Source organism: Exilibacterium tricleocarpae, assembly GCF_007004655.1.
Taxonomy (GTDB): domain Bacteria; phylum Pseudomonadota; class Gammaproteobacteria; order Pseudomonadales; family Cellvibrionaceae; genus Exilibacterium; species Exilibacterium tricleocarpae.
The window spans coordinates 1-53898 of sequence record NZ_ML660115.1 but is presented as its reverse complement, the minus strand read 5'-3'; the positions used below and the strand labels follow the sequence as shown (position 1 = coordinate 53898).

At 57.8% G+C, this 53898-nt stretch carries 46 protein-coding genes; 34 read left to right on the top strand and 12 right to left on the bottom strand.

The window, feature by feature from the left end; genetic code table 11:
• Window positions 1–326: 326 nt before the first annotated feature.
• On the top strand, window positions 327–2372 hold the full coding sequence (gene paaZ / locus FKG94_RS26945) for a phenylacetic acid degradation bifunctional protein PaaZ (RefSeq protein WP_142930054.1): 2046 nt from the start codon (window positions 327–329) through the stop codon (window positions 2370–2372).
• On the opposite strand, the gene FKG94_RS26940 is transcribed toward paaZ, so the two are convergent.
• On the bottom strand, window positions 2359–5103 hold the full coding sequence (locus FKG94_RS26940) for an ATP-binding protein (protein ID WP_142930053.1): 2745 nt from the start codon (window positions 5101–5103) through the stop codon (window positions 2359–2361). The genes paaZ and FKG94_RS26940 overlap by 14 nt on opposite strands.
• 65 nt (window positions 5104–5168) lie before the next feature.
• A complete protein-coding gene (locus FKG94_RS26935) occupies window positions 5169–5798 on the bottom strand; it encodes an acyltransferase (RefSeq protein WP_142930052.1) in 630 nt (209 codons plus the stop codon).
• A gap of 139 nt (window positions 5799–5937) precedes the next feature.
• On the opposite strand from FKG94_RS26935, the gene paaG reads away from it, so the two are divergent.
• The 8 genes from paaG (at window position 5938) to paaE (ending at window position 12503) form a co-directional block, all read left to right on the top strand.
• Complete coding sequence (gene paaG, locus FKG94_RS26930) at window positions 5938–6729, top strand: 2-(1,2-epoxy-1,2-dihydrophenyl)acetyl-CoA isomerase PaaG (protein ID WP_142930051.1); 792 nt, start codon at window positions 5938–5940, stop codon at window positions 6727–6729.
• Window positions 6730–6745: 16 nt separating this feature from the next.
• The gene (gene paaI / locus FKG94_RS26925; protein ID WP_142930050.1) at window positions 6746–7201 is read left to right on the top strand and encodes a hydroxyphenylacetyl-CoA thioesterase PaaI; all 456 of its coding nucleotides are present in this window, start codon (window positions 6746–6748) and stop codon (window positions 7199–7201) included.
• 30 nt (window positions 7202–7231) lie between these two features.
• Window positions 7232–8437: a 3-oxoadipyl-CoA thiolase gene (pcaF, locus tag FKG94_RS26920; RefSeq protein ID WP_142930066.1), complete on the top strand. Its 1206-nt coding sequence runs from the start codon at window positions 7232–7234 to the stop codon at window positions 8435–8437.
• A 153-nt stretch (window positions 8438–8590) separates the two neighbouring features.
• Window positions 8591–9541 (top strand): 1,2-phenylacetyl-CoA epoxidase subunit PaaA, encoded by a 951-nt coding sequence (gene paaA, locus FKG94_RS26915; protein WP_142930049.1) that lies wholly within the window; start codon window positions 8591–8593, stop codon window positions 9539–9541.
• Window positions 9542–9623: 82 nt separating this feature from the next.
• The gene (gene paaB / locus FKG94_RS26910; RefSeq protein WP_142930048.1) at window positions 9624–9905 is read left to right on the top strand and encodes a 1,2-phenylacetyl-CoA epoxidase subunit PaaB; all 282 of its coding nucleotides are present in this window, start codon (window positions 9624–9626) and stop codon (window positions 9903–9905) included.
• 64 nt (window positions 9906–9969) lie between these two features.
• Window positions 9970–10725, top strand: a complete 756-nt coding sequence (gene paaC / locus FKG94_RS26905; protein WP_142930047.1) for a 1,2-phenylacetyl-CoA epoxidase subunit PaaC — start codon at window positions 9970–9972, stop codon at window positions 10723–10725.
• Between the two features lie 105 nt (window positions 10726–10830).
• A complete protein-coding gene (gene paaD / locus FKG94_RS26900) occupies window positions 10831–11364 on the top strand; it encodes a 1,2-phenylacetyl-CoA epoxidase subunit PaaD (RefSeq protein WP_246125433.1) in 534 nt (177 codons plus the stop codon).
• A gap of 50 nt (window positions 11365–11414) precedes the next feature.
• Window positions 11415–12503: a 1,2-phenylacetyl-CoA epoxidase subunit PaaE gene (gene paaE, locus FKG94_RS26895; RefSeq protein WP_142930045.1), complete on the top strand. Its 1089-nt coding sequence runs from the start codon at window positions 11415–11417 to the stop codon at window positions 12501–12503.
• Window position 12504: 1 nt separating this feature from the next.
• Here paaE and FKG94_RS26890 read toward each other — a convergent pair whose 3' ends face one another.
• The gene (locus FKG94_RS26890) at window positions 12505–13452 is read right to left on the bottom strand and encodes a homocysteine S-methyltransferase family protein (protein WP_142930044.1); all 948 of its coding nucleotides are present in this window, start codon (window positions 13450–13452) and stop codon (window positions 12505–12507) included.
• A 454-nt stretch (window positions 13453–13906) separates the two neighbouring features.
• Between FKG94_RS26890 and FKG94_RS26885 the strand changes: the two genes are divergently transcribed.
• From FKG94_RS26885 to FKG94_RS26850, 8 genes are all read left to right on the top strand, one after another.
• Window positions 13907–14920, top strand: a complete 1014-nt coding sequence (locus FKG94_RS26885) for a LacI family DNA-binding transcriptional regulator (RefSeq protein ID WP_142930043.1) — start codon at window positions 13907–13909, stop codon at window positions 14918–14920.
• A gap of 119 nt (window positions 14921–15039) precedes the next feature.
• Window positions 15040–15243, top strand: a complete 204-nt coding sequence (locus FKG94_RS26880) for a hypothetical protein (protein WP_142930042.1) — start codon at window positions 15040–15042, stop codon at window positions 15241–15243.
• A 179-nt stretch (window positions 15244–15422) separates the two neighbouring features.
• On the top strand, window positions 15423–16580 hold the full coding sequence (locus FKG94_RS26875; RefSeq protein WP_218943658.1) for a Gfo/Idh/MocA family protein: 1158 nt from the start codon (window positions 15423–15425) through the stop codon (window positions 16578–16580).
• A gap of 45 nt (window positions 16581–16625) precedes the next feature.
• A complete protein-coding gene (locus FKG94_RS26870) occupies window positions 16626–17690 on the top strand; it encodes a sugar phosphate isomerase/epimerase family protein (protein ID WP_142930041.1) in 1065 nt (354 codons plus the stop codon).
• Window positions 17691–18035: 345 nt separating this feature from the next.
• Entirely contained in the window at window positions 18036–19340 is a 1305-nt protein-coding gene (locus FKG94_RS26865; protein WP_246125431.1) for an MFS transporter, read from the top strand.
• An 88-nt stretch (window positions 19341–19428) separates the two neighbouring features.
• Window positions 19429–20325, top strand: a complete 897-nt coding sequence (locus FKG94_RS26860) for a sugar phosphate isomerase/epimerase family protein (RefSeq protein WP_142930040.1) — start codon at window positions 19429–19431, stop codon at window positions 20323–20325.
• A gap of 233 nt (window positions 20326–20558) precedes the next feature.
• Complete coding sequence (locus FKG94_RS26855) at window positions 20559–22352, top strand: GMC oxidoreductase (protein ID WP_246125429.1); 1794 nt, start codon at window positions 20559–20561, stop codon at window positions 22350–22352.
• 1 nt (window position 22353) lies between these two features.
• Window positions 22354–23067: a gluconate 2-dehydrogenase subunit 3 family protein gene (locus tag FKG94_RS26850; RefSeq protein ID WP_142930039.1), complete on the top strand. Its 714-nt coding sequence runs from the start codon at window positions 22354–22356 to the stop codon at window positions 23065–23067.
• A 23-nt stretch (window positions 23068–23090) separates the two neighbouring features.
• Here the strand turns inward: FKG94_RS26850 and FKG94_RS26845 are convergent, their stop codons facing one another.
• Window positions 23091–25058 (bottom strand): redoxin family protein, encoded by a 1968-nt coding sequence (locus FKG94_RS26845; protein ID WP_142930038.1) that lies wholly within the window; start codon window positions 25056–25058, stop codon window positions 23091–23093.
• Window positions 25059–25568: 510 nt separating this feature from the next.
• Between FKG94_RS26845 and FKG94_RS26840 the strand changes: the two genes are divergently transcribed.
• Window positions 25569–25817: a DUF4880 domain-containing protein gene (locus tag FKG94_RS26840; RefSeq protein ID WP_142930037.1), complete on the top strand. Its 249-nt coding sequence runs from the start codon at window positions 25569–25571 to the stop codon at window positions 25815–25817.
• Between the two features lie 270 nt (window positions 25818–26087).
• Here FKG94_RS26840 and FKG94_RS26835 read toward each other — a convergent pair whose 3' ends face one another.
• On the bottom strand, window positions 26088–26333 hold the full coding sequence (locus FKG94_RS26835; protein WP_142930036.1) for an EF-hand domain-containing protein: 246 nt from the start codon (window positions 26331–26333) through the stop codon (window positions 26088–26090).
• A 369-nt stretch (window positions 26334–26702) separates the two neighbouring features.
• Here FKG94_RS26835 and FKG94_RS26830 point away from each other — a divergent pair, with 369 nt between their 5' ends.
• Genes FKG94_RS26830 through FKG94_RS26820 form a run of 3 tightly spaced genes read left to right on the top strand, consistent with a single transcriptional unit; the run spans window position 26703 to window position 30074 of the window.
• Window positions 26703–28142, top strand: a complete 1440-nt coding sequence (locus FKG94_RS26830; protein WP_142930035.1) for a HAMP domain-containing sensor histidine kinase — start codon at window positions 26703–26705, stop codon at window positions 28140–28142.
• A complete protein-coding gene (locus tag FKG94_RS26825; protein ID WP_142930034.1) occupies window positions 28132–28713 on the top strand; it encodes a hypothetical protein in 582 nt (193 codons plus the stop codon). The genes FKG94_RS26830 and FKG94_RS26825 overlap by 11 nt, the downstream gene beginning before the upstream one ends.
• Window positions 28710–30074 (top strand): sigma 54-interacting transcriptional regulator, encoded by a 1365-nt coding sequence (locus FKG94_RS26820; RefSeq protein WP_142930033.1) that lies wholly within the window; start codon window positions 28710–28712, stop codon window positions 30072–30074. The genes FKG94_RS26825 and FKG94_RS26820 overlap by 4 nt, the downstream gene beginning before the upstream one ends.
• 20 nt (window positions 30075–30094) lie before the next feature.
• Here the strand turns inward: FKG94_RS26820 and FKG94_RS26815 are convergent, their stop codons facing one another.
• Complete coding sequence (locus FKG94_RS26815) at window positions 30095–30835, bottom strand: peroxiredoxin-like family protein (protein ID WP_142930032.1); 741 nt, start codon at window positions 30833–30835, stop codon at window positions 30095–30097.
• Between the two features lie 385 nt (window positions 30836–31220).
• Between FKG94_RS26815 and FKG94_RS26810 the strand changes: the two genes are divergently transcribed.
• Window positions 31221–31901, top strand: a complete 681-nt coding sequence (locus FKG94_RS26810; RefSeq protein ID WP_142930031.1) for a PEP-CTERM sorting domain-containing protein — start codon at window positions 31221–31223, stop codon at window positions 31899–31901.
• A gap of 144 nt (window positions 31902–32045) precedes the next feature.
• On the opposite strand, the gene FKG94_RS26805 is transcribed toward FKG94_RS26810, so the two are convergent.
• From FKG94_RS26805 to FKG94_RS26795, 3 genes are all read right to left on the bottom strand, one after another.
• Window positions 32046–34163, bottom strand: coding sequence for a DNA topoisomerase III (locus FKG94_RS26805; RefSeq protein ID WP_142930030.1), 2118 nt, complete (start codon window positions 34161–34163; stop codon window positions 32046–32048).
• An 82-nt stretch (window positions 34164–34245) separates the two neighbouring features.
• A complete protein-coding gene (locus FKG94_RS26800; RefSeq protein ID WP_142930029.1) occupies window positions 34246–35139 on the bottom strand; it encodes an alpha/beta fold hydrolase in 894 nt (297 codons plus the stop codon).
• Window positions 35140–35386: 247 nt separating this feature from the next.
• Window positions 35387–35809: a hypothetical protein gene (locus FKG94_RS26795; RefSeq protein ID WP_142930028.1), complete on the bottom strand. Its 423-nt coding sequence runs from the start codon at window positions 35807–35809 to the stop codon at window positions 35387–35389.
• Between the two features lie 429 nt (window positions 35810–36238).
• Between FKG94_RS26795 and FKG94_RS26790 the strand changes: the two genes are divergently transcribed.
• The 5 genes from FKG94_RS26790 (at window position 36239) to FKG94_RS26770 (ending at window position 41811) form a co-directional block, all read left to right on the top strand.
• Window positions 36239–37675 (top strand): hybrid sensor histidine kinase/response regulator, encoded by a 1437-nt coding sequence (locus FKG94_RS26790; RefSeq protein ID WP_142930027.1) that lies wholly within the window; start codon window positions 36239–36241, stop codon window positions 37673–37675.
• A 19-nt stretch (window positions 37676–37694) separates the two neighbouring features.
• The gene (locus FKG94_RS26785; protein WP_142930026.1) at window positions 37695–38852 is read left to right on the top strand and encodes a response regulator; all 1158 of its coding nucleotides are present in this window, start codon (window positions 37695–37697) and stop codon (window positions 38850–38852) included.
• A gap of 418 nt (window positions 38853–39270) precedes the next feature.
• Window positions 39271–40986: a hypothetical protein gene (locus FKG94_RS26780; RefSeq protein ID WP_142930025.1), complete on the top strand. Its 1716-nt coding sequence runs from the start codon at window positions 39271–39273 to the stop codon at window positions 40984–40986.
• A 10-nt stretch (window positions 40987–40996) separates the two neighbouring features.
• Entirely contained in the window at window positions 40997–41266 is a 270-nt protein-coding gene (locus FKG94_RS26775) for a hypothetical protein (protein WP_142930024.1), read from the top strand.
• 65 nt (window positions 41267–41331) lie between these two features.
• Window positions 41332–41811 (top strand): pilin, encoded by a 480-nt coding sequence (locus FKG94_RS26770; RefSeq protein ID WP_142930023.1) that lies wholly within the window; start codon window positions 41332–41334, stop codon window positions 41809–41811.
• An 83-nt stretch (window positions 41812–41894) separates the two neighbouring features.
• Here the strand turns inward: FKG94_RS26770 and FKG94_RS26765 are convergent, their stop codons facing one another.
• Window positions 41895–42719, bottom strand: coding sequence for a DUF4124 domain-containing protein (locus tag FKG94_RS26765; RefSeq protein ID WP_142930022.1), 825 nt, complete (start codon window positions 42717–42719; stop codon window positions 41895–41897).
• Window positions 42720–43012: 293 nt separating this feature from the next.
• Between FKG94_RS26765 and FKG94_RS26760 the strand changes: the two genes are divergently transcribed.
• Window positions 43013–43480, top strand: a complete 468-nt coding sequence (locus FKG94_RS26760; protein WP_142930021.1) for a DUF2721 domain-containing protein — start codon at window positions 43013–43015, stop codon at window positions 43478–43480.
• Window positions 43481–44037: 557 nt separating this feature from the next.
• On the opposite strand, the gene FKG94_RS26755 is transcribed toward FKG94_RS26760, so the two are convergent.
• The gene (locus FKG94_RS26755; RefSeq protein ID WP_246125427.1) at window positions 44038–45507 is read right to left on the bottom strand and encodes a flavin-containing monooxygenase; all 1470 of its coding nucleotides are present in this window, start codon (window positions 45505–45507) and stop codon (window positions 44038–44040) included.
• A 138-nt stretch (window positions 45508–45645) separates the two neighbouring features.
• Here FKG94_RS26755 and FKG94_RS28850 point away from each other — a divergent pair, with 138 nt between their 5' ends.
• Both FKG94_RS28850 and ggt read left to right on the top strand, forming a co-directional pair.
• On the top strand, window positions 45646–45810 hold the full coding sequence (locus FKG94_RS28850) for a hypothetical protein (protein WP_179957830.1): 165 nt from the start codon (window positions 45646–45648) through the stop codon (window positions 45808–45810).
• Window positions 45811–45892: 82 nt separating this feature from the next.
• Window positions 45893–47635, top strand: a complete 1743-nt coding sequence (ggt, locus tag FKG94_RS26750) for a gamma-glutamyltransferase (protein ID WP_142930020.1) — start codon at window positions 45893–45895, stop codon at window positions 47633–47635.
• Window positions 47636–47796: 161 nt separating this feature from the next.
• On the opposite strand, the gene FKG94_RS26745 is transcribed toward ggt, so the two are convergent.
• Window positions 47797–48759 (bottom strand): tRNA-dihydrouridine synthase, encoded by a 963-nt coding sequence (locus FKG94_RS26745; RefSeq protein WP_142930019.1) that lies wholly within the window; start codon window positions 48757–48759, stop codon window positions 47797–47799.
• A gap of 463 nt (window positions 48760–49222) precedes the next feature.
• Here FKG94_RS26745 and FKG94_RS26740 point away from each other — a divergent pair, with 463 nt between their 5' ends.
• From FKG94_RS26740 to FKG94_RS26720, 4 genes are all read left to right on the top strand, one after another.
• Window positions 49223–49489: an OadG family protein gene (locus FKG94_RS26740; RefSeq protein ID WP_142930018.1), complete on the top strand. Its 267-nt coding sequence runs from the start codon at window positions 49223–49225 to the stop codon at window positions 49487–49489.
• 99 nt (window positions 49490–49588) lie between these two features.
• A complete protein-coding gene (gene oadA / locus FKG94_RS26735) occupies window positions 49589–51373 on the top strand; it encodes a sodium-extruding oxaloacetate decarboxylase subunit alpha (RefSeq protein ID WP_142930017.1) in 1785 nt (594 codons plus the stop codon).
• 17 nt (window positions 51374–51390) lie between these two features.
• Window positions 51391–52698, top strand: a complete 1308-nt coding sequence (locus FKG94_RS26730) for a sodium ion-translocating decarboxylase subunit beta (protein WP_142930016.1) — start codon at window positions 51391–51393, stop codon at window positions 52696–52698.
• An 884-nt stretch (window positions 52699–53582) separates the two neighbouring features.
• Window positions 53583–53849, top strand: coding sequence for a hypothetical protein (locus FKG94_RS26720; protein WP_142930014.1), 267 nt, complete (start codon window positions 53583–53585; stop codon window positions 53847–53849).
• Window positions 53850–53898: the final 49 nt, after the last annotated feature.

Genomic DNA, 53898 nt, shown 5'->3' with positions numbered 1-53898 from the left:
GGGGGGGGGGGGGGTGTTCGGTCGTTCGGCGGCTTCGCCCCCCCCCCCCCCCCCCCCCCCCCCCCCCGACCCCTTAGGATGGGACGGCTAGCGGTGCCTTCGTTAACCGGGAGTGGCCCCCCTCGAGGGGGACACAACTAAAGTTATGTCCCCGCACCGTGCCACCGCAGGTGGTGCCAAAAACAAATTGTCCGCTTCCGCTGTTAAGCCGTCAGCCAAATAGCCCGCAAATCTTGCTTTAATTCAACGTGATACGTTACCCTTCCCTGCAAACAAAAATTACGTATCACATCTCGGGCATATCTGCCCAGCGGGAGGCTTGGACGATGAAAGTACAAAGTTACGTGGCGGGCCAATGGGTCGAGGGTGCGGGCCAGGGGGTGCAGCTTGTCAACGCGGTGAACGGCGAGCCCATAGCCGAGGCCGGCAGCCGTGGCATCGATTTCAAGGCGGTGCTGGACTATGCCCGCGACACCGGCGGTCCGGCGCTGCGGGCGTTGACGTTTCACGAGCGCGCGGCGCGCCTGAAAGCGCTGGGCAAATTGTTGTTGGCACAGAAAGAAGAGCTGTATCGCATCTCCGCCTGGACCGGTGCCACTCGCACCGACAGCTGGATCGATATCGACGGCGGTGCCGGCACCCTGTTTACCTACTCGAGCCTGGTGCGGCGGGAGTTCCCCAACGATACCGTGCTGGTGGAGGGGGAAATGGAGCACCTGTCCAAGTCCGGCAGCTTTGTCGGCCGCCATATTCTCACCGCCAAGCCGGGTGTGGCGCTCCATATCAATGCCTACAACTTTCCCTGCTGGGGCATGCTGGAAAAAATGGCCCCCAGTCTCGCCGCCGGTATGCCGGTGGTGGTAAAGCCGGCGACGGTATCCTGTTACCTCACCGCGGCGATGGTGAGGATGATTATCGACGCCGGGGTGTTTCCCGAGGGTGCCATCCAACTGATCTGCGGCAGTGCCGGCGACCTGCTCGATCATGTGACGGAACAGGATGTGGTGACGTTTACCGGTTCGGCGGCCACCGGCCGGCAATTGCGCACCCATCCGGCCATCGTAGACAATGCCGTGCCGTTCAATATGGAAGCGGATTCTTTGAATTGTGCCATTCTCGGGCGCGCCGCTGCCCCCGGAACACCGGAGTTCGATCTGTATGTCAGGGAAGTCGCCAAGGAGATGACGGTCAAGGCAGGCCAGAAATGCACCGCTATTCGCCGCGCCATAGTGCCTGCCGACTATGTCGACGCCGTGCAGGAGGCCCTGGCCGGGCGCCTGGACAAAGTCGTGGTGGGTGACCCCGACCGGGAGGGGGTGCGCATGGGGGCGCTCGTAGGTAAGGACCAGCGGGAGGACGTATGGGAGGCGGTGGCGACTCTGCAGGCTTCCGCTGCTGTGGTTTACGGCGGCCGCCGCGAGTTTGAGGTGCTGGACGCCTCGGCGCAACAGGGTGCGTTTTTTCAACCGACGCTGTTGCGCTGCGACAAGCCGCTGGCATCGACGGCGGTGCATGCGGTCGAAGCGTTTGGTCCCGTCAGTACCTTGATGCCCTATTCGACAGCCGCAGACGCTGTCGAACTGGCGCGCCTGGGCCGCGGCAGCCTGGTGGGCTCGGTGGTGACCCCGGACAACGGGGAGGCACGCGCGATAGTGCTGGGGGCGGCGGCCTATCACGGCCGCCTGTTGATTCTCAATGCGGATTGCGCCGCCGAGTCCACCGGCCACGGTTCGCCGTTGCCGGCACTGGTGCACGGCGGTCCCGGCCGCGCCGGTGGCGGCGAGGAACTGGGCGGCCTGCGCGCCGTCAAGCACTATATGCAGCGCACGGCGCTGCAGGGGTCGCCGACGACGCTGACGGCCATTACCGGGGAATACCATCGCGGCGGCGCCACGGTCAGCACCGATGTGCATCCGTTTCGCAAATACTTTGACGATCTGCAGATCGGCGAAACGCTGGTCACGCACCGCCGCACGGTTACCGAGGCGGATATCGTCAACTTCGGCTGCCTGTCCGGCGATCACTTCTACGCCCACTTCGATGAGCTGGCGGCGCAGGACTCGCTGTTTGGCAAACGGGTCGCCCACGGTTACTTTGTAATTTCCGCGGCGGCCGGTATGTTCGTCGAGCCCTCTGTGGGTCCGGTGCTGGCCAACTATGGTTTGGATAATCTGCGCTTTGTCGAGCCGGTCGGTATCGGCGACACGATTCGGGTGGCCATTACCGTTAAGCGCAAGGTCAAAAAAGACAAACGTCCCGATGAAGCACGAGCCACGGGCGTGGTGGTCTGGGCAGTGGAGGTCAGCAATCAAAACGACGAGCCGGTGGCGCTCTACGATATTCTGACCCTGGTGGAAATCAAGTCGAACTAGGGTGTTGGTCCGACCCGGGCGGGCAGCCCGCAGCCGAGTCGCCGGCGTTGTCCGCCGCCGGGTCCAGGTCGTCAAACAGCCCGATAATCTGATCCACGTTGATAGGCTTGGTAATGTATTGGTCGAAACCGGCCCGCATCGCCTCCTCTATCTGGGTGGGCATGGCGTCGGCACTCAAGGCGATGATGCGGGTCTGCTGCAAAACCGGGTCCCGCCGCAGCACCCTGACCGCGCTGATACCGTCCATGTTCGGCAAATTGATATCGAGCAGTATCAGAGCCGGTTTGAAATGCTTTGCCAGCTCGATGCCTTCTTCCGCAGTGGCCGAGGTCAACAGGGCGATATTCGGCATGGCGTCGACGATGGCTTGCATCAACTCCACACTGTGTGGATTGTCCTCCACGTACAACACTGTCATGGTGTCGGTGTTCAGCGGCAGCAGGCGGGAAGGTGATTTTTTCTCGGTAGTTGCCGCTGTGGCAATAGCTTCACCCCGCTTGAGACGCACCATAAAAACGGTGCCGTGCCCGATATGGCTATCGATGCGGATGCTGCCGTTCATCTGCTCGACGAGGAATTTAGTGAGGGACAGGCCGATGCCCGTGCCCTGAATTTCATTGTCTTCGGCATACTGCAAGCGGGTAAAGGGTTCGAAAATGCGCTCCCTGTTTTCCGGTGTGATACCGACCCCGGTATCGCTGATACTGATTTCGACCTCGTCTTCTTCCACTGGACGGGCATGAATGGTCACCGAGCCCCGATCGCGGTTGTATTTGATGGCGTTGGACAACAGGTTGATCAGAATTTGCTTGAGCCGGGTGTAGTCGGCCATTACCGTGATGGGCACTTCTTCGTAATTGACAGTGATATCGGGCTTGATGTTTTGCGCCAGTACCAGGTTCAGGCTCTCATTGACGGCTTTGTGCAAATGGCAGGTTTCCACCGACAGTTTGAGTGTGTTTCTCTCTATTTGCACCAGGTCCAACAGCTCATCGATCAGGTTCAGCAGGTGCCAGCCGGCGGATAAAATCTGCCGGTTGATGCGGCGGGAGGCGTCGGGGGTTTGTGCTGTGAATTTTCTTTCCTGCAACTGGGCGAAACCGAGAATCGCATTCATCGGTGTGCGCAGCTCATGGCTCATACGGGAGAGAAACGTGGTTTTTGCCTGGTTGGCGGCTTCGGCTTTGTCGCGGGCTTCGGCCAGTTCCTCGGCGCGTACATGGGCCGACAGATCGTGGATAACACAGACCACACTGCCGGCTGCGGCGTGGCTGCCATGCATGACGGCACCGGACAGCGACACCGGTATTCTGTGGTTTTTCCGGGTGATGGCAATACACTCTATATTGGCGATGATGTCGCCGTCGGCCAACTCGCTGACGATCGGGTTGAGGGGTTTCTCTCTTTGTGTCGCCGCCTTTCCGTTGATAATAAAATCCGCCAGCGGCCGTCCGAGGATACGGTTCTCTTCGAAGTCCAGAAGTCCCAGCGTTGCCTGATTGACTCTTTCGATAAGACCTTCCTGATTGACCACGAACAATGCATCCTGCATCGACTGGACGATATTCCAGTGATAAGACTTTTCCTGCTCGAGGGACTGGTTGGCCTTGTTGATCCTTTCCATCATGTTGCTGAAAGCCCTGGAAAGCGCACCAATTTCATCGCGGGAAGCCAAGGGCGTCGTGACGGCGGATTTGCCCTCGCCGAACCGCTGCGCCACCGCTTTCAAGTGCAAGACGGGGCTGCTGATCGATTTCGCCATCAGCAGGCCCCAAAGCAGGCTCAACAGCGCACAGGCCGCCGCCGTGCCGATCATCATGGTCAGCAGGTATGCCTGGGTGTCCCGCACCTGGTTCTCAACCAGCTCGACGGTGTTGAGAATGGTGCTTTCCAGTTTTTGTTCCTTTTCGTCGAGATAATCGAGCAGTGTCTGCGTGCTGGCCCGTTGCTCGACGGTCGATTTGGAATGCTCGACAAGTTCTGCCACCATGTTTTCGATACTGCCGGCGGTGTTTGCGGCCTGGTTGTTTTCGGGTGCCACCAGGGCCGACAGTCGTTGCGACGCCCGCTGCAGGCCGAGTTCGAATTCGATGATTTCGCGACGGGTTTCCGGGTTCGGCTGCAACATGTATTCACGGATTTCGGACAACAGGGCGTGACCCAAAGCGGACAGCTCCGCGATGACATTCAGGGTAGGCAGTATCTCTGATGCGAACCGAGCGGTATCGTTGATCGCCAGTATCTGTTCTGCCGAGCGGTTGGTTTCGGCAGTGAGGCGGGCCAATAGGTCAATTAATGCCTCTTCGGACTCCTCGGAGTTTTCGATGACGGCTTCCTTGCTGTCACTGAGTTGGATGACCTGGCGGCCGGCGGCCAGCATATCGCCGACATCGATAAGCATCTGCCGCGGGGACTGCCGCTCGCTGTCCGATTTGTCCTCGATAAAGCTTTCGAATTGAGATACGTATTGCCGCAGCATTTTTTCAGTTTCTTCGAGTGTGGCAAGGGTACCTGCATCGGTCTGTGCGGCGTATTTTCTGAGCCACGACAGGTAGGAGTAGGACCTGTCGGCAATCACCAGGGCGATTCTCTGCGAGGGGAGGGCCCGGTTTTTCAAATCCAGATAGCCCTTCATAAAGCTGATGCAGAGCAGGGCGACTGAAATCAACACCGGCACTATAGCGATACAGGCGAGTTTTGATCGAATACTCCAGTCGCGAAATCGTCTCATGTGTTACGCCCAGTCTGCGTCTTGCCCTTGCGGCGGCAATGATACTGTGTCCGGCTTTCTGTTATCTACTTTAGTTCATGATTATTGTTTTCTCCGTTTTTTAGAGTGTCTGCCAGTGTCTGGTAGTCGCCGGCGTGCAGCCGCCGCCGGCCGGGCTCGACGGCGACCAGTGGCTCTGTTTCCCGCAGGCCGGCCCGGCACCGCTGCGCCAGTTGCCGGTACTGCTCGGTGCCCTTTGTTTTCCAGGCAATTTCAGCGTCGCTCACCTGCCGGCGAATCACTGCCGGGCTGCCGGCGATAAGGCTGCGGGCGGGCGCCGCGAAGCGGGCTTTGACGAAGCTGCAGGCCCCGACAATACACTCGTCGCCGATGCGGGCGTCGTCCATGATGACGGTATTCATCCCCACCAGCGAATTGGCGCCGATGTCGCAGCCGTGCAAGACCGCCCCGTGCCCGATATGCCCGCAGGCGTGCACTGTGCAGTCTTTACCGGGAAAGGTGTGAACCACGCAGGTGTCCTGCACGTTGGCCCCTTGGCCAATCACGATGCGGCCCATATCGCCGCGCAGGCTGGCCAGTGGACCGATGTAGACCTCCGCGCCGATAATAACGTCGCCGATCAGCACGGCGCTCGGGTGCACATAGGCGCTGGGGTCCACCACCGGCGTAAGGTTATCGATACTGTAGACACTCAAGACAGCTCCCTCCGCTACTGTTGATCAACCGATAAACGGATTGCGAACAAAATGATACAAAAAAACAAACGCTATGCTAGTATTTTGTATCTTTTTTTGACCCCCGGCACGCCTGTGGCCGACCAGCGGAGCAGCGACCATGCGTTTTGAAACCATTACCTTCGACCTCGATGAGGGTGCCGCCGTCCTGACCCTCAACCGCCCGGAAACCCTCAACAGCTTCAATGAAGCCATGCATCGGGAGGTGCGCGAAGCCCTGAAAACGGTGCGCACCGATGCTTCGATTCGCTGTTTGCTGTTGACCGGGGCGGGGCGGGGATTTTGTGCCGGGCAGGACCTCGGCGACCGCAGTGTGTCTGCGGATACCGAGGTGCCGGACCTCGGTGACTCGGTGGAAAGAAACTACAATCCGCTGATTCGCGCGCTTTACGGCTTGGAGTTGCCGGTCGTCTGCGCGGTCAATGGCGTCGCGGCGGGCGCCGGTGCCAGTATCGCGATGGCGTGTGATATTGTGCTGGCGGCCAGGTCGGCGAAATTCGTCCAGGCGTTCTGCAACATCGGCGTTATTCCGGATTCCGGCGGCACCTGGGCGCTGCCGCGTCTGGTGGGTATGCCGCGGGCCAAGGGGTTGGCGTTGCTCGGGGGTAAGGTCAGCGCCGAGCAGGCCGAGCAGTGGGGCATGATCTGGCAGTGTATCGATGACGAGAAACTACAGGAGACGGCCCGGACCCTGGCCCGGCAATTGGCCCGCGCGCCGACCCGGGGGCTGGCGCTGATCAAGCGCGCCCTCAACGCCTCCACCGCCAACAGCCTCGATGAACAGTTAGAGTTGGAAAAAGAATTTATGCGCAGTGCCGGCCAGACTGAAGACTACCGCGAGGGCGTGGCGGCGTTTATGGAGAAGCGGCAGCCGAATTTTAAAGGTCGTTGAAATAAAGAGTATTGCCATGGCGAATGAAACTGCAGACAAGGCGCTGGCCTGGGACTGTGCGCGGCATCTGTTTGACCGCGATCAGGCTTCCCGGGCCCTGGGGATGGAAATTATCGATATGGGGCCGGGGTTTGCGCGGCTGACCATGGCGGTGCGGGAGGATATGGTCAACGGCCATGCCATTGCCCACGGCGGGTTGATTTTTTCCCTGGCCGACAGCGCTTTTGCGTTTGCCTGCAACAGCTATGACCGCAATACGGTGGCCCAGGGTTGCAGCATCGACTTTGTGCGCCCCGGTAAGCTGGGGGAGCGGCTCGAGGCGGTTGCCGAGGAGCGTGCCCGCGGCGGCCGCACCGGCGTGTACGACGTCACGGTATTCGGTGCTGAGCAACAGGTGGTCGCTTACTTTCGAGGCAAATGTTACGAGATTCGCGGCCGGGTATTGCCGCCGGGCGGCGCCGGGCAGGTCTAACCGCAGACAGTGGGGTAGAGAATGACAGTGATAAAAGAAGCGTTTATCTGTGATGCCGTGCGCACGCCCATCGGCCGTTATGGCGGCGCCCTGGCGGCGGTGCGTGCCGATGATCTCGGTGCGGTGCCGATCCGCGCGCTGATGGATCGCAACAGCGCAGTGGACTGGGAGCAGGTGGCCGACGTGTTCTACGGTTGTGCCAACCAGGCCGGGGAAGACAACCGCAATGTGGCGAGGATGTGCGCGCTGTTGGCGGGATTGCCGGTCACTGTGCCGGGCGCGACGATAAACCGCCTGTGCGGTTCCGGCATGGATGCCGTCGGCAGTGCCGCCCGCGCCATCAGGACCGGCGAGGCGCAACTGATGATTGCCGGCGGGGTGGAATCGATGTCGCGGGCGCCGCTGGTGATGCCAAAAGCGGATACGGCTTTCAGCCGCCGCGCCGAGCTGTTCGATACCACGATCGGCTGGCGTTTTGTCAACAAACTGCTGCAGGCTCAATACGGTATCGATTCTATGCCCGAAACTGCTGAGAACGTTGCCGAACAGTTTGCCGTCGAGCGCCGCGATCAAGACCTGTTTGCGTTGCGCAGCCAGGAGAAAGCGGCGGCGGCCATGGCGGCGGGGCGGTTGCGGCAGGAGATCACGCCCGTAGCCGTGCCCCGGCGCCGGCAGGAGCCGCTGCTGGTCGATACCGACGAACACCCGCGCGCCGATACCAGCCTCGAAGCTCTGGCCAAACTGGGTACCCCCTTCAGGGAGCAGGGAACCGTGACTGCGGGTAACGCCTCCGGTGTGAATGACGGTGCCTGTGCCTTGATACTCGCCTCCGAGGCGGCGGCCGCGCACCACGGGCTGACCCCCAAAGCCCGTATTGTCGGTATGGCCTGCGCAGGGGTCGAACCCCGTATCATGGGTATAGGTCCGGCGCCGGCGGTGACCCGGGTACTGGCGCTGACCGGACTGCAACTGGCCGATATGGATGTGATAGAGCTCAATGAGGCCTTTGCCGCCCAGGGCCTGGCGGTACTGCGGGAACTTGGGGTGGCCGATGACGATGTCCGCGTCAATCCCAACGGCGGGGCCATCGCCCTGGGCCACCCCCTGGGGATGAGTGGCGCGCGCCTGGTAACCACCGCGTTGTATGAATTGCAGTGCAGCGGTGGGCGCTACGGCCTGTGCACCATGTGTATCGGCGTGGGGCAGGGCATCGCTGTAGTTATTGAGCGTGTTTGATCACCCTAGCAATCTGATTTAATGACTGGTGTGAATCAACCGGTCATTGTAGTTTGACTTGAAGTGATACATAAATATTGAATATTTTGTGTGATTGGTATCATAATGTGTCGACTTATCCGTTGGCCGGCACAACACGGGAGCCTAAATAGCATGGCACAGAGACAGACAGAGCAGGACCTGGAGCGGCGCTTTCAGGCGCGCGTGGATGCGGAAGAAAAAATCGAGCCCAAAGACTGGATGCCGGCAGCTTACCGCAAAACACTGATCCGGCAGATATCCCAGCACGCCCACTCCGAAGTGGTCGGCATGCAGCCGGAGGGCAACTGGATTACCCGAGCGCCGAGTCTGCGCCGCAAGGCAGTGTTGCTGGCCAAGGTGCAGGACGAGGCCGGGCACGGCCTCTACCTCTACAGTGCGGCGGAAACCCTCGGTACCACGCGGGAGGAACTGGTCGAGGCGCTGCACCGGGGCAAGGCAAAGTACTCCTCTATTTTCAACTACCCCACCCTGACCTGGGCCGATATCGGCGCGGTGGGATGGCTGGTGGACGGGGCCGCCATCATCAATCAGGTCGCCCTGCAGCGCACCTCCTACGGCCCCTATGCGCGGGCCATGATTCGCATCTGTAAAGAGGAGAGTTTCCACCAGCGCCAGGGTTACGAAATTATGCTGGCGCTGGCAAAGGGCTCGGCGCAGCAAAAGGCCATGGCGCAGGATGCGCTCAATCGTTTCTGGTGGCCGTCGCTGATGATGTTTGGCCCCAATGACGATGAGTCGCCCAACTCGGCGCAGTCGATGAAGTGGAAGATCAAGCGCAAATCCAACGACCAGTTGCGACAGGAATTCGTCGACCAGACGGTGCCGCAGATCGAAGTACTGGGGCTGGAGCTGCCGGACCCTAAACTGCGCTGGAACGAGGCGCGTGGCCATTACGACTTCGGTGCTATCGATTGGGAAGAATTCTACCGCGTTATCAAAGGTAACGGTCCCTGCAATCGCCAGCGTTTGCAACATCATATCAAGGCGGAGCGCGACGGCGACTGGGTGCGCGAGGCTATGCGTGCCTACGAGGACAAGAGACGCGGCCGCGAAGCCGCTTAGTTTGTGCGGTATTCGATGTGCACGTGTATTGAGTTCCACGTATTGAGTAAGGCGTTTACATAATCATGCTCGAGGAAAACCTATGAAGCATATGCCGCTTTTTGAAGTGTTCATCCGGTCCAAGCGCGGTCTCGACCACACCCACGTCGGCAGCCTGCATGCCGAGGATCACCGCCAGGCGCTGGAATACGCCCGCGATGTCTATACCCGCCGCAGTGAAGGGGTCAGCATCTGGGTGGTGAAGTCCGCCGATATCGTCGCCTCGCAGGAAGGGGACCGGGACAGCTTTTACGACCCGATGGACGATAAACCCTATCGACATGCCACTCACTATGTGTTGCCGGAGGAAGTCAACAACATGTGAAGTCGACAACATGGCGTGCAATCCGGTCCGCGACCGGTCCGATAAAAACCACAGTGACGGGAATATGAGTAAACAAACGATTGTTGAATATGCGACCCGCCTCGGGGACGATGCGTTGATTCTGGGGCACCGGTTGTCGGAGTGGTGCAGCAACGGCCCGTTCCTGGAAGAAGATATCGCCACCATTAACACTTCTCTCGATTACATCGGCCGCGCGCGTATGTTCTTGAGTTATGCGGCCGAGCTGGAGGGTGCCGGTCGAACAGAAGACGACCTGGCTTACACCCGCGATTGCCGCGACTTCAAGAACCTGCTGATCAATGAATTGCCACGCGGCGACTTTGCCTTTACCACTGTACGCCAGTTTCTGGTCGACGCATTCAATCTGTTTTTCTTCGAGGCCCTGGTCGGCTCGACCGACACCCAACTGGCGGCGATCGCAGCAAAGTCTGTGAAGGAATCCCGCTATCACCTGCGCCGCTCCCGGGATTGGATGCTGCGCCTGGGTGACGGTACCGAAGAAAGCCACAGGCGTACTCAAACCGCGCTGGACGATCTGTGGGGCTATACCGATGAGTTGTTTCATATGGATCCGTTGGAAAGCGAATTGCTGGATACCGGTGTGGCGGTGGATCGAGCCGCCGTCAGGCTGCGCTGGGAGCCGCTGGTGACCGAACTGATCGATGCCGCCACGCTGCAGTTGCCGCAGCCCTACACCTTGCCGGGAGGTGGGCGCCAGGGTGTGCATACCGAGCATCTCGGCCATTTGCTGGCGGAGTTGCAATTTGTTCAACGCGCCTATCCGGGTCTGCAGTGGTAGCCTGCTTCCTGCTCGGGCGGCGCCGGTGAGATGATCGCTATGGCACTTATTCCTGTTGTTGAAAAAACTGTTCAAACAAATGCTGATAAATCTGTCGATACCTCTGTGGACACATCTCTCACAGCTGCCGGTGGCGGTCCGGCGGTTACCGCGGAAGAGGTGCTGCGCCGCCGGCGCCGCCAGGACCCGGACACCGCCCCGTTGTGGGAAATCCTGGACCAGGTCTGCGACCCGGAAATTCCCGTGCTCAGTATTTGGGATTTGGGTGTGTTGAGGGATATAGAGCGAACCGGTGAGCACATTACTGTAACCATTACCCCGACCTATTCCGGTTGCCCGGCGATGACGACCATCACCGAAGATGTAGAGGCGGCGCTGGCGCGGGCGGGCTTTGCCGAGGTCAGTGTCAAGTTGACGCTGGCACCGGCCTGGACCACCGACTGGATATCCGCCGCCGGGCGCGAAAAGATGCGCGCCTACGGCATAGCACCGCCGGTGCAGAGAAGCCATACAGTCGCCTGTCCCCAATGCGGCTCGGACGACACCGGTTTAATCAGCGAGTTCGGCTCCACCGCCTGCAAAGCGCTCTATCGCTGTAACCAGTGCCTGGAACCTTTTGATTATTTTAAGTGCCTGTAATTGACACGCGCGAATCGGCGACCAGCGAACCGTCAAACAAGAGAGTAAGCATGAGTGAGTTTTATAAGTTGCAGGTAGCTGAAGTGCTGCCGGAAACAGACACTGCCGTCGAAGTGGTGCTCGACATTCCCGCCGCTCTGCGCCCGGCCTTCGCGTTTACCCAGGGGCAGTACCTGACGTTGAGGCAGATGCTGGACGGGGATGAAGTACGACGTTCCTATTCCATCTGCTCCGCCGTAGGTGACGGGCGACTCAGTATCGGCATCAGGCGGGTCGAAGGCGGGCGCTTTTCGACCTTTGCCAATACCGCTTTAAAGCAGGGCGACACTATCGAGGTGATGCCGCCGCAGGGCACTTTCTTCACCCCGCTGCGACCGCACGAGCAGCGTCGCTTTCTGTGTATTGCCGCCGGCAGCGGTATTACACCGATTCTATCGATTATAAAGACCACGCTGCTCGAGGAACCCGAAAGTGAGGTGACACTGATTTACGGTAATCAGCGCACCAATACCATGATGTTTCGCGAGCCGTTGAGTGACCTCAAGAACCGGTTTCTGGACCGGTTTCAGTGGATTAACATTATGAGCCGTGAAGAGCACGGCGCCGATCTGTTGTCCGGGCGTATCAACAACAAAAAGGGCGCGCAGTTGCAGGCTGCGGGGCTGATCGATATCAAAAGTTACGATCACTATTTTTTGTGCGGCCCCGAGGCCATGATCTCAGAAGTTTCGCGGGGCTTGCGAGCCGAAGGGGTGGATGAGTCCGTTATTCACTACGAACTGTTTGGCGCCTCCGCTGCCGCCGCTGCCGAGGCCGTCGAGAAACACCACCAGCGCGCCGAGCGGTTTGCCGGTGTAACCTCAGCGGTGAGCGTGGTCAAAGGCGGGCGCACCATCCGGATGGATGTCAGCGCCGACGGTGAAAATATTCTCGATGCGGCTATGGGGGCGGGGGCGGATTTACCCTACTCCTGTAAGGGCGGCGTCTGTGCGACCTGTAAGGCGAAACTGGTAAAGGGCGAAGTGGAAATGGATTTGACCCACGGCCTGGAGCCGGATGAAATCGAGGCGGGGTTTATCCTCACCTGCCAATCCCATCCGGTCAGTGCGGAGGTCGTCGTAGATTTCGATCAGCGTTGACTTACGAGGTAACCTCCAGGCAGGCCGTGCAGATTTGCTCGATATGGCGGTGATCGGTACCGCAGCAGCCCCCCAGTACATTGACCCAGGGGAAACGCCGGCGAATCGCGGCATATTCTCTGCCGAGTTCAAGCGGATCACCGGCGTCGAGATCGGTGGCCGCGTCGAGTTCTGCATGGCTGCGTGTCGATGCATTGGCGCGAATGCCGCGCAGCCGCCGCATCCAGCGGTGATCTGCCAGAGTGTCGCGAAAATGGGTCGGATGGGCACAATTGGTCATATAGTACGCCGGGCCCTTGTCGGTGGCCGCATCGACGGCCTCGATGGCCTCCCCGAGCGGCTGCCCGGTGGGCAGTCGGCCGTCGGTTTCTACGGTAAATGAGATGACTGCAGGTATTTTCGCCGCCCGGGCTGCCCGGGTGATACCTATGGCTTCGGGGGTATTGGTCATGGTGATGGCCGTAACCTGATCGGCTGCGGTATCGGCAAGTAGCTTGATTTGAGTTGCGTGATACGTCTCGGCCTGCGCTGCCGTCATGGCAGTACCCGGGTCATAGCCGTCCCCGCGCGGGCCGATACAGCCGCTGATCACCATCGGGGATTGCGGCGTTTCCATTTCCCTGCGGATTTCTGTCAGCAACGCTATGGCCCGGCGGTTGGCCGTCGCCAGTGCCTGTTCGCCGTACCCCAGTTTGTGCCCCCAGTCCGGGTTTGCCCGCCAGGTTACGCTCTCCAGGATAAAGCCGACACGCCGGTGCCGCGCAATGCCGGCATGGCGAATAAAATACTGCCTTAGCGTTTCAGTGCCGGCTTTATCCTGCAGCAGATGGAAAGCGGCAAAGTGAGGCAGGTCCAGGCCCTCTTCGAAAATCAGGGTGGTTTCCAGTCCGCTGTCGGTAATAAAGGGGGCGCCCTGCAGTTGCGGCAGTCGTTTTCGGTATTTGACCATTTGTTTATTGCTCCTTAAAGATTGGATTTCTCCCGACTCCGGTCCGGAAGATATCTGGGATTACACAGGGGGCGCCTGTGGCGGCACCGATCGGTGGACCGCGCAATGCAGTTGAATCTAAGTGACAGGCGCCGGAACCGTCAGTCGTTCCACCGTATAGTATGTACGGGGACGGTCTGAAAAAGTTGCGGGTGCCCTGTTGTTTGTTCGCGTGGAAGGGGGCAGCAAGGCTTGACGGGGTCTGCCGCTAGTCGTACATTTATCGGCCTGTAACCGGTTACTACCGCCAGCCCCGCCGTGACTATTGTCCCGGCTTGTTTCCATCAGTTTCTGTAATGGCTGCGGCGGCGGGCTCGGTCGACCGGTTTTCTAGTCTGGTAGGGGGCGGTCGGGTTAAGATTGGTGCCCTCAGTCCCTGTTTTGAGTGATATTTTTCCTGGCAGCCGAATGACCAATGAGCAATATTCGTGAAGTTTCCCGTTTGGCCGGCGTTTCGATAGCAACAGTTTCCAGAACGTTAAAAAACCCCGATGTCGTCTCCTCCAAGACGCGGGAGATAGTTTTGAAGGCCATTGAAGAGGCGGGTTATCGGCCGAATTTGCTGGCGAGAAACTTCAGCACCGGTAAATCCCACGCTGTCGTGGTACTGGTGCCCAATGTCGCCAACCCCTTTTTCTCCCGTGTTATTCGCGGCATCGAACAGGCCGCTCAGGAGAAGGGCTATTCCGTTTTATTGGGTGATACACAGGGCAAACCCGAGCGCGAACACGACTACGCGCGGCTCGGCCTTACCAACCAGGCTGACGGCCTGATCCAGCTTTACAGTCGCTACCCTTTTGCCGAGGCGGACAGCGCTCTCGCTGCATCGGTGCCCATGGTAAATGCCTGCGAGCGTATCAGCGACGATTGTGAGATACCGGTTGTGGAATTGGATAACCGGGCCGCGGGGCGCGCTGTGACCAGGCATCTGGTGGAACTGGGGCACCGGCGTATCGGCGTGATAACCGGCCCGACGGACAGTCCCATTGTGCGTGACCGCATGGCCGGTTTTCAGGATGTGCTGACCGAAGCCGGTATTGCTGCTGACGCAGGTCTTATCGCCAACGGTGATTTCAGCATGGCCTCCGGCGCCAATGGCGCCAAAGCGCTGCTGGCCGCCGTTGCGCCGCCGACCGCCGTATTTTGCTTTAACGACGAAATGGCCATCGGTGCCATGCATGCGTTCAGATATGCGGGCTTAAAGGTGCCCGAGGACATGTCCGTTGCCGGCTTCGACAATATCGACTATGCCTCTTTCACCAACCCGCCGTTAACCACCATCAACCAGCCGGCGGAGGAATTGGGCCGGCATTCGATGAACGCGCTGTATCGGTTGATGAAGGGGGAGTCGTTGGAAGTCAGCCGTATTATGCTGTCTTTTACGCTGATGGTCCGGGACAGCACGCGGCCGGTGGGCGGTTCCAGGTAATCTATTCGGGCCGCGGCCTTGTCTGTGTCATCCTCCCACGTTTATACGGCTTCCGCTTTACAACCGCCTCTATCAATTCTTTCTACACTGCTGGTGCCGGATTGTCTGTCGGTGACGATTTGAATCTCACTGCCGAAGATAGAGTGCCGATTGCTAAACTGGCGCAAGGCCTCCCAAGAATCAAGACAGCGGGCATCAAGACAACGGATACCAAGACAACGGATATCAAGACAACGGATATCAAGACAACGGATATCAAGACAACGGGTCCCAAGCAGGCATTTGCAGGCAGTACCACCAGTAACTATCACAGCGGCTTTTAGCGGCATCGATACCGGTACGGAATGTTCAACCTGAGTATTGAGTTTTCAATTGTAAACGGTTACATTTGGCGATGCCCTATCCCGCTGTCACAGGCAGGGCAATCCTTAAAAGTCGCTTCAGCCGACGCCTGCGCCGGGCTTCGAGCGTGGATTTCAGCATTCAACTCTAGAGATACTGCATGAACAAAAAGGTGCGCATGGGCATGGTCGGCGGCGGTGAGGGGTCGTTTATCGGCGCGATTCACCGGATGGCCGCCGCCCTGGACGGCGAGATAGAGCTGGTGGCCGGTTGCTTCTCCAGTGATCCTGAGCGCGGCCGGCGGGCCGGTGCGCAGCTTGGCTTGGCAGCGTCGCGCACCTATCCACACTATGAAACCATGCTCGAGACCGAAGCCGGGTTGGCCGCGGACCAGCGTATGCAGTTTGTTGCCATAGTCACCCCTAACCACCTGCATTTTCCCATTGCGGAAGCGGCGTTGCGGCGCGGGTTTCACGTGCTCTGTGATAAACCTGCGGCGCTCAATCTGGAGGAGACGCTGGCATTGAAACAACAGGTGGACAGCGCCGGCGGACTCTTTGGTTTGACTCACACCTATGCGGCCTATCCCCTGGTGCGCCAGGCCCGCGCTATGGTCACGGCGGGAGAACTGGGGGGCGTGCGCCGCGTGACCGTCAGCTATCCCCAGGGCTGGCTGGCCGATGCCGGCGACACCTGTGCCAGCCCCCAGGCGCAGTGGCGCACCGACCCGCAGAAATCCGGTGAAAGTGGTTGTTTCGGCGATATCGGCACCCACGCCCATCATCTCGCTGAACATATAACAGGTGTGGATATCACCGAACTGTGCGCGGATTTAACCACTTACGTCGACGGCCGGGTTCTGGACGATGACGGCGCCGTGCTGTTTCGCATGGCCAATGGTGCCCGCGGTACTCTGACGGCGAGTCAAATCTGCGCGGGCGAGGGCAATGATTTGCAAATTTCAGTCTATTGCGATCTGGGCTCACTCGCCTGGCGGCAGGAAACGCCCAATGCATTGGTGCTCAAACGCAGGGGGCAGCCGGCGCAGGTTCTCAAAGCCGGCGTCAATTGCGATTACCTCCATCGGGATGCCAGGGCTTATTGTCGAACGCCCGCAGGGCATCCGGAGGGGTATATCGAGGCGTTTGCCAATATTTATCGGGATTTTGCCCGCGCGATCAAGCACGGGTCAACGGCGATATATCCGTCCTTTGCCTCCATAGATGAAGGCGTCAGGGGGATGCTGTTTGTGCGGGCGGTGCTGGAAAGCAGCCGCAATCATTCCACCTGGGTAAGGCTGGGCGATCTGGTCACCTAGTCAATAAGCAAAAAACGGTTTCAGTCAGTGTCAGAGAACGAGTAAATGAGTCAATCCAGAGTAAAGGGACCGGCAATATTCCTGGCGCAATTCTTACCGCCTAAGGAACGGCCGACTTCACTGCGCGAGATGACTGCCTGGGCGGGCGGGCTCGGCTATAAAGGCGTGCAGATTCCCACCTGGGACAAGCGAATTTTTGATCTCGATAAAGCCTCGAGCAGCCAGGCTTATTGTGAAGAAGTGATCGGCATCTGCAGAGACGCGGGTGTCGAACTGGTCGAGCTGTCTACGCATTTGCAGGGGCAGTTGGTCGCCGCCCATCCGGCCTATATCGATATGCTGGATGCATTTGCGCCGAGCGCCGTCCAGGGCGATGCCAAAGCGCGCGCTCAGTGGGCCAGGTCGCAGCTGTTAAAGGCGGCGCAGGCCAGTGCGTTTTTGGGTTTAAAGAGTCATGCCACCTTCTCCGGTGCTTTGTTGTGGCATACCTTTTACCCCTGGCCGAAGCGGCCTGAAAATCTGATCGAAGACGGCTTTAAGGCGCTGGCAGAGCTGTGGTTGCCGATTCTCGACGCCTTCGATGCAGCGGGTGTCGATATCTGCTATGAACTCCACCCGGGAGAAGACCTGCATGACGGAGTAACTTTTGAGCGTTTTTTAGCAGCGGTAAATGATCATCCGCGGGTTAATATTTTATATGACCCGAGTCATTTCCTGCTGCAGCAACTGGACTATCTGGCATTTATCGATATCTATCATGACAGGATTAAGTCTTTTCATGTCAAAGATGCAGAATTTCGGCCGTCGGGCAGAGCCGGTGTCTACGGCGGCTACAGCGCCTGGATCGATCGCCCCGGACGCTTCCGCTCCCTGGGTGACGGGCAAATAGACTTTCGGGCTATTTTCAGCAAGCTCACGCAATACGGCTATGAAAACTGGGCGATACTGGAGTGGGAGTGTTGCTTGAAACATCCCGAACAGGGTGCTGAGGAAGGTGTGAAGTTTATTGCCGATCATCTGATTCGGGTCGCCGAGCATGACTTCGATGACTTTGCCGGCGGTGAGACTGACAGTGCCAAAAACAGAAGAATTTTAGGGCTCGGTACTTGAGTATCGCTATGGCGGGGTAAACACGCATTTTATTCCGCCGTCGCAATCCGTATTCAAAAGCACGTTAAGTTGCTAATCCGGATTGATAGTGCTCCGACCAGAAAGTATTTTCACTTCGGTGGCACTTAGGTCTCGATCCGGGCATAGCCCTTCGGGACCTGCGCCAGCAGGGATGCTGGCGCAGAGCCTGCAGGGATGTATTCATGGCGTGTTCCGAAGGGCTATGCCCGGATCGAGACCGGACTGGTTAAGGACACCAGACCCGTTTTGGGTGAAAAAATTTACTGGTCAGAGTAGTAGTATCTTGGAAAAACGAAAAAAATAAATTTGCGAGGGAGGTCTACGATGGTGGCGTCGAATCAACCGTTGCACCATAAGCGTCTTTTCCTGATTGGCAATTTGTCGATCTTTATGATCGGTCTGGGTTTTGCCGTCAGGGCCACTATCGCCGGTGATTTGCAGACCGATATCTACGATCTGATCGATGTTTCAAGATCTGCCGCCATGGTGGGTGAAGCACTGGGCCTGACGTTTACCGGGTTTGCTTTTACGCTGTTGTTTGGCAGCGCGCTGGTGGATTTAATGGGCGCCAAACGCATGCTGCTGCTATCCGCCGCTGGCTATATTCTCGGCAGCGTTTTGATCCTCAGTGCCTCATTGATGCCCGTGTCCGATACAGTAACCACCCTGGTGTTGGCCGGTATGTTGTTGACGGGCTTGGGGTGGGGCGCAGTGGAGGCCGCCAGCAACCCGATGGTGGCGGCGGTGGACCCGGACAACAAAACTCACCGCCTCAATGTGCTGCACGCCTGGTGGCCTGCCGGTATCGTGGTCGGCGGTTTATGCGGGGTGTTCGTTGCCAAGATGGGCCTGCCCTGGCAACTGAACCTGCTGATTCTCGCCGGTCCCGCAGTTGTTATGGTGTATCTGGTATCGACGATTGAATTTCCCGTTACTGAAAGGGTCGCCGCCGGCATCAGTTATGCCGACATGTTCAAAGAAGTGGGTAAGCAACCGCTGTTTATACTGTTTTGGATTTGCATGTGGATGACCGCCGCGGCGGAATTGGCACCCGGGCAGTGGGTAGATCTCACCCTGTCCCGGGTGGTTGGCATGGAGGGAATCATTTTGTTGATCTACGTCAGCAGTTTGATGTTTGTGATGCGGCATTTCGCCGGCGCCCTGGCCGAGCGCCTGTCGCCCATCGGCGTCTTGTGGTTCAGCAGTTTACTGGCAGCGATCGGTTTGTATTGCCTGAGCCTGGCCCGTTCACCGTTAACAGGTTTTCTGGCGGCGACGGTATGGGCCCTCGGCGTGTGTTTTATGTGGCCGACCATGCTGGCTTGTGTCGCCGATCGTTTCCGTCGCGGCGGTGCATTGTTCCTGGGGTTGTTGGGTTTTGCCGGCGGTATGTCAATACAGTTTGTGCTACCGATGATGGGACGTATATTTGACCAGGCAAAAGTCGAAGCCGCCGGCGGACTGGCGGCATTCGAACGGTTGTCCGGGCCCGATCTGGACGCCGTATTGATACAGGCCTCGGTGGCGTCTTTTCGGTCAGTGGCGATCATTCCTCTGTTTTTATTGCCGGTATTTGCCGCTATTTGGTGGTGGGAACGCCGTGGAGGACGCCTGCAAGCTGTCTCATAACTGTTTGACACATGGCGCCTGCGGCGGCCGGTTTACGAGAGGCAGCAGCAAAAGGCTTTAATCGCTTGTTAATCATTGAGGTGACGCGGTGAAAAGAAGACAGTTTATCGAAACGGTTGGAACGCTGAGTGTGGCCGGCACTTTGTTGCCGGCATTTGCTGCATCGGCAAAAGTATCTGGCCGCGAACCTTTTTTTAAAATATCGGTTGCGCAATGGTCATTGCACCGGCAGATTCGCAGCGGCAAATTAAAGCCCCTTGATTTTGCCGCCAAGGTGAAGCGGGACTTTGATATCGATGCTGTGGAGTATGTAAACCAGTTTTTTAAAGATCGGGCCGAGGATAAAAACTACCTGCAGGCGATGAAAGAACGGGCTCAGGATAATGGTGTAAAGAATCTATTGATCATGGTGGATGCGGAAGGCCCCCTGGCCAGCACCGACGTTAAGGAAAGGAGCCGGGCTGTAGAGCGTCATTACAAATGGGTGAGCGCGGCAAATTATCTCGGTTGCCATTCCCTGCGCGTCAATTTGGCTGGCCAGTCCTCTGTGGCAGACTGGAAACTGGCGGCCATCGAGGGGCTGAGCCGATTGTCGGAGTTTGCGAAAGACCACGCTGTCAATATTATTGTCGAGAACCACGGTGGATATTCTTCAAACGGCCAATATCTGGCCCATGTGATTCGGCAGGTCGCGATGAAAAACTGCGGGACTTTGCCGGACTTCGGCAATTTCGGTGACTATGACCGTTATCAGGGAATGAAAGATCTAATGCCTTTCGCGAAAGGTGTCAGTGCCAAGAGTTTTGACTTTGATGAAAATGGCAATGAAACCACCATCGATTTTCGACGGATGCTCAAGATCGTTCGGGACAATAACTATCGCGGTTACATCGGTATCGAATACGAGGGTCCCGACGCCGATGAAGATAAAGGAGTACGGGCGACGCAGGCGTTGTTAACCCGGTTGGCAGGTGAGGGCTTATAAACAGTCGTAAACGCCCCCGGCAGTGACAGCCTGCTATGAGCCGCATCTTGATTGAGTTGAAAACGGGTTTTGGTGTCCTTAACCGATCCGGCCCCGAAGGGCTATGGGCTAGGCGCCCCCCCCCGGATCGAAACCTAAGTGCCACCGAAGTGGGAATATTTTTTGTTCGAAGCACTAGGATTTTCGTTTTAACGAATTAGCCGATTAGAGTCGTTAGAGTGGAGGATATCTCTTTGCAATCATCGAGCAATAAAAAAGAGTACGATGCCCTGATTGTCGGGTCCGGTGCGGGAGGCGGTATGGCTGCCTATGTTCTGGCTATGGCGGGTTTAAAGGTGCTGATGCTGGAAGCCGGTCGCGATTACGATCCCGTCACTGAAACGCCCATGTTCAATCTTCCCAAAGACGCGCCGTTAAGAGGTGCGGGCACACCGGAGAAGCCCTTCGGATTTTATGATGCCACAGTGGACGGCGGCTGGCAGGTTCCGGGTGAACCCTATACCCAGGCAAGCGATCAACCGGGGCGCAGATGGGACTGGTGGCGGGCGCGTATGCTCGGCGGTCGCACCAATCACTGGGGGCGCATCTCGCTGCGGATGGGCGAGTACGATTTTAAGCCCTACAGCCGCGACGGTTTGGGCTTCGACTGGCCCATTGCCTACAAGGACCTGGCTCCTTACTACGATAAAACAGAGATGTTGATCGGCGTTTACGGCAGTAACGAAGGGCTGGAAAACACGCCGGATTCCTCCCCCGGCGTGCTGTTGCCGCCGCCAAAGCCGCGCGCCTATGAATTGCTGATAAAAGAGGCCTGCAAACCGCTCGGTATTCCCGTGATACCGGCACACCTGGCCATTTTGACCCGGCGCCTGGACCACGAGCGAATCGCGCCGCAATTGTTCCCGCACAACGAACTGGCACAGCGGGTAACGCGGGAGTCCATGCAGGAGCGCGCCGCTTGCTTTTATGCCACCGGCTGCGGCCGCGGTTGCGCTATCAAGGCTAACTTTCAGTCGACCACGGTTTTGATTCCTCCGGCCCTGGCCACGGGTAACCTGGACATTGTCACCGATGCTATGGTGCGCGAGGTAACTGTGGGGCCCGATGGTAAAGCCACAGGTGTGATCTATATCGATAAAACAACGCGCCTGGAACAACGGGCTACAGCGCGGGCTGTCATTGTCGCGGCCAGCGCCGCAGAAACCGCGCGCATATTTTTAAACTCAAAGAGCGCCCGGCACCCGGACGGCCTGTCCAATCGCAGCGGTCTGGTCGGCAAATACCTGATGGATACTGTCGGCGCCGGTCTCAGTGCGCAGATTCCCGCCCTGGAAAACCTGCCGCCGCACAATGAAGAAGGTGCCGACGGCATGCATATGTATATGCCCTGGTGGCTCTACAAGGAGCAGTTGGCCGGCAAGTTAAACTTCGCCCGCGGCTATCATATTGAAATTGGCGGCGGTAAACGAATGCCGGGTGCGGGCGCGTTCAACGGTATGGAAGCGGTTACCGGGGGTGCCTACGGACAAGCGTTCAAGGAGGCCTGCCGGCGCTACTACGGGTCCCATGTGTACTTTTCCGGCCGCGGCGAGATGATTCCCAACGAGGACTGCTATTGTGAAATCGATCCGGACGTGGTCGACCAGTGGGGCATACCGGTCCTGAAGTTTCACTGGCAATGGTCCGACCACGAGTTGAACCAGGCGGTGCATATGCAAAAAACGTTTGCCGAAATCGCCGGGCGTATGGGTGCCAAAACAACCTCGACAGTCCACACCGATGGCGCCAAGGCGATCCATAACGGTGGCGCCATCATCCATGAAGTCGGCACCACCCAGATGGGCAATCACCCCAATCGCTCCGTTTTGAACGCGCATTGCCAGTCTTGGGAGGTGCCCAACCTGTTCGTTACTGACGGCGCGCCGTTTGTCTCCAATGCCGATAAGAACCCGACGCTGACCATTATGGCGTTGGCCTGGCGCACAAGCGACTATGTGATTGAGCAGTTTAAACAAAGGAATATTTAATATGGCCGATAAAATCACTGATAAACCGGTACAGCTTGATCGCAGGGGCGCGTTGAAAATCATCGCAACGACTGCGGCGGCGGTGCCGGTGTTGGGGTGCGCGCCGGACTCATCGACTGCCGCTGTCGGGGCGGTGACACCCAGACCTGAATCTGAGTTACCGGTATCGCCGCCGTCGCAACCGCGGCGCACGCCGTTTGACCCGGATTTGCTCAACCCCGATATTCACTGGGATTTGGTGCTTACCGGTGCAGAGCTCACAACGTTGAAAGCGTTGGCCAATGTCATTATCCCCGCAGACGCTGTCTCTCCGGGCGCGGGAGACCTGGATGCCCAGGACTTTATCAATGAATGGGTCAGTGCGCCTTACCAAAACAATAAACGGGATCTCATCCTGGTCCGCGGCGGTTTGGTATGGCTGCAGAGTGAAGCAGGCAGGCGCTATGGGCGGCGCTTTACCGAATTGAGCCCCGCTCAAGTAACGGCTATCTGTGATGACATCAAATGGAGACAGTCGGCGCAGCCGGCGTATCAATCCGCGGCGATATTCTTTGAGAAAGTCAGGGACTTAACGGCAACGGCTTTTTACACCACAGAGGAGGGGATGGCCGATATCGGTTACCTGGGCAACAAGGCACTGGCCAGCTTTGAGGGGCCGCCGCTGGCAGTATTGAGGCAACTGGGTTTGGAGCAATATGCCGACCAGGGCGGTTAACCCCCACGCCTGCCTATCGCCGGTTAAGGTTCGTTTTGCCGTGCTGATCGGGCTTCGATATTGGCACTGACTTTCTGCCGGCGCGCGTCGAGGTACTCATCCATATCGAGGCCGCCATCGCTGTTGCTGTCGAACTTATCGAAATTTTCAGTCATATGCTGGTGGTCCGTGCCGACCAACTCGTCGGGCTCGAGACGCCCGTTCATATCTTTATCGCGAAACCCGAAGCCCATGGCCGTGCGCACTCGCCGGCGGTTGTGTACCGGGTTGTCCGGCGTTTCGCCGTCCCATTGAAACATAAACGAGCCGTACAGCATTTCCTCAAAGGACTGCTCCCCCCAGCCTACCGTCAGACTCGGGTCCGGGTTGGCGGGGTTTTTAGCGGAATTGTCGTAAGTGGTTCGGTGCAGGAGTTTGGTGCCGGCGGCCACTTTCAGAGGCTGCGCCAGTGTGTACATGCGCTGCCAGTTAAAGTCGTAGCTGGGTACCGATAACACCGGGTCTCGGGTGCCGTCCGGGTGCACGACTTCAAACAGGGAACTTTTGCCTCGATAGTGCGCGTGGGGGAACAGGCTGTAAATAGTCGCATCGTTTTCAAAATAAAAATACGCCGCCTCTTCGTGGGCTTCGGCATGGGGCGGGATTTGCAGAGAAAAGTTTACGATCGAGTAGTGGCGCAGCATATTTTCAGGCGGTTTGTCGTAGAAGTAGAGCCCGACTTCAGTCTCATCGCTGGTTGCCTTACCGGATGTGGTGTAGTGGGACTGGAAGGAAAAATAGCCGCCCTTTGGCACCAGCACGCCGGTATTCTCGGGATACTGGTAGGGGTCCATACCCGGGGCATAGGTGACCAGGTAGTTGCGAAATGCCGCTCCCAAATCGTTTTCTTTGGGTTTTTCCCGGGCCGAGCCGACGATAAGGTGGTGCAACACCGTTCTGTCGCCGGGTTTGACCGCCACGGCTTTGACCCAGACATCGCGGTCCAGCGGATTGGGCACCGAGGGATATTGATAATCCACAATGCCGGTGGCGGGAACGTCGAATCTGGGTAGCTTCAGGACCAGGTCCGGCGCACCCAGTTGCCATTTGTCGGCCTGCATTTGCAGTGCGGCCAGTGGGTCCGGTCCATTCCCGCGGGGAGAGCCGGCCTCGATCCAGTGGATCAGGGTGCGGGTCTCGGCGACAGACAGGCTGTTGTCCTCCCGAAACTGTTGGATATGGGGGTCGGCGTGCCACGGTGGCATCCGTTTGGTCCGCACGACTTCCCTGATCATGGGCGAAAACCCGAGAATCATCGTGTAGTCGGTCATGGCCCAGGGCCCTATGCCGCCGGGGGTATGACAGGCCACGCACTTTTCCATCAACAGCGGTGCGATCGTTTTGCTGTAACTGATCTGTTGATGCCGGTTTTGGTTGGCGCGTTCGGGAAAGTTAATGATACAGCCCTTTACGTGGCGGCGACTGACGGCCACCGGTTTGCCGCCGATCACGGCATCCAGTGCATCGCGCAGGTAGTGTTGCTGGGCTTGCGGCTTCCGGCGTTCGTAGTGGAGTCGATCGTCCACCGGGCCGCGATAGGCGATGGTCCAGTCGCGCGGATCGATAACCAGCACTTCGGCCGTGCGGGTCAGTTCCAGCGCTGCGCCGATCAGTTGCGTCTCGTCAACGAGGATCGGCAGGTCAATGGAAAATTCTTTTGCCTCTTTCAATATCGATGCGCGATGGTCCTGCAGGTTGGCATTTAACAGGAGAAACTCTACGCCCTTACTTTGATACTGCTGCCGAATCTCGGCGAAAGCGGGCAACGCATTGCGTACCATAGGGCAGCCGTTGCCCTGCGCCATAATGACAATCGCCTTTTTATCGGCCAGGTAATACAGCTCGTGGGCTTTGCCGTGTTGGTCCAAAAGGCTGAAATTGTCGACAGTGGCTGCCTGCGCAAAGCCACCGGTGACGGTGAGTAACAACAGAGTTGATAGCCATCTACCCATGATTTTGTTTCCCTTAATCGTGGTATCGGGTTGTCTTGCCGTGATAATTACAAGTTTTGTGAATTGCGCTCGATAAACAAAACTTATGTCGAGAGAAAAATAACTTGCGGTGGCAGTGCGCGCAACACAGCTAACTGTAAACAACAAGACAGTTGGTACAAAACCGGTAAATCGGTACAAAGCCGGTAACGGGACAGCAGTATAAAACCATTTACCGCTGGCGCTGTATATCGATGCCTGGTTTTCTTAACGATTCTTAACCGAGCCGGTCGCCGGTTATAGAATTTTCACCCTGCCGCTGTGGCAATCGATTACATGCATTTATGCTAAATGGAGATCGCCGCGTGATGTCGTGTCTGGTGTGATCTTGGCTTGCTATTGATAACAGCAACGTTTAGCGGCCCGAATGCCGTGCAGATTCAGCCCAGACGAAAAGCGCATTTTTATACAATATTTGATCTTGTCCGGTCGCCATACTACGCCCCTTCGAGTGATGCTGTTGGGGGATTGATGTCTGCAGAAATCGAGCAGGCCTGCAGGTGGATAGCCAGACTGGACGCCGGTGATATGGACGCCGCTGAGAAGCTACGCCTGCGACGCTGGTTGCAGCGGCGCGAAAACCGCCGGGCATTTCGTCAAGTGCGGGTGCTCTGGGCTGACTTTGATCAGTTGGGCGCGGCTGTCAGGGGCGGCGAGCATTCGCTGCCGGAGCAACTGCAGATAGGGAATGAGAAGTCACCGTGGCAGAAAGACAAGTGACCGGCCGGGCAAAAAGATATGGACAAGGGCATAATTCTCAAAATTCCGGCACCTTGATGCCGTCCTCTTCACCGATATGCCATCTAGCAAGAGTGGGATAAGGGCTATTGCTGCAAATAACCAGCAGTTATAACTCTCAGGGCTGCTCAGTGTGAGATTCGAAAGAGAAAAAAACCGCCTTGCGCAGGGCATTGTTGACAAGGCGGTAAAAAGTGTTGCATTGATACAAGCAGAGTAACAGAGTAAAACACCCTCCCTGGTGGGGTCTCCTTAACGGTCTTTGTCGCTCATTTTGATCAACGTCAGATATTCGCTCGGGCTCAGTCGGCCGTCCCCATCGGTGTCAGCCTTGGAGAAGTTGGACGCCAGCCAGTCACTGGCTTTGGCTTCCGAGGCGCTGATGTAGCTGTCGGCGTCTTTGTCCAGATCGGTAAACGCGGGTACTTCACCCTTGTCGCCGGCCATTACAGAACCACACATCCCCGTAAACGCGATAAGTGCGAGAAGTTTTTTCATGGTTTAAATCTCCTGACAGGTCTTTGTTGATTAAGTGTTGCATTAAATATTTTGCTTTCGACAGGAGCTGTTGCCAGAACCGTGCCAATTAAAAAATACCCTCGAAAACACTGGTCTGCAGCCATATCCGGCCAGGATGACCGGTAGCAAAAACAAAAAAACTGTTGCCGATAAGCAACATAAAAGATTCGACCTCATTGCTTGCTGTGGCTGGCAAAGCCCCAAGTTGCTGATGTTTGTGCCGGGCAGTTTCGAAAGTTGTGAACCGGGTCTATTGTTGCCGCCAGGCGACGACTTATTTTTTTATTGCTTGCAGCGTTATAATCGCGCAATGTCTACCGAAATTAGTTCTAAAGGTGTGTAGGTCTCATGCCTGTTGTGCGTTCGCTGTCGATTGTTCAACTGATTCTGTTTGCGTTTATCGCTGTGGCGCTGCCGTTGGTATGGGCGATTTTTACGGCGCTGTATCAGGTCGATCAACTGGTGCAAAGGAACACGGACGCCATTGTCAAGGTCAAACAGGAGACGCTCGCCAGCCGCGCTCTGGCCGATAACCTGACCTCCATGGAACGCAGTGCCAGTCAGTTTCAGGTGCTCGCCGACAGCGCCCTGCACGAGGTCTATTTAAGTAACAGTGAACAGTTTCGAAATTTGTTGAACAGTTTCAAACAAAGTGAACTGGGCCAGGTGCGCATGGACTTAATCGACCGGCTGGTGGCCGATGAGCAACGGCTGTCCGAGTCATTGCGCGCGGCGTCGACGCAATCGGCCGGCGCCGACACAGAAGCGCTGATCGCAGCGCTGCACGCAGCGGTGCGCAGTCTGATCACAGAAACTGACGCCCTGTTGGTGGGGCAGACCGATTCGCTGTCACTGGAGGCGACGACGTTAAAACAGCAATTGTTGGCGCAGGCATCGCTGGCACTGCCGGTAACGGTAGTACTCAGCATCCTGTTTGTGGTATTGATTACCCGGCCGATTCGCCAGTTGGATACCGCGGTGCGCGAGTTGGGTGAGAGTGGTTTGAAGGTCGGCGTCGAGGTCAGCGGCCCCCACGATTTAAAGGCGCTCGGTGTGCGCCTGAATTGGCTGCGCCAGAAGCTGCTGGAAGTCGAGCAACAGAAGCAGGCTTTTTTGCGCAATATATCCCACGAGCTGAAAACGCCTCTGACCAGCATCCGCGAGGCGGCGGAGTTGCTGGTGGACAGCTCTGAGGGTGTTTCGGGCGAGCAGCGTGAAATCGTGCGGGTGTTGAAAAGCAGCAGCCTGCAGTTGCAGCACCTTATCGAAAATCTGCTGCGTTTCAATGAGCTGACTGCCGAGAGTGGCGATATTCAACCGTTGGACTTGCAAGCGTTGGTGGATAACGTGACCGACACGCACCGATTGGCGCTGAATGCGAAGGGCCTGACGATCGAGAGTGATATAGAGTCGGTGGCTATGGCGGCCAATCCGACCCAAATCAGGCTGGTTATCGACAATCTGTTATCCAATGCCATTAAGTTTTCACCGCCGGGGGGCGCTATTCGTCTCGAGATAAAAAAAGTGGATAAAGACGTGAAAATTATCATTCAGGATTACGGGCCGGGTGTGGCGGCGGCGGACGCGCCGCGGATTTTTGACCTGTTCTACCGCGGTGCCGAGCGCGCCTCTGGACCGGTGCGGGGCAGCGGCCTGGGGCTGGCGATCGTGAAGGAAATTGTGGCCCGCCTGCGCGGTCGAATCGAACTTGTCGATGTGGAGCAGGGCGCCCGTTTCAGCGTGACTCTGCCTGTCAGTGTGGGGGGAAATCTGAGCTATGCCAGCTAGCAGCGCGGTGCGGATTGTCGTTATTGCGGCTGTGGTATTGCCGTTGCTGGCGGGTTGTCAATGGTGGCCGCGCCGCCCGGCCGATCCCGTGCCGCCGCCGTTGCCGCAGGTGAATCTGCCCGTACAACGCGAGAGTCCGGTCGTGCCGCACGAGAACCTGGCGATGCTTATTGCCTATTTTGTGCGCGTCGGAAACCTGTCCGGTGCGGCGCTACAGCGCGAAATTGCGATGATGGATGCCAAGCTTCATATCGAGGCGACCGCCGCCAGGCGTCTGTGCCTGGCTTATCTGTTGGGGCAGGCGGCCCACAAGGCTGAAAACCGCAAGCGGGCCCAGCAATTGTTGAGCGAGGTGGAACAAGAGTTGTACACCCCGGCCGACTACAAAGACCTGGCCAGGTTTTTAGCCCGCGATTTGCAACAGTATGCGGCACAGCGAGAGAGTTTGCGCGCCGAACAGCAGCAGCGGCTGCAACTGCAGCAACAACTGGATGCGCTCAAGGATATTGAACGCAAAATCAGCGAGAGAAAAGCGATGCCGATCGACGGCGTCGAGGAGCCGAAACCATGAATGCACCGCGAGTCCTGGTGGTGGATGACGATGAGGGGTTGTTAAAACTTATCGCCATTCGTTTGCGTCGCTCGGATTACGATGTCACTACCGTCGGCGGCGGCCAGCAAGCACTCGACAGCCTGTCCCGCCAGCTTCCCCATGTGGTGGTTACCGACTTGCAGATGGACGGTATGGACGGTATGGCGCTGTTTGAGGCGATCAAGTCCCGTTTCCCGTTGTTGCCGGTCATTGTGTTGACCGCCCACGGCACCATTCCCGATGCCGTCGCCGCCACCAAAGACGGCGTCTTCGCTTTTCTGACCAAACCGTTCAACGGCGATGCGCTGATCAGCAGTATTCAGGAAGCGGTCGAATTGAGCCTGGATAGCGGGGTCGAAATCAGTAGCGGCAGCGGCACCGAGTGGCGCGGGGATATCGTCACCCGCAACGCGGAAATGGAGAAGTTGCTGGCCGAGGCGAAGATGGCGGCGCGCAGTGAAGCGAGCATTCTGATTCAATGTGACAGCGGCACCGGCAAGGAGTTGCTGGCCAAGGCTATCCACAAAGCGAGCCTGCGCAGCGCGGCGGCATTCGTCGGTGTCAACTGCACCGCCATTCCCGAGGCGCTGTTTGAGAGCGAGTTTTTTGGCCATGTGAAAGGTGCCTTTTCCGGCGCGACTGCCAACCGCCAGGGCTTATTTGAAAACGCCAACGGCGGCACGCTGTTTCTGGACGAAATCGGCGATATGAGCCTGGAGCTGCAGTCCAAGCTGCTGAGGGTGTTGGAGGAACGGGAGGTGCGTCCGGTGGGCGCCAATGACCCGATTCCCATCGATGTGCGTATTATCTGCGCCACCCACCAGAATCTCGAGGAGGCGGTGGCCGAGCGGCGGTTTCGCGAGGACCTCTACTATCGCCTCAATGTGGTCTTTCTCGAGATTCCACCGCTGTCGCGCCGGCGCGAGGACATCCCGCTGCTGGCCAACACCTTTCTGAACTCGATGAAAACCGAAACCGGCGCACCGGGCGGTTTTGCGCCGGAGGCGTTAAAAACGCTGATGAGCGCCCAGTGGCCCGGCAATGTGCGGCAGTTGCGCAATGTGGTGGAGCAGTGCGCCGTGTTGTGTAAGTCGCCGCTGGTCACCGAGAGTTTCGTGCAGCGGGCCCTGCGCAGCAATGTCAACAACAACAGCGTGGTGCCGTTTGCCGAGGCCCGCGACGAGTTTGAACGCGAGTACCTGATTGAATTGCTGCGCATGACCTGCGGCAACGTCACCCGGGCGGCGAAGCTGGCGCGGCGCAACCGCTCCGAGTTTTACAAGCTGCTCAACAAGCATCACCTGGAGGCGCTGCAGTTTCGCCAGCTGATCAACGAATAGTTGCGCCGGCGCCCGCTGACTCAGCGGGCGGCCAACCTGGCCTCGGCCACCGCGACGAGCTGCTCCACGCTGGGTCGGGACCGATAGTCTTTCGGCGCGTGGGAAAACAGCACGGTGCCCGACTGGTCTATCAGAAACGCCGATGACACCGCTATTTTATTGTGCCCCTCGCCGCTCCAGGCCTTAAGGTCGATACCGTATTCCTTATATTTAGCCAGGGTTTCCTCATTTAACTCCAGGACGACGTTAAACGCTTCGTGTGCGAGTAACTGCGGATCGCTCAGCACGGGAAAGGGGATTTCGTATTGGGCGCCCACCATTGCCGACTTGTCGGGTTCATCGACGCTGATCAACAGCGGCTGCACGCCGGCTGCCTGCAGTTGCGGGTAGCCGAGGGAGAGGTCCCGCACATGCATATTGCAATACGGGCACCAGCCGCCGCGGTAGAAGATCACCAGGGCCGGCTTCTCGGCCCAGGCTTGCTGGATGGGGTAGGGCTTGCCGTGAATATCGGCGATGGTGACCGCCGTTACCTGCGTGCCCGGTTCCAGACCCTTGCCGTTTTCATTGACGCCAAGTGCCGTGTCCTCGACGCTGGTGTAGGCTCTGGGCGCGGCGACTTTGACTGTTGCGGTGGTGTCGAGAGCTTCAGCGGTGGCGCCTTGTCCGGTATCGGTAGTGGCTGGCGGTGTCGATTTACTGCAGGCGGTGCCGAGCAGGGCCAGGCACAAACAGGCGGTGGAAAGGGTGTGTTTTCGCATTGTAGTCCCCTGAGGTAATGATTGGTCTTGTGTAAAACAAGGGTTGGACCAACAGATGGCGGCTTTGTTGCATTTGTTACGTTGGCTGCAAAGGCCGCTGCTTGGCGCTATGGGGATACCGCCCCCAGCCTTAATTAAAGATACCGCCTCGCGGTGTTGAAAGTTACCGCGCCACGGCGCCTGGGTGTCTCAAAGCGGCGTTTTACAAATCGTCAACCGCGAACTAGGCACCGTGCAAGGGGGGCTTGTGACCGTCGGTATAGTTTACAGACAGTTTACTATGTTTGCCCTAAGATATTGATTTTAAACAAAAAAACAAGTTGGCTTGAAACCTGCTTTCTGACCCGGACCTAAAATAAATTTGTAAATTGGTATAGGTAAGGTTATGAAAACGTGGAAACAAGTACTGCTGGGATGTATCGCCGGCATGGGGCTGTCATTAAGCGCACAGGCACTGGTGGTTTATTCTGTCTCTGATACCTCCGTCGTCAACTGTTCTGGAGCGCCCCACGGCCTGTGGACCAACAGGGACTTCGGCGGCGGCAGTTGCGCAAACTACTTCTCCATCGACGGCACTTTCACGTTCTACAATGACGATGCCGACAGTGACAACTGGTTTGCCACACTGGCAGCGAGCGCCGTCAACCCGCAAAACCGGGTTGCCAGTATCGACCTGATGTTTACCGGATTTCAGGATGCATTGGCCGATCCCAGCGACTACAAGCGCGAGGGCGGTGCGCCCTATGATCCGTTGACAATGGATTTCTTTGCCGGTATTGACGGCACCATCGATATTGACGGGGTGGTATACGATATCGACAACTTCGTCGGTGACCATACCTTCCAGTTCGGCCTGGGTGCCAATGCCAAGCATGCCGGTGAACTCGGTGGCTCCGCCTGGGTTCAGTCCTGTGGTGACCAGGTTGATAACGGCCGTTGCATGACATCCCATCACTGGGATCTCAATCTAAAATTCGCCGAGGTGCCGGAACCCAATTCCCTGGTGTTGCTGGGTATCGGTGTGCTGGGATTGATCGGTATCCGCCGCCGCAACGCCAAGGCCTGATCAGAACCCGCTGGCGCTAATCACCGGTTTGTTTGTGTTAAACAGCACCCTTGCCCGTCAAACCGGTGATCCGCGCACCCTCTCAAGCACCTCTCCCGCTCGACAGTGATTGAAACAGCTTCCAGCAGGCGCCAACAGATCCAATCAGGGAGTGGAACGTCGGCTTTTCGCCCCCCTGGTTTTGGCCCCTCTGGTTTTTGCCCCCGTGGTTTTAACGCTCTTGCTTTTTAATCCTTTTTTTGCCGTTCTTTTATTCCCTACTCCGGTTCCAGCCCTGTTGTTACCGGCTCCGCTTGCATTGCCTTTGGCGCCGCTGCGCGAGCGTTTGAAAGCGGGTCGCGCCACCGGGATGCCCTTTAATCCGGCCGGTACTTCGGCCTTGCTCTGCTCGATCAGGTCCCGCAGTGAACTGTGCAACGGGTCCATAAAACCCTGATAGCTGCCCTCCCGGCTGCTGATCCGGCCGAGCGCCAGTTCCCAGCGCGCCGTCATATCCGGGGTGGTGGCCGACTCCGGCAGGCAGCTGATCAGGCCGCGCCCGGCCTCGGTAGACAGAATGGTTTTGCCCCGCCGGGTGAGAAAGCCCCGCTTGAATAACAGCTCCAGGATGCCGGCGCGGGTAGCCTCGGTGCCCAGGCCATCGGTCTCCTTGAGCACCCGGCGCAGCGCCGGATCGGTAACAAAACGGGCAATGCCGGTCATGGCTGACAGCAGGGTCGCATCGGTAAACGGCTTGGGGGGTTGGGTCTGTTTCTCCAGCAGTTCGCCGCGCAGGCAGTGCAGTGGCTGGCCTTTTTTCAGCGGCGGCAACCGGTCTTGCAACAGTTCATGGTCCGATTCGGGGGTGGGTGTTGTGTCCTGGTCACTGCCGTTGCGGGACGGCGTTTTAAACAGGACTTTCCAGCCGGGCTCCAGATCCTGGCGTGCGCGCGCGACAAACAACCCGCCTTCGATGGTCAGCGTCACCCGGGTGTCCAGATAGACATATTGCGGGTAGAACTGGCACAGGTACTGGCGTGCGATCAGGTCGTAAACCCGGCGCTCCGACCGGTTGAGGGTGTTGCTGCTGAGGTGTTTCCGGGTCGGGATGATGGCGTGATGGGCGTCCACCCGCGCGCTGTTCCAGGCCTTACTTTTCAGACTGCTGTCGGCCCGCTCGGCGGCCTGGGGCAGGGCGCCCGCGCCCGGCTCGAGGGCGGTGTTGTGGGCGATGGCGCCGATCACCCCGCTACGCTCGCCGTAGTGCTCTGCGGGCAGGTAGCGGCAATCGGAGCGCGGATACGTAATCAGCTTGTGTCGCTCATATAAAACCTGGCAGGTATCCAGCACCTGCTTGGCGCTCATGCCGTGGCGTTTTGCCGCATCGATCTGCAGGGCCGAGAGATTATAGGGCAGCGGCGGGTTTTGGCGTTTGGTCTTGGTATCGACTTCGGTAACGGTGGCGGGTTTGTCGGTAATGCGCTTGACCACATTTTCCGCCAGGCCTTTCACCAACACCCGCCCCTCCTCATCCTGATAGGGCCGGCAGGCCTCGCTCGGGCGCCACTTGGCGCGAAACTGTTGGCCGTCCTCTGTTGCCACCAGCGCCAGGACTTCATAGTAGGCTCTGGGCACAAAGTTTTCGATGGTATGATCCCGGCGCACCACCAGTCCCAGCACCGGTGTCTGCACCCGCCCCACCGACAGCAACCCCTGGTAACCCACCGAGCGACCGCGCAAGGTATAGGCCCTGGTCATATTGATGCCGTAGAGCCAGTCGGCCCGGCTGCGCGCCAGCGCCGAGGTGGACAGGGGGATAAACTCGCTGTTGCTGCGCAATTGCGCCAGTGCGCGTTTGACCGCCGCGGGGTTGAGGTCGCTGATCAGGCAGCGCAACACCGGCGGTTGCCCGCGCTTGGCGCCGCCCAGATAATTGATGACCTGGTCCACCAGTAGTTGACCTTCGCGGTCGGGGTCGCCGGCATGCACTACCTGGTCGGCCTGCTTGAGCAGTTTCCGCAGTACGCTCAACTGTTTACGGGTGCTTGGCTTGGGCTGCAGCTGCCATTCGGTGGGTACAATGGGCAAGTGCTCCAACTGCCAGCGTTTGAATGCCGGATCGTAGGCTTCGGGTTCCGCCTGCTCCAGCAGGTGACCGATGCACCAGGTAACGCAGTCGCCGTTACCGAGCCAGATGCAGCCGTCGTCCCGGCGCTGGGGCTGCGGCAGCACATCGGCGATGGCCCGTCCGAGGCTGGGCTTTTCGGCAATGTAGAGTTTCATGGCGGCTAGAGTACTGTATATTTATACACTTATTCAAGTGCGAGTGCCGCGGTGGGGTGGTTTGTGGGGACAGTAACTGTAACTAGCCGGTTTTTTTCCTTTGTCCGCCCACCACCCGGAGTTTGCGGCGCTGGCGCTCGGCGGTGATATTGCGGATAAAATCGGCAATCATGGTATTGATCTGATCGGGTCGCTCAAGGGCCGCCAGGTGGCCGGTGTTTTTCATCACGCGGAACTCGCAGGCGGGGATGGCGCAGGCCATATCCCGGGTTTCGTCGGGGGGAAAGATAATGTCGTCCTCCCCGGCGATCATCAGGACCGGACGGCGCACCGCCGCCAGCAGGTCGAGTTGCGAACGCCGTCCCACCACCATGCTCATCAGCGCCCAGTAAGCCGATCGCTTATCGGTGCGCGACAGATTCAAACGCAACGTTTCCAATATCTTCGGCGATTCTATCTCCACCGTTGGCCCCACCAGTACTTTCAGAGCCCGGGTCACGAGCGGGCCGCGAAAGCCGACCACCCGCACCGCGTAGCCGATGGCGGTGAACAGCAACCGCTGCCGCAAGGTGGCGGGGGAGGCGCTGCAGTTCATCAAAACTGCGCCGGCCACCCGCTCCGGATAGAGTGCGGTAAAGGTCGCCCCCACCATACCGCCCCAGGAGTCGCCGATAATATAGCCGGCCTTGACGCGCACGGCGTCCATGATCTGGGCCAGACATAAAGCGCACTCGTCGAGGCTGAACAGGCGTTCGATATCGTCGCTGCCACCCTGCCCGGGGGGATCGATCAGCACCACGCAATAGTTGCGCTTGAATTGGGCCGCCTGGGCAATCCACATGCTGCCGTCCAGCAGCAGACTCGACCAGAAGAACATCGGCTGGCCCTGGCCGATGATCCGCAAGCGGATGCGCCCCAGGCAAGTGGGCACGATACGCTGTTCAAACTTTTTGTTGACTCTGGTCTTGGCGGTCATTGCTGTTCCTCAACGCTCTCCCGCGACGGGAGTCGTTCTTGTTATTGGCAGAGCTGCGGCGAGATGTCATCCCGGGTGCGGTTGTTTTGCATCATAGAAGAGATCGGGAGGCGATACTGTGAACCAATTTGCAAGGGATATGGCCCAAGACGCGCATTACGCTATCAATTTGCAAAGAGGAATGAGGCGACTCTGATGACCGTTCGGTTTCGCAGTCCGGGCCGATCCACTTTGCTGGCCGGCGTCGCTATTCGCTGTCTCCAGTGGGGAGACCGGGGTCAGGTCCGGAGGCTTGCCCGGCGGCGCCGGCCAGCGCCTCGATGGCTAATCGCAGCGTGGCGAATTGGTCGGTGACACGGGAAATTTGCAGACTGTCGCACAGAGAGTCGGGCCGGTTAACCAAGGTGCGGCAACGGCACGCCAATTCGCCACCGGCGGCGATGGCCGCCTCCCATCCGACAATACTGAGGGAGCCGGTCAGCTTGTGGCTGAGATAGGCGATGGTCTCGGCCGCTTTCAATGCGGCGCTGTGCTGATTGGCGGCGGCCAGTTGCTGCAGGGCGGTGACCTCCCGGTCGATGACTGCCAGGCGCCCGGGCAGGTCGTCGATAATATCGCCGCGCAGGCGATCGATGCGCTGCTGTAGCCTCCCCTCGTCTATCCCGACCATTGCGATAGCGCCCCTGTCGCCGGTTTTGGGTCCCCGTTGATACCAGGATCACACTGTTTCAGTTAGCTCTGCCGGGGCTGGACTGCCGTCCAGCACCAAAAGCAGGCCCCGTTGATGCTACCAAACCCCGCTCCCCGCGCCTAGATTGGCGCTTTGCCAGGCCCGGCAGCGCCAACTGAAAGAGTGTCAACGGACCCTGGCACACCCTCCCTGTCCGGCCGTGCCGGCGAGCTTCGCGCGGCAGTCATTGCCAGCTACGGAGGATGAGCGTCTCCTTACTTTATCTATTGGCGATTCGCGACTATATTCTTTTGATCAATGCCTTTTTTCCAGACAGTACGACGGCCGTTCATCAACGGGGCCGCGTTGGATGCCGTGGGGGTTTAAACAGAGTCTGCAGCTGACCTGCATCACTGGGGGGACAGTGGTATGTCTTACACCAAACCGGTTCATATCTGTGCCGACAGCGCCGCCGACGGGGGTGTGGCCGTGCCGGCGGCCGTAAACGACTGGCCGTTGCCGGGGCCTGCCGCTGAGACCAGCCGGAACTGGAAGCTGTTGATCATCGACGACGATGAACATGTACACGCAGCGATCCGCGTGATGCTGGAGTGCTGTCGTTTCGACGAGCGCCCGATCGACATCGTCGATGCCTATTCCGAGACCGAGGCCAAACAGGTGTTGACGGAGACAACGGATATCGCCATCGTGATCGTGGATGTGGTCATGGAGTCCGACACCAGCGGTTTCGACCTGGTCGAGTTTATCCGCAACACACGGGGTAACCGGGTGACGCGAATTCTCTTGACCACCGGGCAACCCGGGGCGCCGCCGGAGTCCACCCTCCTGAGTCAATACGACATCAACGGTTACCTGGAGAAAATCGATATTACCTCTCAGCGCTTCACCAATACCGTGGTGACCCTGTTGAGAAGCTACCGCGATATCAATACCATCAGTGAGCTGTTGGCTTCGCTGCGCCTGATGAACCAGGACTTGCAGCACAAAGCACAGTTGCTGGAGGACCAGCAGGCGCAGCTCGAGGCGGAGATCACACTGCGCAAACAAGCGCAACTGCAACTCGAGTCGTTGAACCGCAACCTCGAGGAACAGGTCAACCAGAGAACCGCCAGTTACATGCAGGTGGTTGCCGAAGCCCGCTCGGCCAATGCGGCAAAAACGGAATTCCTGTCGCGCATGAGTCACGAGCTGCGCACGCCTTTGAACAGCATACTCGGTTTCGCCCAGTTGTTGCGGATGGACGAGGTCGATCTGCCTACCGACAGGCAACTGGCCTCGATCGGCGAGATAGAGGTGGCGGGACGCCACCTGTTCAGCCTGATCAACGATATTCTCGACTTTACCAAGATTGAGGCGGGCAAGGTGGACATCAATAACATCACGCTCTCCTGGTCTGCGGTGACAGACGACTGTCTGAGGCTGGCTGCGCCCCTGGCGCAGGAAAAACACCAGCAACTTGGTTTACGCGTGGTCGGTGTGCCGTCGAAGTATGTCTGCGCCGACGCCAGGGCGACCAAACAAATACTGGTCAATCTGATCAGTAACGCTGTCAAGTATTCACCGGCGGCGAGTCGTATCACCCTGGAAGTCGAACAAGTGGACGAGGCTGTTGTGTTCCGCGTTATCGACCAGGGGCCGGGTATACCCGCCGATAAGCTGGACAAACTGTTCAAGCCGTTTGATCGCCTGGGAGCCGAGCGCACCGCTGTCGACGGCGTCGGTATCGGGCTCTCGATCAGCCGGCAACTGGCGAAGCTTATGCACTCCGATATCACTGTCGAAAACCTGGTGGCCGGTTGTGTCTTCGGTCTGCCGCTGCCTGCGGCTGAAGTTTCCACCCCATGACAATTTGCGGATGTAAAAGATGACTGAGTTACCGTTAATAGCTGTTGTCGATGATGAACCGGCCAACCTGCGTCTGCTTGAGCGGGCACTGGAGCGCCGTTACCGAGTGGTCTCGCTGTCCAGTGGTCCGGCCCTGCTGGAACGGTTCAATTCGCAGACCCCAGACCTGATCCTGCTCGATGTCATGATGCCGGAGGTGAGCGGTTACCAAACCTGCCAGATGTTGCGCGAGCACAAGCTCGGCAAAGCCGTGCCGGTTATTTTCGTATCGGCGCTGTCGGCGCTCGAAGACATTGTCAAAGGTTATGAGGTCGGCGCTTATGACTATATAACCAAACCGGTGATGCTGGAGGAACTGATGGCCAAGGTCGCCGCCTGCCTGAAGTTTCACCGGGATGCGCAACACCAGATCGAGGCCGCGCAACAGGCCGCTTCGGCGGCGATCCACAGCGTCGGTGAACTGGGCACCATCATGAACTTTTACGAGGAGATCTTCGGCTGCAAAGACCTGTCGAGTTTGGGCGAGGCGCTGACCCGCTGTTTGCGGGCGTTGGATCTCGAGGCCAGTGTCCAGCTTCGCGCCGGCGGTGAAACCCGCAATTTCTCCACCCATCCGGCCGGTTGTTCGCCGATCGAGGCGGAGCTGATGGGGCGGCTGCTGGGCCGCGAGCCGATCATCCGCTTTAATAAGCGCACGGCGTTTACCTGCGAGTCGGTCTCCACGCTGGTAAAAGATCGCCGCCACGACGGTGCCGGCGCCGGCGAGTACGCCGGCGATCATGTGGCCAGGGTTCTCAAAGGTGTCGAGGATCGGATCGGGGTGATCGAATTGGAAAAACAAAAGGAGCGGGAGGTTTTATCCAGGGTCAGGGAGGAGCTGGCGGAGATAGACTCTGCTGTGGCCGAGGTCGAATGTATGTTTCAACACCGCGACAGTCAGACCTCGAAAATTATCGATCAATTATTGGGGCGCTTAAACGGGGCATTTGCCACACCGGTGCTGACCCAGGGCCAGGAGCGGTTTTTGGCCGAGTTGGTCAATGATCATATGGAAATGATTATGGAGATTTACACCAGCGGCTCGGAGATCGATCGGCGCTTTAACAGCATATCCAAAATGCTGGTCAATATTGCTGGCAAAAACGCGGATAACTATTGTGATTCAGCGGCTACTTAGGTGTTACTTTCAGTTACTAATTGCACTTGCTTAAGATCCCTGCTTTCGCCTAGAGGCAGACCGGTCAATTGGCACCTCTTTGTTAAAGTGCCGGGAGCAGGCGCCTGAAGCGAGTGCCATTGCTTACAGCCACAGCTTCTATATAGGGACTAATAGACCGAACCTCTTATAAAACATGCCATAGCATTTACCATAAAATATGCCACGGCGCTTACGCTAAAATCTATTGTAAGGCTCGGCAGAATTCCTTGCGCGAGTTTCGCCAGTCTCCAGTGCCGATATAAACGGAGAGGACCTGTGAACATCGCGGCGATGCCCATACCCGTGCCGACGTGCCGCCCGGCATTGCACAGTCCGGTTTCGCCGGGGTATGCTGGCTTGGCAATAACGACAATAAAGCCGGCTGCGTGGTCCCCAAATGTTCAATCGCGACAACTTTCGCACCCACAAACCCTGGCGGGAAAACCGCTTTTACTCCACCGCCGCGCGCAACTTCTGGTTGACGCTGCTGGCGCTGGTGGTATGCGCAGTTATCAGCGCTGTTTTGCTCCATGAGCTGAATAGTCGCCTGGGCGGCGACTGGCGTCGTTTCAACGCCGGTGCCCTGCTGTTTATGCTGATGCCGCTGGTCACCGCGGTGATTGCCGTCGATGCCGTGCGCCAGTGGCTGGGCCTCAGGCGCTACGGCCGGGTGGCCCTGGAAATGGACCCCTATCCCGGCTGTATCGGCGGCCAGGTCGGCGGGCGCGCGACCTTCGGTGGTTTGCCGGCCGGTGCCAGGGTCCAGGTACTGTTGTCCTGCATCTATGTTTACATATCGCAGCACAGCAGCGAAAGGCGGCGCACGGAACGGGTGGAGTGGTGTGATGAGGGTATCGCCGACAGCCACGCCATGGGCGGTAAAACCCTGCTCACCTTCGCATTTGATGTGCCCGGGGGATTGCCGCCAAGCACCCCGGCAAAAGGTGATTACCACTACTGGCAGGTAACCTTTGCGGCCGACGTGCCCGGGGTGGATTTAAAACGTCGCTATCGCATCCCGGTATTTGCGGGCAGGGAGCGTGCGCGCGGCGTTATCAAAAGCACCAGTGCCAAGGCTGCCGGCCGGCGATTACAGGCGGCGCAGGCCGCCGTCGATACACTGGCCGACGGGGCACTGGAGGAGGCCGGGTTGGGGCGCGCGGTGCAGTACCGGCGCGACGGCGACAGCGAATTCTTTTACTACCCGATGGGACGGCATTGGCTGGGTGCCGTTTTCAGTGCTGTGTTCGGAGTGGGGTTTAGCTGGGCGGTGCTCGGTATTCTCGCCATGGGCTCCCACTCCCTGGCGGGTTTATTGTTTGCCGCCCTGTTCGCTTCGCCCTTTGCATTGATTGCTGTTGGAGGCGTGGCCCTGGCCCTGTATTTTGCTTTCAGTTCGCTCTGGGTATCGGTGACGGCGCAGGGTGTGCTCACCAAGCGCTGCCTGTTTGGCCTGTCGGTTTTGCGGCGGATGGTGCCGGCGGCTGATACCGTCGCCATTCGCGTGCAGCAAACCAGCAGCGTCAGCCGTGACGGCAGAGCCACGGCTTATTTCTCGCTTTATCTGGTAGCGCGCACTTATCCGGAACTCAAAGTCGGCGAAGATATCGAGGGCAGGGAACTGGCCGATGCCCTGGCCGCTTACCTGCGCCGCCGGCTGGGAGTCAAGGAGGCACCGCCGGAGGATGTGGCTGAAGCCGGTAGTGTTACGGCGGGCAAAATCCCGATGGGCAGGTCCCGGCTGGCTTCTGCCGCAGGGGATGGGTCAGTGGCGGAGGGTACCTCGATCGAGGCTACCTTGACGGATAACCGCGCGCCGATTGGGGCGATGCCCGATGAGGTTATCAGCCTGCTGCAGGAGGGACACCGGGTAGCGGCCGTAAGCCGACTGAAAAATACGCGCCGGGGATCGCTGCGCCAGGCGCGCGAGGAAATAGACAGGTTTTTGCGTGATACCCCGCAACTTGCCCAGCAACCACCGGACAGGGTCAGCCGTCTGGTCCAGCAACTCGAGCCCTATTTACCGGCGCTGAAGTTTGCGGCCAAGGTTTACCCCTATCTTATTGCGGTGGGTTTGTTCGGTATGCTGGCAACCCGATTCCACGCTGGTTGACGCGGGCGGTATGGTGCGGCCGGAATTTCTCTGGGCCGCCCTGGATTGCCCCGGTTACTTTGCCGTGCAGGCCCGGGCCGACCTGGCACTGCTCGGGCGCCTGGCCGCCGTTATCGGGGCGGATGTGGTACCGGGCGAACCGCTGATCGTTACCGGTTGGCCCATCGCCCACGACGGCCGCAAGCACCGCGCGGGTACGGCATTGTTCGATGCTGCCGGAAAGCTGTTCGCCCGCGCCGAGGCCACCTGGATCAGCCTCAAGACGGCCGCGGCCGATTGACAGCGGCGGGCGTTTTTTTTCAGTATACTGAGTCGCTCCACAAGCCGCACCAGCCAGGACCCGTCATGCCGACAAAACCCCGGGGATTTACACTGATTGAGATGGTCGTGGTGTTAGCCGTGGTGGCCATTTTGCTGACCCTGGCGCTGCCCGACAGCAGTCGCACGATTGTCCGCACCCAGATGCGCGAAAGCCTGAAGCTGATCGAGCACTATCAGCCTTTGATATCGGCAGGCTATCGGTCGACGGGCGTTTTTCCCGCTGATAATGAGGCGGCGGGCATTCCCCCGGCGGATAAAATCATCGGTAACTATGTAACCGCGATAGTTTTGGAGAAAGGGGCTTTTCACCTTCAGTTCGGCAATAAGATCAGAAATGACCTGGACGGCAAGCGGCTCAGCATTCGACCTGTTTACGTGCCGAACTCACCGCAAAGTCCGGTGTCCTGGATTTGCGGTAATGACAGTATTCCCACCGGTATGGCGGCGGCCGGCAGTAACCGCACTGATATTGATAGCGAGTTTTTACCCTTTCACTGCCGCTGAAGGGCGCTTATGTTGAAGCGGCGCAGCCATCAGAAAATGCGATCCGACGCGCTGTCGGGGCAGATATTCACGGTTGAGACTCACTAATAGCGAGCGTTGACCGAGGCGTTGCGAATTTTATTGCGAACTTTTTGCATATCTGTTTTGTAGTTTTTGGCGCAGGCCTCCCAGCGCCGGGTCTTCTCCTTGCCCTGGGCGGTGGTGGGATCGAACAGCGGCTCCGGCCCGCAGCTTTTGTACAATTGGGCCTCGAGTTGGTCGTGAACGCCGCGCAGCCGGTCGACTTCTTTATTAATTGACGCCAGTCCTTCCCTGCCGTCGTCCCCTTTCAATTGCCCCTCCGCCCAGTCGACGGCGCAGCGGTACTGGCGCAGGTTCTGCAGTGCCCGCTCGTGGGAGGCCTGGTATTGCTTATAGCGGTTGTTCTTCTGGGTGCTGCTTTCGTGCCTGGCGTAGCTGTTGGTGCTGCGATCGAACTGCCGGTTCGAGAGTTGCTCCAGGTCCGCTTCATATCGCTGGGTCCGCTCCCGCCACTCTTCCAACCGGCGGCTGAGGTAGAGCGTGTTGTCTGTACCGGTGCTGTTACGGCGATCGGTCAGTCGGATATCGCCACAGTATTGGATGCCGGCCCGGGTCTGCACCGCCAGTTTTTCGCTGCCGGTGGTTTTAACGGCGATATCTTCGACTTTATCGGTATCGGCTTTTTCCTTCGGCGGGAACTGACTGAAAGTCACCTTGCCGTTTTCATCGACAATTTTATACAGCTTGCCGGCCAGGCTGGGCGGCGCCAGGGTGATCGCCAGGGCGACACAAAAGGCTCCCAGCAGACTTACGCCCGGCTGAATGCGGCGGTGTTTTGCGGCTGATTTTTGAGCGATTGGTTTTTTGGTCTTTGTTATATCAATCATGATGTGTGGATATGTGTTGTGGTGATTTGATGATAGCCTATCTGCGGTAAGAGGCTATGATCGTCCCGACGCGGCTGGTTGGCGCTCGCTGCGTGTGCGACCGATCCTCGATCTATCCCGGGTTTGTCCCCAAACGGCAGGGGCATTCCACCACACCCGTGTTGGCACTATCCCGCCAGATTGGTGCTTCCAGGCGCCATTGTATATCCCGCGCAGGGATTAAGTAAATTGGTGGCAACCGGTTGTCCCTTACGTGCAAGCCGCTCCAACTGTAGAGGTCGAAAACCCAGCTTATGGATTCACAGGTTCTCAATATCATCACCATTGCGCAGGTCATCCAGACCGCCGTGGCGCCTGTTTTTCTGCTCACCGCCATTGCCGCGCTGCTCGGTGTGGTGTCCAACCGTCTCAACAGAATTGTGGATCGGGCCAGAATCCTGGAGAAAAAGCATCGCCTGACCCAGGATGAGTCGCTGTTGGCGACTCTGAGGCAGGAGCGGCGTTATCTGAAGAAGCGCAGCCGGCTGCTGAACTGGTCGTTTACGCTGTGTGTAGCCTGTGCCCTGCTGATCTGTGTGGTGGTGGTGATGTTGTTTTACAGCCATATCCGCGCGATCAATCTGTCTCTGCCAATCTCCAGTGTTTTTATTGTCGCGATGTTGGTATTGATTGTCGGGCTGCTCTGTTTGTTGCGGGAAGTTTACCTGTCGGCGATGCGCTTGAGTCAAGGGTTAGTGATGATTCACATCGACCTGGATTGAGTGGAGTGGTTCTCCCGGTATACAGCGTTTGTGGTTCGTCCCCCTGAAGTGGTAGAAGCCGGCCATTACTTTTGAGGTCGTACAAGCCGTATAGAGTCCCTATTGGCTGAGGCCCTGGAGGCTGAATTTCGATGGGAGCCTACCTGCTGGGTTCTTAAATATGGGACGCCTGGAATGGCACTGCTTTAAGCAAAAGTGTGCTAATTGGCCGGTTTACCGCTGGGTGGGGCTTTCAGAAACACATCGTGAACCCATCCCTGGGGATTTCCCGACAGCATCCCTGCTGTCGAGAGTTTCTGAAAGCCCCACCCAGCGGTAAACCTACTTCCGATATTCTTAACCAAGATCGTTAGGGATAGTGTGGAGGTCGATAAACTGCGCAAATTTGCTTAAAGCAGTGCCATTCGGGACGCCTGCAACTTAGCAACTTAGTACGTGCTTAAGGCAGTGCCATTCCAGGCGTCCCTGTTGATCCCAGTGAATCATCGACTTTGGCGATTCCGATGATTTTGGCTTAAGTCAGCAGTCGGTACCAGGTCCGTGGCCACTCAATGACCTCAGGGGTTATCGCCGATATAGTCACGCCGATCGAGCTTGCGGGTCAGCCAGCGGTAGACGAAAGTGAAACCCGGCCAGTTATTGAGGTTTTTGCCCTCGGCGTTTTTATACCAACTGGTGCAGCCCTGGTGCCAGACGGTGTGTTTAAGTTTTTCCTGGATACGGTTATTAAAACCCCGCTGAATGTCGGCAGAGACATTCAAACGGCGCTCGGGCTGTTTGAGCAGCAGCCTGACACCGTCGAGCACATAACGGTATTGGCTCTCCAGCATATAGATAATCGAGTTGTGCCCAAGATTGGTGTTGGGCCCGTACAGCATAAACAGGTTGGGAAAACCCGACACGGTGATGCCGAGATAGGCCTCCGCGCCCCGGGCCCAGGCGGTGTTGAGATCGCGCCCGTCGAGGCCCGTCACCCGTATCGGGGAGAGAAACGCCGAGGCCTGAAAGCCGGTGCCGTAAATAATAGCGTCGATAGTATCGATCCGGCCCTGGGCGGTGTCGATATGCGCGGCCCCAACGGCGCTGATCGGGTCGGTCACCAGCGTGACATTATCGCGGTTGAACGTGGCGTAGTAGTCGTTGGAGATCAATATGCGTTTGCACCCCAACGGGTAGTCCGGTACCAGTCGGGCCCGGGTACCGGCGTCTTTGACATCCCGGGCCAGCAGCCGCCGAAATTCCCGCCGGCCCCAGTTCAGCAGCCCCGGTACGGCGTTGTTGAAACCCAAAAAACGCGCCTCGTGCACCGCGTAGAGCCAATAGCGACTGAGCTGTTGCAACCAGGGCAGGCGACGGTAGAGAGTTTGTTCCCAGCGCGGGTAGGGCCGGTCGCGTTTCGGTATGACATAGGGGGCGCTGCGTTGAAACAGATAGACCGCGGCGGCCTGTTTAGCGACCTCGGGGAAGAACTGGATGGCGCTGGCACCGGTGCCGATGATCGCCACGCGCTTGCCCGCCAGGTCACAGTTGTGATCCCAGCGGGCGGAATGAAAGGCGGTGCCGCGAAACTGCTCCAGTCCCGGCAGGACCGGATATGCCGGCTGGCTCAACTGGCCGGTAGCGGTGATCAGTGCCCGGGCGGTGAGTGAAACGCCGCTGTCGGTGTCGACCTGCCAGTGGTTGTTCCGCTCGTCAAACACTGCCGAGACCACCCGGGTGCCGAAGCGGATATGGGACGCCAGCCGGTATTTTTTCACGCAATGGCACAGGTAATCGTGAATTTCCGCCTGGGAGGCGTATTTGCGCGACCAGTCGTGTTTTTTCTCAAAGGAAAATGAATACAGGTGGCTGGGCACATCGCAGGCGGCACCGGGATAGGTGTTGTCGCGCCAGCAGCCCCCGGGGCTCCGGGCCTGCTCCAGCAGCATGAAATTTTGAATGCCCGCCCGCTTCAGGGTTATCGCCATTCCCAGACCGCCAAAACCACCGCCGATAATCAGTACATCCAGCAAAACTTGACTCCCCACATTATCCCTCCGGATTTTGCTTTTTCCTGCACTTTTGTCTTCGACCGGGCCTTCAATCCGCCCTCCGATACGCCGCCGTGTCCGCTACTGTACTCCGAGATTAACCGGGTTACTATGGCGTCTGCGGACAGATTCTCAGTGATTTTAGGTCAAGTGTCCGGCTTATACACCGGCTGTAGCTATCGAGCGGTGCGCCGCCGGCGCCGGCCGCACTCGGTGGACTGGCGCTTTTTTCACGCCTTCAAGCGCTGGCAGGGTATGGCGACCAAGCCTTTCCGCGAGGCGGTAAATCATGCACACTAGCCGTCGATTACCCCCGTGCCACGCGGCCCACTACAACCGCCATTAACCCGTGACAGACTTTGGAGTGAGCTTTTTGAACCCGATGACAAATAGACCTATCCCAGCCCGGTTACTGGCCGGTTTTTGCCTGTTTTGGTTTGCCGCTGTCGCCCCCGCCCAGCAGGCCGGTCGAGACAACCCTGAAGAGGGCACCGGGACCACCCGCCAGCAGGCGATATTTGCCCGTGACTTTATGGTGGTGGCGGCCCATCCGCTGGCGGCGCAGGCGGGCTACAACGTGCTGCACAAAGGCGGCAGCGCTATCGATGCCGCCGTTGCCGTGCAGGCGATGCTGACTTTAGTTGAGCCGCAGTCGTCGGGGATCGGCGGCGGCGCTTTTATTCTCCATCACGACGGTTCGAAGCTGATTTCCTACGATGGTCGCGAGACAGCGCCGGCGGCGGCGTCGCCGGCGTTGTTTTTGGGGCGCAACGGCAAGCCCGACCCCTGGATCAAGGCGGTGGTCGGCGGCCGCTCCGTCGGTGTACCCGGGGTGTTGAAAGCACTGTCACTGGCCCATCAACGCTACGGTAAACTGCCCTGGTCGGCGCTGTTTGACGATACCATCCGGGCCTCGGAGGAGGGCTTTCGGGTGTCGCCTCGCTTTGCGGCGCTGGTGGCGGCGGAGTTTAACCCGGGCCTGAAGCAACTCGCGCCGGCGAAAGACTATTTTTACCCCGGCGGCAAGCCTGTTAAAGCGGGTGAGCTGTTAAAGAATCCGGAGTTGGCGGCTACTTTGCGCCTTATCGCCCGGCAGGGTGTCGATGCTTTCTACATGGGCCCGCTGGCCGAGGCCATGGTCGCTGCGGTCAAGAACAGTAAAATTGCGCCGGGAACCCTGGCGTTGGCGGACTTGGCCGGCTATCGCGTCAAGGAGCGCCCGGCGGTCTGTGCCCCCTATCGCGGTTACAGCGTGTGCAGCATGGCGCCCCCCAGTTCCGGCGGCATCGCGGTGCTGCAACAGCTCAAGCTTTTGGAACCGTTTGAATTGGCCTTTGACGGGCGTCCTGCGCTCTCCACATTGCACCTGATTACTCAGGCCTCGCGCCTGGCTTACGCCGATCGCGATCGCTATATCGCCGACAGTGATTTTGTCGAGGTGCCTGTCGCCGGTTTGATGGATGCCGGCTATATAGCGGACCGGCGCCGCCTGATCAGTCGCAGCAAAGATATGGGCAAGGCGCAACCGGGACAACTGCAAAATCTGGCCCGGGCCGACGGCGAGGTGTATGAGTTGCCGAGCACGAGCCACGTGTCGATTGTCGACCGCCACGGCAATGCGCTGTCGATGACATCCAGCATCGAAATGGCCTATGGCTCCACTGTTATGACCCGTGGATTTTTGCTTAACAACCAGTTGACGGACTTTGCCTTGTCGCCGACTCGTGACGGCAAGCCGGTGGCCAACCGGGTCGAGCCGGGCAAGCGCCCGCGCAGTTCCATGGCGCCGGTGATGGTGTTGCGCGATGGCCGGCCGACGCTGATTCTCGGTTCCCCCGGGGGCAGCAATATCATCAACTATGTCACCCAGACTTTGTTGGGGGTGATCGATTGGAAGCTGGATATTCAGCAGGCTATCGCCATGCCGAAGATCAGCAATCGCAACGGTAAGACAGCGCTGGAAAAGTCGACTTATATGGAGGACTACCGGGCCAGGCTTGAGGCGATGGGGCATACTATCCAGGTGCGGGACCTGAACAGTGGTATGCACGCTATTCAGCGGGTGGAGGGTGGTTGGTTGGGCGGCGCTGATCACCGGCGTGAAGGTAAGGCGATGGGGCGTTAAGGGGTCAAGTCTTGACTAATAGTATTTAGGTCCGCAACGATATTCTTGTTCTTTTTACCAGAGACTTTAGCCGAGTTGTTGTTTGCGATACTGTCAAATAATTACTCCGATAGGAAAAAGTTTTAGACTTAAGCACTAACTATTAGTCAAGACTTGACCCCCTATGTTTGGAACGCCTGCAAGTGCCGCTGAAAAACGGACTCTATGGCAGCGGCGTCGCGGTGACGTTTGATGGCCTCGAAAAATTCGATGGCTTGGGGATAGCGCAGGCGCAAATAGACGAGCCATTGCTTGACCCGATTGCCTAAAAACTTTCCGGGATACAGCGCCTTGGTTTGCAGGTAGTAATCAAACAGCAGTTGGCAAATCCGCCCCCAGGTCAGGGGTGTGCAGTTTGCCGTTCCCGCGGCTGTCTTTATTTGTCGCGCCAGGTCGGGGCAGGCCAACAACCCGCGTCCCAACATAACATCCTCGCAGCCCGAGAGTTGGCGGCAGCGCCGGTAGTCCGACACCGACCAGATTTCACCGTTGGCGATAACCGGGATGGCGATATTTTCGCGAATGCTGCCAATATATTCCCAGTAGGCCGGCGGCCGGTAACCGTCTTTTTTACTGCGGGCGTGCACCACCAATTCATCGGCACCGGCCTCGAAGACGGCCAGTGCGTTGTCCAGATAGCGCGACTTGTCCTCGAAGCCGAGACGGATTTTAGCGGTGACCTGGGTAGATTTTGGGACGGCGTTGCGGACCGCGGCAACAATCCCGCCAACCCGTTCGGGTTGCTGTAACAGACGGGCGCCGCCGTCGTTTTTATTAACCGTTTTGGCCGGACAGCCGAAGTTGAGGTCGATGGTGGCGGCGCCCAGTGCTGCCGCCCTGGCGGCGTTTGCCGCCATGGGGCCCGGTTTGCCTCCCAGCAACTGGATTCGCACCGGGGTTCCGCTTGGGGTTCGGCAATCAGTTTGTAACTCCGGGCAATAGCGTCGGAATACCTTTTCCGGCAACAGATGATCGGTGACGCGCACAAATTCAGTCACACAACCATCGATGCCCCCGAGGTCTGTCAGCAACGCCCTGACATGTTGGTCAACAACGCCCTCCATGGGAGCTAGAAAAATGCGCATCGGTTATCGCCGTAATGACTGTCAAAAGTGGTGGTGGTTGTGAATGGCAGGCGCCTGCTCTCGCTAAGAGTGTGAAGCAAATACCTTCGTGGCCGTTGTAAATAACGGCTATCTTAAGTAGTGGCTGTCCTCAACACCGGCCCGCATTGTACCCGATAATCGACCCGGTCGCTGGCCTGGAGAGGCGGTTGGTGAAAGCCGCTCCACCAGCTCTTGTAGTTTCTGCTGTAACCAAATCTCGCGAACGCTGTTCAAACAGGTGTATGAAAATTTAACTGCTTGAAAAACAAAGATAATGACTGGCAAAATTGCTACTGTTTTTGTGTAGTAAATGGTTTTATTTGCCTACAAAAGGCATTCGAGCTACAGTTCGAGCCGCCTTCAAGTGCGCACCGGCTTTATGCCCGGTTGGAATAACTGTCCGGTTGGAATAACTTCTCGGTCAAAAGGAGATCCGAAACAAATGCAAGACCCCGCTGTTCAAGAGACGCTGCTGCAGCAGGGCGTCAATCTGATGTTACTGGGCATGGGCACGGTGTTTGTGTTCCTGACGTTGCTGGTGATCGCCATGACACTAATGTCGGCGATCGTACAGCGTTATTTTCGTGAGCCGGAACCCGAGGTTGCCGCACCGGGTACCGGTTCAACTCCCACCCGTTCTCCCGCCGGCGATACTCAGTTGCTGGCCGTTATCAAGGCGGCCATAGATCAGCACCGGGGCAAAAAGTAGTTCGCCGGACCGCGATCCGCACCGTTAACCAGAAGTTTTACCCTGTTCGGACCGCCGGCCCGGGCAGCGATACCGAGAAGAAAGTAGGGGCAAACACCCATGAGTGAGGAAAAGAAACCGCTGGGCATTACCGATGTGATACTTCGCGACGCGCACCAATCGTTGTTCGCGACCCGCATGCGCATCGACGATATGCTGCCGATTGCAGAAAAGCTCGACCGGGTTGGCTTCTGGTCACTCGAATCCTGGGGTGGCGCGACCTTTGATGCCTGTATCCGGTTTCTCGGTGAAGACCCCTGGGAGCGTATCCGCGAGTTGAAAAAGGCGATGCCGAATACGCCGCAGCAGATGTTATTCCGCGGCCAGAATATTCTCGGTTACCGCCACTATGCCGACGACGTGGTGGAAAAATTTGTCGAGCGTGCCGCCCGCAACGGCATCGATGTATTTCGTGTGTTCGATGCCATGAACGATATGCGCAATATCGAAACGGCGCTGAAAGCGGTAAAAGACGTCGGCAAACACGCCCAGGGCACCATCGCCTACACCCTGAGTCCGGTGCACAGTATCGATACCTGGGTGGAGCAGGGCAAGCGCATAGAAGATATGGGCGCGGACTCTATCGCCATCAAGGATATGGCCGGTCTCCTGCGCCCCTACGACGGCTACGAGTTGGTCACGCGGCTGAAAGCGTCCTGCAACATTCCGATCCATATGCAGTGCCACGCCACCACCGGGCTCGCCCACGCCACCGCCATAAAATGCGTGGAAGCGGGGCTGGATAATATCGACACGGCGATTTCCTCCATGTCGATGACTTACGGCCACACCCCTACCGAAACCCTGGTGGCGATCCTGGAAGGCACGGAGCGCGACACCGGTCTGGATATCAACCTGCTGGGTGAAATCGCCGATTATTTTCGCGAGGTGCGAAAGAAATACGCCAAATTTGAGGGCGCTCTCAAAGGCGTCGATGCGCGCATCCTGGTGGCCCAGGTGCCGGGCGGGATGTTGACCAATATGGAAAACCAGTTGCGCGAGCAGGGCGCCGAGGACAAGCTCGCCGCCGTGCTCGAGGAAATACCGCGGGTGCGCCAAGACCTCGGTTACATCCCGCTGGTAACACCGACGTCGCAAATTGTCGGCACCCAGTCGGTTATCAATGTCATGACCGGCGAGCGCTACAAGTCCATTTCGAAGGAAACTGCCGGGGTGCTCAAAGGTGAATACGGAGCGACACCGGCACCCGTTAACAAAGAATTGCAGGCGCGGGTGCTGGAGGGTGCGGAACCGATTACCTGTCGCCCGGCTGACTTGCTGGAGCCGGAACTGGACAAGATTACTGCTGATTTAAGGCAGGTCGCCACCGAGAAAGGCGTGACCCTGGCCGCCGGCGACAACGAAATTGACGATGTACTGACCTATGCGCTGTTTCCGCAAATCGGCTTGAAATTTCTGCAACACCGCGGCGATCCGAGTGCCTTCGAGCCTGTTCCCACCGGCAAGGAGGGTGGCGTTGTCACCACTGCCGCGGGTGAGGAAGTGTACACCGTGACCGTCGCCGGGCAGAGCTACACCGTGACCGTCGCCGACGGCGGCGACCTGACGGGTATCGTGCCGGTCGGTGGTGCCGCGGCCGCCAGTGGCGGCGCAGGGGTACCGGCCGCTGGCGGCGAGCCGGTGCCGGCGCCCCTGGCCGGCAATATTTTCAAGGTGCTGGTGGCGTCCGGCCAACAGGTCAGCGAGGGCGATACGGTGCTGGTGCTCGAAGCCATGAAAATGGAAACCGCAGTCAGTGCGCCCAGAGATGGCGTGGTGGGCACAGTCAATGTCAAAGAAGGCGATGCCGTTGCTGTCGGCGACGTCTTGCTGACCATTGCCTGAGGCGCCGGAGGAAACCCATGAATACAGTTCTTAATTTATGGCATGACACCGGGGTCTACCAGGTGAGCGGCGGTGAACTCGTCATGATCCTGGTCGGGTTCGGATTGTTGTTTCTGGCGATTCGCAAGGGGTTCGAGCCGCTGTTGCTGGTGCCCATCGGCTTCGGTTGCATTCTTGCGAATATACCCGGCGCCGGCCTGGCCCTGTCGGCGATTGAAAATGCAGCTTACGCTGCCGACCCTGAGGTGCTTGCCGCCATTGCCCAGGCGCTGGGTGCGGGTGCGGTTGACTCCGGCAATGAGCTGCTGCAGCTCTATGCCGATGCCGGCGGCGGCGCCCGCTACCAGGTGTTGCAGATAGCGGCGCAGGCGGGTCATAGCGATGGCATGCTCTACACCTTCTATAGGGTGGCGATCGACAGTGGCGTGGCGCCGCTGGTGATTTTTATGGGGGTTGGTGCCATGACCGATTTCGGTCCGCTGCTGGCCAACCCGAAAACCCTGTTTTTGGGGGCGGCGGCGCAGTTTGGTATTTTTGCCACCGTGCTCGGTGCCGTCGGCCTGTCGGCGGCGGGCCTGATGGATTTCAGCGTTGCCGATGCCGCGGCCATCGGCATTATCGGCGGCGCCGACGGTCCCACAGCCATTTACGTTTCCAGTCTGCTGGCACCGGAACTGCTCGGTGCCATTGCCGTGGCTGCTTATTCCTATATGGCGTTGGTGCCCATGATTCAGCCGCCCATCATGCGGGCCCTGACCACCCGGGAAGAGCGCCGCATCACCATGACCCAGATGCGGCGGGTATCGAAGCGGGAAAAAATTACCTTTCCGTTGGTGTTGCTGATCCTGGTGGCGTTGTTTCTTCCCACGGCGGCGCCGCTATTGGGTATGTTCTGCCTGGGCAACCTGATGCGCGAGTGCGGTGTGGTTGAACGCCTGAGTGATACCACGCAAAATGCATTGATCAATATCACCACCATTTTCCTCGGCCTGGCGGTGGGCTCCAAACTGGCCGCCGATAAATTCCTGGACCCGAAAACCCTGGGTATCCTGTGCCTGGGCATAGTCGCCTTCGGTATCGGCACCGCCTGTGGCGTGTTGATGGCCAAGTTGATGAACCGCTTTAGTAAAACGCCGATCAACCCGTTGATCGGTTCCGCCGGGGTTTCGGCAGTGCCCATGGCGGCGCGGGTCTCCAACAAAGTGGGTCTGGAAGCCAATCCGCAGAACTTCCTGCTAATGCACGCCATGGGTCCCAATGTCGCCGGCGTGATCGGTTCGGCGGTGGCGGCGGGCGTTATGATTTCTATGGTTTCCGGGATGTAGAACTCGCTGTCACTGCCCCAAAACCTCAGCCGCTAACAAAACATTCAACAGTTGATGGTGAGATATAGGGACTGTGCCATCCGGGCCGGTTCACGCCGGGGGTGCGTATGTTAGACCTTCCACAATCGAAACCTCTGCCGTCGGGCACTGCTTGCTACTACACCCCACTGGTAAGTTATTCGGACCGAATGCTATAACTCCGTAACCGGATATCCCTAGGTAACGATTCGATAAATGGACTCGGCGCTGTAGTCCTCCATCTCTGGGCTCGGCAAATATACTGAATATTTAGCTATTATTAAATTCTTTGCTCGCTTTATACTAGAATGTTGTGGGCTTTCGCTCTGAGAATTAGAAAAAGGGTTTTTATAACAATAGTTTATCGGCCAGGCATTGAGAAATAATAGAACCCTATTATTTTGGATAACAGGAAAAACTCGTTTTGTTTTGGACGCTATTTAACAACTTTAGCAAACCCCTTTTATATCAGGTACTTAAAAAATGTGCCAGATATTAGAATTGATAAAGGAGCATGCGCCATGTACAAATGTTATGGCCCATCAAGGTGAATAAATGTAATTCAAAGAAAACAAAAAATCGATTTAGTTTGAGGAGAAAGCAAAAAGTTCAAAGCCAATGGCAGCTATATTGCATGATTCACAACAGAGAAAAATTTATAAATGACGGTGAGATACTGGCGAAGAACACATGGTCACGAATTTTTTTATATAAAAAGCCGTTATCTACTGAGTTAGAAATCGATACCGAAAGTGAAAAGAAATAAATATTGTAAAAAACAGCACTTGGGAAATCAGTATGAATTACTGATTTTTATACAATCTCTTTATGTATAAATCACTTTATTAGTTGCAATGGAGGTTTATATGCCACTCACTAAACGACAAGCACAAGTAAAGTTCAAAGAGCAGGACTTTAAGCGAAAAAATGTTGTTTACTTAGATAGATTTGATTGTGTGGCAGTTTACAGGGCTGGAAAAATTAACAAAGAGGACGAAGCTTTCGACAATCTTAGATATTATGAGGATCCACGCCCATTAACTAGGTTTGATAAAGTACTAGGGCCTGTTCACACTAATTTTGATAGAATGTGCGCCTATGGAAATCACGAAAGCACAATTCAAAATTATTGAACATCTCCTGCCAATACAGAGGGGAAATGTAAAAATACCGAACATACAG

Bases quoted from the DNA above. Each gene is read 5' to 3' on its own strand.
- paaZ (WP_142930054.1), top strand. From the start codon at position 327: ATGAAAGTACAAAGTTACGTGGCGGGCCAATGGGTCGAGGGTGCGGGC.
- FKG94_RS26940 (WP_142930053.1), bottom strand. From the start codon at position 5,103: ATGAGACGATTTCGCGACTGGAGTATTCGATCAAAACTCGCCTGTATC.
- paaG (WP_142930051.1), top strand. From the start codon at position 5,938: ATGCGTTTTGAAACCATTACCTTCGACCTCGATGAGGGTGCCGCCGTC.
- paaI (WP_142930050.1), top strand. From the start codon at position 6,746: ATGGCGAATGAAACTGCAGACAAGGCGCTGGCCTGGGACTGTGCGCGG.
- paaA (WP_142930049.1), top strand. From the start codon at position 8,591: ATGGCACAGAGACAGACAGAGCAGGACCTGGAGCGGCGCTTTCAGGCG.
- paaB (WP_142930048.1), top strand. From the start codon at position 9,624: ATGAAGCATATGCCGCTTTTTGAAGTGTTCATCCGGTCCAAGCGCGGT.
- paaC (WP_142930047.1), top strand. From the start codon at position 9,970: ATGAGTAAACAAACGATTGTTGAATATGCGACCCGCCTCGGGGACGAT.
- paaE (WP_142930045.1), top strand. From the start codon at position 11,415: ATGAGTGAGTTTTATAAGTTGCAGGTAGCTGAAGTGCTGCCGGAAACA.
- FKG94_RS26890 (WP_142930044.1), bottom strand. From the start codon at position 13,452: ATGGTCAAATACCGAAAACGACTGCCGCAACTGCAGGGCGCCCCCTTT.
- FKG94_RS26885 (WP_142930043.1), top strand. From the start codon at position 13,907: ATGAGCAATATTCGTGAAGTTTCCCGTTTGGCCGGCGTTTCGATAGCA.
- FKG94_RS26875 (WP_218943658.1), top strand. From the start codon at position 15,423: ATGAACAAAAAGGTGCGCATGGGCATGGTCGGCGGCGGTGAGGGGTCG.
- FKG94_RS26870 (WP_142930041.1), top strand. From the start codon at position 16,626: ATGAGTCAATCCAGAGTAAAGGGACCGGCAATATTCCTGGCGCAATTC.
- FKG94_RS26865 (WP_246125431.1), top strand. From the start codon at position 18,036: ATGGTGGCGTCGAATCAACCGTTGCACCATAAGCGTCTTTTCCTGATT.
- FKG94_RS26850 (WP_142930039.1), top strand. From the start codon at position 22,354: ATGGCCGATAAAATCACTGATAAACCGGTACAGCTTGATCGCAGGGGC.
- FKG94_RS26845 (WP_142930038.1), bottom strand. From the start codon at position 25,058: ATGGGTAGATGGCTATCAACTCTGTTGTTACTCACCGTCACCGGTGGC.
- FKG94_RS26840 (WP_142930037.1), top strand. From the start codon at position 25,569: ATGTCTGCAGAAATCGAGCAGGCCTGCAGGTGGATAGCCAGACTGGAC.
- FKG94_RS26835 (WP_142930036.1), bottom strand. From the start codon at position 26,333: ATGAAAAAACTTCTCGCACTTATCGCGTTTACGGGGATGTGTGGTTCT.
- FKG94_RS26830 (WP_142930035.1), top strand. From the start codon at position 26,703: ATGCCTGTTGTGCGTTCGCTGTCGATTGTTCAACTGATTCTGTTTGCG.
- FKG94_RS26825 (WP_142930034.1), top strand. From the start codon at position 28,132: ATGCCAGCTAGCAGCGCGGTGCGGATTGTCGTTATTGCGGCTGTGGTA.
- FKG94_RS26820 (WP_142930033.1), top strand. From the start codon at position 28,710: ATGAATGCACCGCGAGTCCTGGTGGTGGATGACGATGAGGGGTTGTTA.
- FKG94_RS26815 (WP_142930032.1), bottom strand. From the start codon at position 30,835: ATGCGAAAACACACCCTTTCCACCGCCTGTTTGTGCCTGGCCCTGCTC.
- FKG94_RS26810 (WP_142930031.1), top strand. From the start codon at position 31,221: ATGAAAACGTGGAAACAAGTACTGCTGGGATGTATCGCCGGCATGGGG.
- FKG94_RS26805 (WP_142930030.1), bottom strand. From the start codon at position 34,163: ATGAAACTCTACATTGCCGAAAAGCCCAGCCTCGGACGGGCCATCGCC.
- FKG94_RS26800 (WP_142930029.1), bottom strand. From the start codon at position 35,139: ATGACCGCCAAGACCAGAGTCAACAAAAAGTTTGAACAGCGTATCGTG.
- FKG94_RS26795 (WP_142930028.1), bottom strand. From the start codon at position 35,809: ATGGTCGGGATAGACGAGGGGAGGCTACAGCAGCGCATCGATCGCCTG.
- FKG94_RS26790 (WP_142930027.1), top strand. From the start codon at position 36,239: ATGTCTTACACCAAACCGGTTCATATCTGTGCCGACAGCGCCGCCGAC.
- FKG94_RS26785 (WP_142930026.1), top strand. From the start codon at position 37,695: ATGACTGAGTTACCGTTAATAGCTGTTGTCGATGATGAACCGGCCAAC.
- FKG94_RS26780 (WP_142930025.1), top strand. From the start codon at position 39,271: ATGTTCAATCGCGACAACTTTCGCACCCACAAACCCTGGCGGGAAAAC.
- FKG94_RS26775 (WP_142930024.1), top strand. From the start codon at position 40,997: ATGGTGCGGCCGGAATTTCTCTGGGCCGCCCTGGATTGCCCCGGTTAC.
- FKG94_RS26770 (WP_142930023.1), top strand. From the start codon at position 41,332: ATGCCGACAAAACCCCGGGGATTTACACTGATTGAGATGGTCGTGGTG.
- FKG94_RS26765 (WP_142930022.1), bottom strand. From the start codon at position 42,719: ATGATTGATATAACAAAGACCAAAAAACCAATCGCTCAAAAATCAGCC.
- FKG94_RS26760 (WP_142930021.1), top strand. From the start codon at position 43,013: ATGGATTCACAGGTTCTCAATATCATCACCATTGCGCAGGTCATCCAG.
- ggt (WP_142930020.1), top strand. From the start codon at position 45,893: ATGACAAATAGACCTATCCCAGCCCGGTTACTGGCCGGTTTTTGCCTG.
- FKG94_RS26745 (WP_142930019.1), bottom strand. From the start codon at position 48,759: ATGCGCATTTTTCTAGCTCCCATGGAGGGCGTTGTTGACCAACATGTC.
- FKG94_RS26740 (WP_142930018.1), top strand. From the start codon at position 49,223: ATGCAAGACCCCGCTGTTCAAGAGACGCTGCTGCAGCAGGGCGTCAAT.
- oadA (WP_142930017.1), top strand. From the start codon at position 49,589: ATGAGTGAGGAAAAGAAACCGCTGGGCATTACCGATGTGATACTTCGC.
- FKG94_RS26730 (WP_142930016.1), top strand. From the start codon at position 51,391: ATGAATACAGTTCTTAATTTATGGCATGACACCGGGGTCTACCAGGTG.
- FKG94_RS26720 (WP_142930014.1), top strand. From the start codon at position 53,583: ATGCCACTCACTAAACGACAAGCACAAGTAAAGTTCAAAGAGCAGGAC.